At 65.6% G+C, this 55938-nt stretch carries 55 protein-coding genes (2 of these 55 cut by a window edge); 22 read left to right on the top strand and 33 right to left on the bottom strand.

Annotated features, from left to right (window positions below; genetic code table 11):
• Positions 1 to 248: the 3' portion of a YjbQ family protein gene (locus tag ACYVGS_RS17675; RefSeq protein WP_460590018.1), read on the top strand. 172 nt of this gene lie to the left of the window's left edge; only the last 248 of its 420 coding nucleotides appear in the window; its start codon lies off the left edge, out of view; its stop codon occupies positions 246 to 248.
• 61 nt (positions 249 to 309) lie between these two features.
• On the opposite strand, the gene leuA is transcribed toward ACYVGS_RS17675, so the two are convergent.
• On the bottom strand, positions 310 to 1983 hold the full coding sequence (leuA, locus tag ACYVGS_RS17670; protein ID WP_460590017.1) for a 2-isopropylmalate synthase: 1674 nt from the start codon (positions 1981 to 1983) through the stop codon (positions 310 to 312).
• Between the two features lie 315 nt (positions 1984 to 2298).
• On the opposite strand from leuA, the gene ACYVGS_RS17665 reads away from it, so the two are divergent.
• From ACYVGS_RS17665 to ACYVGS_RS17655, 3 genes are read left to right on the top strand one after another with little or no spacing between them, the layout of a single operon-like run.
• Positions 2299 to 2781, top strand: a complete 483-nt coding sequence (locus ACYVGS_RS17665) for an Lrp/AsnC family transcriptional regulator (RefSeq protein ID WP_460590016.1) — start codon at positions 2299 to 2301, stop codon at positions 2779 to 2781.
• A gap of 55 nt (positions 2782 to 2836) precedes the next feature.
• Positions 2837 to 4060 carry a multidrug effflux MFS transporter gene (locus ACYVGS_RS17660; protein WP_460590015.1) on the top strand — a complete coding sequence of 408 codons (1224 nt, stop codon included), beginning with the start codon at positions 2837 to 2839 and terminating at the stop codon, positions 4058 to 4060.
• Positions 4057 to 4518: an EVE domain-containing protein gene (locus ACYVGS_RS17655; protein WP_460590014.1), complete on the top strand. Its 462-nt coding sequence runs from the start codon at positions 4057 to 4059 to the stop codon at positions 4516 to 4518. Before ACYVGS_RS17660 ends, ACYVGS_RS17655 begins: the two co-directional genes overlap by 4 nt.
• Positions 4519 to 4526: 8 nt before the next feature.
• On the opposite strand, the gene ACYVGS_RS17650 is transcribed toward ACYVGS_RS17655, so the two are convergent.
• A complete protein-coding gene (locus tag ACYVGS_RS17650; RefSeq protein ID WP_460590013.1) occupies positions 4527 to 5558 on the bottom strand; it encodes a GGDEF domain-containing protein in 1032 nt (343 codons plus the stop codon).
• Between the two features lie 169 nt (positions 5559 to 5727).
• Here ACYVGS_RS17650 and ACYVGS_RS17645 point away from each other — a divergent pair, with 169 nt between their 5' ends.
• Entirely contained in the window at positions 5728 to 6735 is a 1008-nt protein-coding gene (locus ACYVGS_RS17645; protein ID WP_460590012.1) for a cysteine synthase A, read from the top strand.
• A gap of 23 nt (positions 6736 to 6758) precedes the next feature.
• Entirely contained in the window at positions 6759 to 7379 is a 621-nt protein-coding gene (locus tag ACYVGS_RS17640) for an NADPH-dependent FMN reductase (RefSeq protein WP_460590011.1), read from the top strand.
• A gap of 66 nt (positions 7380 to 7445) precedes the next feature.
• Here the strand turns inward: ACYVGS_RS17640 and ACYVGS_RS17635 are convergent, their stop codons facing one another.
• The 3 genes from ACYVGS_RS17635 to ACYVGS_RS17625 form a co-directional block, all read right to left on the bottom strand.
• Positions 7446 to 8090: a thiol:disulfide interchange protein DsbA/DsbL gene (locus tag ACYVGS_RS17635; protein WP_460590010.1), complete on the bottom strand. Its 645-nt coding sequence runs from the start codon at positions 8088 to 8090 to the stop codon at positions 7446 to 7448.
• Positions 8091 to 8200: 110 nt separating this feature from the next.
• On the bottom strand, positions 8201 to 8845 hold the full coding sequence (locus tag ACYVGS_RS17630; protein WP_460590009.1) for a c-type cytochrome: 645 nt from the start codon (positions 8843 to 8845) through the stop codon (positions 8201 to 8203).
• A gap of 33 nt (positions 8846 to 8878) precedes the next feature.
• Entirely contained in the window at positions 8879 to 9172 is a 294-nt protein-coding gene (locus ACYVGS_RS17625) for a c-type cytochrome (RefSeq protein WP_460590008.1), read from the bottom strand.
• Between the two features lie 123 nt (positions 9173 to 9295).
• Here ACYVGS_RS17625 and yihA point away from each other — a divergent pair, with 123 nt between their 5' ends.
• Positions 9296 to 10012, top strand: a complete 717-nt coding sequence (gene yihA / locus ACYVGS_RS17620) for a GTP-binding protein (RefSeq protein WP_460590007.1) — start codon at positions 9296 to 9298, stop codon at positions 10010 to 10012.
• 174 nt (positions 10013 to 10186) lie between these two features.
• Here yihA and polA read toward each other — a convergent pair whose 3' ends face one another.
• The 5 genes from polA to ACYVGS_RS17595 are packed head-to-tail and all read right to left on the bottom strand — an operon-like array spanning position 10187 to position 15924.
• Complete coding sequence (gene polA, locus ACYVGS_RS17615) at positions 10187 to 12916, bottom strand: DNA polymerase I (protein ID WP_460590006.1); 2730 nt, start codon at positions 12914 to 12916, stop codon at positions 10187 to 10189.
• Between the two features lie 16 nt (positions 12917 to 12932).
• Entirely contained in the window at positions 12933 to 13595 is a 663-nt protein-coding gene (locus ACYVGS_RS17610; RefSeq protein ID WP_460590005.1) for an SCO family protein, read from the bottom strand.
• Positions 13596 to 13607: 12 nt separating this feature from the next.
• Positions 13608 to 14510 (bottom strand): protoheme IX farnesyltransferase, encoded by a 903-nt coding sequence (gene cyoE, locus ACYVGS_RS17605; RefSeq protein WP_460590004.1) that lies wholly within the window; start codon positions 14508 to 14510, stop codon positions 13608 to 13610.
• A gap of 4 nt (positions 14511 to 14514) precedes the next feature.
• A complete protein-coding gene (locus ACYVGS_RS17600) occupies positions 14515 to 15174 on the bottom strand; it encodes a hypothetical protein (protein ID WP_460590003.1) in 660 nt (219 codons plus the stop codon).
• A 3-nt stretch (positions 15175 to 15177) separates the two neighbouring features.
• A complete protein-coding gene (locus ACYVGS_RS17595; protein WP_460590002.1) occupies positions 15178 to 15924 on the bottom strand; it encodes an SURF1 family protein in 747 nt (248 codons plus the stop codon).
• Between the two features lie 91 nt (positions 15925 to 16015).
• On the opposite strand from ACYVGS_RS17595, the gene ACYVGS_RS17590 reads away from it, so the two are divergent.
• Positions 16016 to 16273 (top strand): DUF2909 domain-containing protein, encoded by a 258-nt coding sequence (locus ACYVGS_RS17590; RefSeq protein ID WP_460590001.1) that lies wholly within the window; start codon positions 16016 to 16018, stop codon positions 16271 to 16273.
• A 5-nt stretch (positions 16274 to 16278) separates the two neighbouring features.
• On the opposite strand, the gene ACYVGS_RS17585 is transcribed toward ACYVGS_RS17590, so the two are convergent.
• Genes ACYVGS_RS17585 through coxB form a run of 4 tightly spaced genes read right to left on the bottom strand, consistent with a single transcriptional unit; the run spans position 16279 to position 20611 of the window.
• Positions 16279 to 17250 (bottom strand): cytochrome c oxidase subunit 3, encoded by a 972-nt coding sequence (locus ACYVGS_RS17585; protein ID WP_460590000.1) that lies wholly within the window; start codon positions 17248 to 17250, stop codon positions 16279 to 16281.
• 42 nt (positions 17251 to 17292) lie between these two features.
• Positions 17293 to 17853 carry a cytochrome c oxidase assembly protein gene (locus ACYVGS_RS17580; protein ID WP_460589999.1) on the bottom strand — a complete coding sequence of 187 codons (561 nt, stop codon included), beginning with the start codon at positions 17851 to 17853 and terminating at the stop codon, positions 17293 to 17295.
• A gap of 25 nt (positions 17854 to 17878) precedes the next feature.
• On the bottom strand, positions 17879 to 19441 hold the full coding sequence (gene ctaD, locus ACYVGS_RS17575) for a cytochrome c oxidase subunit I (RefSeq protein WP_460589998.1): 1563 nt from the start codon (positions 19439 to 19441) through the stop codon (positions 17879 to 17881).
• A gap of 15 nt (positions 19442 to 19456) precedes the next feature.
• A complete protein-coding gene (coxB, locus tag ACYVGS_RS17570) occupies positions 19457 to 20611 on the bottom strand; it encodes a cytochrome c oxidase subunit II (RefSeq protein ID WP_460589997.1) in 1155 nt (384 codons plus the stop codon).
• A gap of 326 nt (positions 20612 to 20937) precedes the next feature.
• On the opposite strand from coxB, the gene ACYVGS_RS17565 reads away from it, so the two are divergent.
• Positions 20938 to 22272, top strand: a complete 1335-nt coding sequence (locus ACYVGS_RS17565; RefSeq protein WP_460589996.1) for an MATE family efflux transporter — start codon at positions 20938 to 20940, stop codon at positions 22270 to 22272.
• A 4-nt stretch (positions 22273 to 22276) separates the two neighbouring features.
• Here the strand turns inward: ACYVGS_RS17565 and ACYVGS_RS17560 are convergent, their stop codons facing one another.
• Positions 22277 to 22525 (bottom strand): YheV family putative zinc ribbon protein, encoded by a 249-nt coding sequence (locus tag ACYVGS_RS17560; RefSeq protein WP_460589995.1) that lies wholly within the window; start codon positions 22523 to 22525, stop codon positions 22277 to 22279.
• 78 nt (positions 22526 to 22603) lie between these two features.
• Between ACYVGS_RS17560 and ACYVGS_RS17555 the strand changes: the two genes are divergently transcribed.
• A complete protein-coding gene (locus ACYVGS_RS17555) occupies positions 22604 to 23161 on the top strand; it encodes a gamma carbonic anhydrase family protein (protein ID WP_460589994.1) in 558 nt (185 codons plus the stop codon).
• A 31-nt stretch (positions 23162 to 23192) separates the two neighbouring features.
• Here ACYVGS_RS17555 and aroE read toward each other — a convergent pair whose 3' ends face one another.
• The 5 genes from aroE to ACYVGS_RS17530 all read right to left on the bottom strand — a co-directional run bounded on the left by aroE (position 23193) and on the right by ACYVGS_RS17530 (position 27930).
• On the bottom strand, positions 23193 to 24023 hold the full coding sequence (aroE, locus tag ACYVGS_RS17550) for a shikimate dehydrogenase (protein WP_460589993.1): 831 nt from the start codon (positions 24021 to 24023) through the stop codon (positions 23193 to 23195).
• 16 nt (positions 24024 to 24039) lie between these two features.
• A complete protein-coding gene (gene hemF, locus ACYVGS_RS17545) occupies positions 24040 to 24948 on the bottom strand; it encodes an oxygen-dependent coproporphyrinogen-III oxidase (protein ID WP_460589992.1) in 909 nt (302 codons plus the stop codon).
• A 71-nt stretch (positions 24949 to 25019) separates the two neighbouring features.
• Positions 25020 to 25574, bottom strand: a complete 555-nt coding sequence (locus tag ACYVGS_RS17540; protein WP_460589991.1) for an L-threonylcarbamoyladenylate synthase — start codon at positions 25572 to 25574, stop codon at positions 25020 to 25022.
• Positions 25575 to 25689: 115 nt separating this feature from the next.
• The gene (dprA, locus tag ACYVGS_RS17535) at positions 25690 to 26823 is read right to left on the bottom strand and encodes a DNA-processing protein DprA (RefSeq protein WP_460589990.1); all 1134 of its coding nucleotides are present in this window, start codon (positions 26821 to 26823) and stop codon (positions 25690 to 25692) included.
• A gap of 78 nt (positions 26824 to 26901) precedes the next feature.
• Positions 26902 to 27930 (bottom strand): LysM peptidoglycan-binding domain-containing protein, encoded by a 1029-nt coding sequence (locus ACYVGS_RS17530; protein WP_460589989.1) that lies wholly within the window; start codon positions 27928 to 27930, stop codon positions 26902 to 26904.
• Between the two features lie 220 nt (positions 27931 to 28150).
• Between ACYVGS_RS17530 and def the strand changes: the two genes are divergently transcribed.
• From def to ACYVGS_RS17500, 6 genes are all read left to right on the top strand, one after another.
• On the top strand, positions 28151 to 28657 hold the full coding sequence (gene def / locus ACYVGS_RS17525) for a peptide deformylase (RefSeq protein WP_460589988.1): 507 nt from the start codon (positions 28151 to 28153) through the stop codon (positions 28655 to 28657).
• Positions 28650 to 29666 carry a methionyl-tRNA formyltransferase gene (gene fmt, locus ACYVGS_RS17520; RefSeq protein ID WP_460589987.1) on the top strand — a complete coding sequence of 339 codons (1017 nt, stop codon included), beginning with the start codon at positions 28650 to 28652 and terminating at the stop codon, positions 29664 to 29666. Before def ends, fmt begins: the two co-directional genes overlap by 8 nt.
• Positions 29666 to 30973, top strand: a complete 1308-nt coding sequence (gene rsmB / locus ACYVGS_RS17515) for a 16S rRNA (cytosine(967)-C(5))-methyltransferase (RefSeq protein WP_460589986.1) — start codon at positions 29666 to 29668, stop codon at positions 30971 to 30973. Before fmt ends, rsmB begins: the two co-directional genes overlap by 1 nt.
• A 94-nt stretch (positions 30974 to 31067) precedes the next feature.
• Positions 31068 to 32441 carry a Trk system potassium transport protein TrkA gene (trkA, locus tag ACYVGS_RS17510; RefSeq protein WP_460589985.1) on the top strand — a complete coding sequence of 458 codons (1374 nt, stop codon included), beginning with the start codon at positions 31068 to 31070 and terminating at the stop codon, positions 32439 to 32441.
• A 9-nt stretch (positions 32442 to 32450) separates the two neighbouring features.
• Positions 32451 to 33899: a TrkH family potassium uptake protein gene (locus ACYVGS_RS17505; RefSeq protein WP_460589984.1), complete on the top strand. Its 1449-nt coding sequence runs from the start codon at positions 32451 to 32453 to the stop codon at positions 33897 to 33899.
• 206 nt (positions 33900 to 34105) lie between these two features.
• Positions 34106 to 34672 carry a hypothetical protein gene (locus ACYVGS_RS17500; protein WP_460589983.1) on the top strand — a complete coding sequence of 189 codons (567 nt, stop codon included), beginning with the start codon at positions 34106 to 34108 and terminating at the stop codon, positions 34670 to 34672.
• An 80-nt stretch (positions 34673 to 34752) separates the two neighbouring features.
• Here ACYVGS_RS17500 and djlA read toward each other — a convergent pair whose 3' ends face one another.
• Positions 34753 to 35550 (bottom strand): co-chaperone DjlA, encoded by a 798-nt coding sequence (gene djlA, locus ACYVGS_RS17495; RefSeq protein WP_460589982.1) that lies wholly within the window; start codon positions 35548 to 35550, stop codon positions 34753 to 34755.
• Between the two features lie 124 nt (positions 35551 to 35674).
• Here djlA and glyQ point away from each other — a divergent pair, with 124 nt between their 5' ends.
• Together glyQ and glyS are read left to right on the top strand one after the other, a co-directional pair.
• Positions 35675 to 36613: a glycine--tRNA ligase subunit alpha gene (gene glyQ, locus ACYVGS_RS17490; RefSeq protein ID WP_460589981.1), complete on the top strand. Its 939-nt coding sequence runs from the start codon at positions 35675 to 35677 to the stop codon at positions 36611 to 36613.
• Positions 36610 to 38700, top strand: coding sequence for a glycine--tRNA ligase subunit beta (gene glyS, locus ACYVGS_RS17485; RefSeq protein WP_460589980.1), 2091 nt, complete (start codon positions 36610 to 36612; stop codon positions 38698 to 38700). Before glyQ ends, glyS begins: the two co-directional genes overlap by 4 nt.
• 68 nt (positions 38701 to 38768) lie before the next feature.
• Here the strand turns inward: glyS and ACYVGS_RS17480 are convergent, their stop codons facing one another.
• Positions 38769 to 40349, bottom strand: a complete 1581-nt coding sequence (locus tag ACYVGS_RS17480; protein WP_460589979.1) for a fatty acyl-CoA synthetase — start codon at positions 40347 to 40349, stop codon at positions 38769 to 38771.
• Positions 40350 to 40442: 93 nt separating this feature from the next.
• Positions 40443 to 41171: an SDR family NAD(P)-dependent oxidoreductase gene (locus ACYVGS_RS17475; protein ID WP_460589978.1), complete on the bottom strand. Its 729-nt coding sequence runs from the start codon at positions 41169 to 41171 to the stop codon at positions 40443 to 40445.
• A gap of 147 nt (positions 41172 to 41318) precedes the next feature.
• Between ACYVGS_RS17475 and ACYVGS_RS17470 the strand changes: the two genes are divergently transcribed.
• On the top strand, positions 41319 to 41744 hold the full coding sequence (locus ACYVGS_RS17470; protein WP_460589977.1) for an SRPBCC family protein: 426 nt from the start codon (positions 41319 to 41321) through the stop codon (positions 41742 to 41744).
• Positions 41745 to 41830: 86 nt separating this feature from the next.
• Here the strand turns inward: ACYVGS_RS17470 and ACYVGS_RS17465 are convergent, their stop codons facing one another.
• From ACYVGS_RS17465 to ACYVGS_RS17420, 10 genes are all read right to left on the bottom strand, one after another.
• On the bottom strand, positions 41831 to 42622 hold the full coding sequence (locus tag ACYVGS_RS17465) for an SDR family oxidoreductase (RefSeq protein WP_460589976.1): 792 nt from the start codon (positions 42620 to 42622) through the stop codon (positions 41831 to 41833).
• Between the two features lie 148 nt (positions 42623 to 42770).
• Positions 42771 to 43103 carry a hypothetical protein gene (locus ACYVGS_RS17460; RefSeq protein WP_460589975.1) on the bottom strand — a complete coding sequence of 111 codons (333 nt, stop codon included), beginning with the start codon at positions 43101 to 43103 and terminating at the stop codon, positions 42771 to 42773.
• Positions 43104 to 43285: 182 nt separating this feature from the next.
• A complete protein-coding gene (locus ACYVGS_RS17455; protein WP_460589974.1) occupies positions 43286 to 43657 on the bottom strand; it encodes a hypothetical protein in 372 nt (123 codons plus the stop codon).
• Positions 43658 to 43724: 67 nt separating this feature from the next.
• The gene (locus ACYVGS_RS17450; RefSeq protein ID WP_460589973.1) at positions 43725 to 46799 is read right to left on the bottom strand and encodes a hybrid sensor histidine kinase/response regulator; all 3075 of its coding nucleotides are present in this window, start codon (positions 46797 to 46799) and stop codon (positions 43725 to 43727) included.
• On the bottom strand, positions 46796 to 48865 hold the full coding sequence (locus ACYVGS_RS17445; protein WP_460589972.1) for an Hpt domain-containing protein: 2070 nt from the start codon (positions 48863 to 48865) through the stop codon (positions 46796 to 46798). Before ACYVGS_RS17445 ends, ACYVGS_RS17450 begins: the two co-directional genes overlap by 4 nt.
• The gene (locus tag ACYVGS_RS17440) at positions 48862 to 50094 is read right to left on the bottom strand and encodes a methyl-accepting chemotaxis protein (protein ID WP_460589971.1); all 1233 of its coding nucleotides are present in this window, start codon (positions 50092 to 50094) and stop codon (positions 48862 to 48864) included. The genes ACYVGS_RS17445 and ACYVGS_RS17440 overlap by 4 nt, the downstream gene beginning before the upstream one ends.
• Positions 50091 to 50648, bottom strand: a complete 558-nt coding sequence (locus tag ACYVGS_RS17435) for a chemotaxis protein CheW (protein ID WP_460589970.1) — start codon at positions 50646 to 50648, stop codon at positions 50091 to 50093. Before ACYVGS_RS17435 ends, ACYVGS_RS17440 begins: the two co-directional genes overlap by 4 nt.
• A 2-nt stretch (positions 50649 to 50650) precedes the next feature.
• The gene (locus ACYVGS_RS17430) at positions 50651 to 51061 is read right to left on the bottom strand and encodes a response regulator (protein WP_460589969.1); all 411 of its coding nucleotides are present in this window, start codon (positions 51059 to 51061) and stop codon (positions 50651 to 50653) included.
• A gap of 10 nt (positions 51062 to 51071) precedes the next feature.
• The gene (locus tag ACYVGS_RS17425; RefSeq protein ID WP_460589968.1) at positions 51072 to 51773 is read right to left on the bottom strand and encodes a hypothetical protein; all 702 of its coding nucleotides are present in this window, start codon (positions 51771 to 51773) and stop codon (positions 51072 to 51074) included.
• Positions 51770 to 53047 carry a sigma-54-dependent transcriptional regulator family protein gene (locus tag ACYVGS_RS17420; RefSeq protein WP_460589967.1) on the bottom strand — a complete coding sequence of 426 codons (1278 nt, stop codon included), beginning with the start codon at positions 53045 to 53047 and terminating at the stop codon, positions 51770 to 51772. The genes ACYVGS_RS17425 and ACYVGS_RS17420 overlap by 4 nt, the downstream gene beginning before the upstream one ends.
• A gap of 247 nt (positions 53048 to 53294) precedes the next feature.
• Between ACYVGS_RS17420 and ACYVGS_RS17415 the strand changes: the two genes are divergently transcribed.
• The 3 genes from ACYVGS_RS17415 to ACYVGS_RS17405 all read left to right on the top strand — a co-directional run.
• A complete protein-coding gene (locus ACYVGS_RS17415) occupies positions 53295 to 54515 on the top strand; it encodes a thiolase family protein (protein WP_460589966.1) in 1221 nt (406 codons plus the stop codon).
• Positions 54512 to 54913 carry a Zn-ribbon domain-containing OB-fold protein gene (locus ACYVGS_RS17410; protein ID WP_460589965.1) on the top strand — a complete coding sequence of 134 codons (402 nt, stop codon included), beginning with the start codon at positions 54512 to 54514 and terminating at the stop codon, positions 54911 to 54913. The genes ACYVGS_RS17415 and ACYVGS_RS17410 overlap by 4 nt, the downstream gene beginning before the upstream one ends.
• Positions 54914 to 55047: 134 nt before the next feature.
• Positions 55048 to 55938, top strand: partial view of an MgtC/SapB family protein gene (locus tag ACYVGS_RS17405; RefSeq protein ID WP_460589964.1) — the 5' portion only. The gene runs 369 nt beyond the window's last position; only the first 891 of its 1260 coding nucleotides appear in the window; it begins with the start codon at positions 55048 to 55050; its stop codon lies off the right edge, out of view.

Genomic DNA, 55938 nt, shown 5'->3' with positions numbered 1-55938 from the left:
CGGTGCGCGCCGACTTCGAACGCTACTTCAGTCGCGCGGTACCCGAGAACGAGCCCTGGTACGAGCACACGCTGGAGGGGAGCGACGACCTGCCGGCCCACCTGAAGAGCAGTATTATCGGACCGAGCGTGCAGATTCCCGTCACAAAAGGGCGCCTGAACCTGGGCACCTGGCAGGGGATCTACCTGTGTGAGCACCGCAACCGCGGCGGCAGCCGGCGGGTGGTCATCACCTTGCAGGGGGAGTGACCCGGGAGTACGAGCGCCTGGTTCGTAGCCAGGCGCTCGCACACGGGGTCGATTGATGGGCTCAGGCCGCGGCGCTGGCCCCGGCCGCCTCGGCGCGGTTGATGGCGCCGAGAATGCCATCCAGGGAGGCCTGGATGATGTCCGGGCTGCGACCCACGCCGCAGACCCGCTCGCCGTCGATGTTGAGCTGGATGTAGCACACCGCTTCGGCATCCGCACTCTGACTCAGGGCGTGCTCGCTGTATTCCACCAGCACGATCTGCTTGCCCAGGAAGCGCTGCAGGGCGTCGACAAAGGCCGCTACCACACCGTTGCCGCTGCCGGTCAGGGTGTGGCGCTGCTGGCCGTCGTGCAGCTCGGCGCGCAGCTGGTCGGCGTTGTCGGCGCGGTTCACCTGGTAGTCCCCCAGGCGGTAGCGGCCGCTGTCGGACAGGTAGGTGCGCTGGAAGATATCGAAGATGGCATCCGAGGCCACCTCCTTCTCCTGCTCCTCGGCGTAGGCCTGCACCGTGCCGCTGAAGTCGATCTGCAGCCAGCGGGGGAGGTCGTAGCCGTAGTCACGCTGCATCACGTAGGCGATGCCGCCCTTGCCCGACTGGCTGTTGATGCGAATCACTTCCTGGTAGCTGCGCCCGATGTCCGCCGGGTCGATCGGCAGGTAGGCCACCTGCCAGGGGGCCTTGTCGTCGCGCCGGGACAGGCACTTCTTGATCGCGTCCTGGTGGCTGCCGGAGAAGGCCGTGAAGACCAGCTCACCGGCATAGGGGTGCCGCGGGTGTACCGGCAAGTGGGTGCACTCGCGCACGGTCTGGATGATCTCGTCCATGTGGCCGAGCTGCAGCTGGGGGTCGATGCCCTGGCTGTAGAGGTTCATGGCCATGGTGACGATATCCATGTTGCCGGTGCGCTCGCCGTTGCCCATCAGGGTGCCTTCCACCCGGTCGGCACCGGCCAGCACCCCGAGTTCCGCCGCCGCCACGGCGCAGCCGCGGTCGTTGTGGGTATGCAGGGAAACGATCAGCGAATCGCGGCGGGCCACCCGGTCACAGAACCACTCGATCTGGTCCGCGTAGACATTGGGCGTGCTCATTTCCACGGTGGCGGGCAGGTTGATGATCACCGGCTTTTCCGGGGTCGGCTGCCACACCTCGGTGACCGCATCGACCACCTCCACGGCGAAATCCAGCTCGGTGCCGGTGAAACTCTCCGGCGAGTACTCGAACACCCACTCGGTATCCGGGTAGCGCGCCGCGGTGTCCTTGACCAGCTGGGCGCCCTTCACGGCGATGTCGATGATCCCCGGGCGCTCCAGGCCGAAGACCTGCTCACGCTGCACGGTGGAGGTGGAATTATAGACGTGCACGATGGCCCGACGGGCGCCGTGCAGGGCCTGGAAAGTCTTCTCGATCAGGTCGGGCCGCGCCTGGGTCAGCACCTGGACGGTCACGTCATCGGGGATGCGCTTGTTGTCGATCAGGTCGCGCACGAAGTTGTAGTCGTGGCTGGAGGCGGAGGGGAAGCCCACCTCGATCTCCTTGAAACCGATTTTCACCAGCTGGTCCCAGAGACGGGACTTCTGGCGCGTGGTCATCGGCTCGATCAGGGCCTGGTTGCCATCCCGCAGGTCCACGCTGCACCAGGTGGGCGCGCGCTCGATCTGGCGATCGGGCCAGCGCCGGGAGGTCATGCGGACCGGCGGAAAGGCCTGGTACTTGCGGTGGTCAAACTGGCTCATGCTGACTCCTTGGAGGTAATGGGGGGCTGGCCAGCCCGCCTGGCTCGCCCGGCAGACACCGCGGGTAAACGGTGCGCCAGCAGCCCGGGTTCTCGTGAAACCCCGGCCCGCCCTGCCGGATAGGCAGGAAGGGCTTGCGACAGGCAGCGTATCAGCCTGGGACACAGTATAGAGCGACAGACTTGGGGAATGTCTGCAAACTTTCCCCTGATTCACCCTCGAAATAGCGAGTTATTTGTATTTTTGCTGTATATTTAGTGAATAACGCCATACACCGTCGCTTCGCTATTTTCGATCACTCGTGGGGTTCGCAAGATGAAACTCGATCGCACCGACCGCCGCATCCTGGACCTGGTGCAGGCCAACGGCCGCATCAGCAACCTGGAACTGGCCGATGCTGTCGGCCTGTCACCCACGCCCTGCGCGCGGCGGGTCAAGCGACTGGAGGAGAGCGGCCTGATCCGCGGCACCGTGACGCTGCTGGACCAGGGCAAGCTGGGCCTAAAACTGACCGCGTGGATCGGCATCAGCATGGACCGCCACACCCCTGACCGCTTCGATGCCTTTGAAGCCGAGGTGAGCAGCTATCCCGAAGTGCTCGAGTGCTCGGTGGTAACCGGCCAGGCGGCGGACTACCTGCTCAAGGTGGTGGTGCCCGACATGCAGCACTACGAGCGCTTCCTTCTCGGCCGGCTGACCCGCATACCCGGGGTGACCGGCGTGCACTCCAGCTTCGAACTGCGGCGGGTCATGCACCGGACGGCGCTGCCGCTGGACTATGTCAGCGAGGATCACTGAACAGGCGCAAATTGCGCCGGCGCGCCGGAGGCGAGCGTGCTAGCATGCCTGCCCCATGACCTCGCGCACACTGACTCCCGACTCCCGCTGGTTGCTGCCCCTGCTGGCGGCCCTGGCCGCCCTCGGCCCGCTGACGGTGGACATGTACCTGCCGGCCATGCCCACCATGCGCGACGCGCTGAATACCAGCGCCGGCAATATCCAGCTCACCCTGAGTGCCTATCTCGCGGGTTTCTCGATCTTTCACCTGGCCTGCGGCCCCCTGGCCGACCGCTTCGGACGCAAGCCAGTGATCCAGGGCGGTACACTGCTCTTCGTCGCCGCCAGCCTGGGCTGCGCCCTGGCCCAGAGTGTCGAGCAGTTATTGCTGTTCCGTTTCCTGCAGGGCGTCGGAGCCTGCGTCGGCCCCACCCTGGCGCGAGCCATTGCCCGGGACCTGTTCGGCCCGCGCAAGGCCGCCCGGGCGCTGTCGCTGATCGCCATGCTGATGGCCCTGGCGCCCGCCGTGGCACCCACTGCCGGCGGCCTGATGCTGCTGGTACTGCCCTGGCAGAGCATCTTCGTGTTTCTCGCCGGCTACGGCGGGCTCATGCTCTGGCTGCAGGGCCGCTACCTGGCGGAGTCACTCCCGCAGCCCCAGAGCATGGCGCCCCGGGCAATCCTCGGCAATTACTCGCGCCTGCTGACGGCGCCGGGCTTTATCGTCGTGGTGATCGCCAGCTCCCTGTCCTATGCCGGCATGATGGTCTACCTGGCCAGCGCCAGCTTTGTCTACATGGAGATGCTCGGGGTACCGGTAGCCTGGTTCGGCGCTGTATTCCTCACCACCGTGATCGGCTACATGCTCGGCAGCGCCCTCAGTGCGCGCCTGGCCGGCTATATGGAGTCCTGGCCCCTGGTGCTGCTGGGGGCGCTCCTCGCCGCGATAGCCTGCCTGAGCATGAGCGCCCTGGCCTGGGCCTTCCCCGAGAGTATCAGCGCCATCATGCTGCCCGCCATGCTCTACACCGCTGCCCTCGGCCTGGTACTGCCCCACGCCATGGGCATCGCGCTGCAGCCCTGGCCACATATGGCGGGTACGGCCTCGTCGCTGATGGGCTTTATCCAGATGGGGGTTTCCGCCCTGGCCGCCGCCAGCGTCGGGCCCTTTCTTCGCGACAGTCCTTTTCCCATGCTCGCGGCGATGACCGGACTGTCGCTGCTGGGCCTGCTGTTGAGCCTGCTCGGCCGCCACCTGACCCGAAACGATCCCGTCGCTGACCCGGGGGAAACCACATGACCTGCTGGCTGATGAAGACCGAGCCCGACACCTTCGGCATCGACGACCTGGCGGCCAGACCCGGGCAGACCGAGCCCTGGGATGGGGTGCGCAACTACCAGGCGCGCAATTTCATCCGCGAGATGCGACCCGGTGACGAGGTACTGATTTACCATTCCAGCTGCGCACAGCCCGCCATCGTCGGCATCGCCGACGTAGCCGGCGAGCCGCGACCGGACCCCACCCAGTTCGACCCGGAATCCCCCGGCCACGACCCGCGCAGCAAGCGGGAAACCCCGCGCTGGTACCTGGTGGATGTGCGCTACCGGGCACACCTGCCCAGACCGGTAAGCCTGGCTACCCTGAAAGCACAGGCGGAAGCCTTTGAGGGCCTGCTGCTGCTCAGTCGCGGTCGGCTATCCGTGTTACCGGTATCCGCGGCACACCGGGATCGGATTCTGGCCCTGGGAGAGGGCTGAAACCAGACTCAAGGCTCACTGAAGACCAGGCAGTTGCGGCCGTCACTCTTTGCCGCGTAGAGCGCCTGATCGGCCCGGGCCAGCCAGCGCGACCAGTCCTCGCCCTCGCGCAGTACGGCGGCCCCGGCGGAGAATTGCACCGGTCCGTCCGGGGTGCTCACCCGCCCCGACAGTCGCGCATGCAGGTCGGGCAGTTCACGCCGGGCGGTTGCCAGGTCCATGCCCCGCAGCAGCACCACGAACTCCTCGCCACCCATCCGGTACAGGCCATCCTCGGTGCGCAGTGCAGCGGCGACACTGTCGGCAAAGGCCGCCAGCACCTCGTCACCGACTTCATGGCCGTGGCGGTCATTGACCTCCTTGAACATGTCCAGGTCGAGTACCAGCAGCGTGCTGACGCGGCGATCGCGCCGCCGCTCGGCGGTAATGTCTTCCAGGTGTTCCTGCATCAGGCGCCGGTTGCCGACACCGGTCAGCGGGTCAATCCGAGCCTGGCTGGCCAGCAGGCGGCGCTGCTCCCGCAACTGATCGGTGAACATCAGCCCGAAACCGGTCATCAGCAGCGCCACCGTGGTCCAGCTGACCTGGTGCAGCAACGACTGGTAGAGGGAGAGGGAAGAAGTCAGCACCAGGATAATCAGGGCATTCAGACCGAGCGCCCAGCGCCGGGAGAGAATCAGCGCATTCACCCACAGCACCAGGAAGGCCCACAGCAGGCCGTTGCTGCTGACCAGCAGGGAACTCAGGAGGCAGGCCGCCGAAATGGTGACACCAAACAGGTTCAGCGCCAGCGGCTGGAAGCGCCGCCGCTTGCCCAGCCACAACGCGGCGAACACCATAATGATGATCAGCAGGTTGATCAGCGCCCCGAACACGTCCCCGGTCCACCAGCGATAGACAGCGAAGCCGGTAATCACGGTGGCTGTGACGGCACCGATCACGTTCATCACCGAGACCTCCAGGCTTCTCGATGAACGCGACAGCCTTCCCGTGGCTGCCTGGCTCACCAGCAGTCGAGAGGAGTCCGGTTTAACGGGCAAGATCGCCCCCTTCAGCGATCGGGCTGGGTAGTGTTGACGTCTCGACTATGCCACAGCGCTGGCGCTGTTGCCATCAAGAGGTGTGGCCCACTGCCGGTCCGCAGCAGCAGGCGGTGGGGCAACGCCTGTGGCATACTGGCCAGCGTTTCACCGAGTAGAGGAAGAGGCCTTGCAGTACGCCGACGACGTCACCCGATTGATAGGCAATACGCCGCTGCTGTTCTTGCGCGGGGCGTCCGAGCGCACCGGCTGCCGCATCCTCGGCAAGGCGGAGTTTCTCAACCCGGGCGGCTCGGTCAAGGACCGCACAGCCCTGGGTATCATCCGCGCCGCCGAGGCCAGCGGGGAGCTGCGCCCGGGTGGCCGCATCGTCGAAGGCACCGCGGGCAATACCGGCATCGGCCTGACCCTGCTGGCCAACGCCCTGGGCTACCGCAGCAGCGTGGTCATGCCCATGAGCCAGAGCAAGGAGAAGATCGACCAGCTGGAGCTGCTCGGCGCCGACCTGCACCTGGTGCCCGCCACGTCCTACAGCGACCCCAATCACTATATCCACAGCGCCGAGCGCCTGGCGCAGAAATACGCCGCCAGCGAGCCGGCCGGGGCCATCTGGGCACGGCAATTCGACAACCTGGCCAATATGCAGATCCACCGCGAGACCACCGGGGAAGAAATCTGGGCACAGACTGACGGGGAGGTCGATGGTTTCGTCTGCGCGGTAGGCACCGGCGGCACCCTAGCGGGGGTGTCTGCGGCACTGAAGGCACACCGGGACAGCGTGCGTATCGGCATCGCCGACCCCTCTGGCGCCTCGCTGTATCATTATTTCCACGATGGCCGGCTGGAGGCCAGCCCGGGCAGCTCCATCATGGAAGGCATCGGCATCAACCATATCACCGACAATATTGCCCGCGCCCGGGTGGATGCCGCCTACCAGATACCCGACAACGAGGCGCTGCCCTGCCTGTTCGACCTGCTGCAGCACGAGGGCCTCTGCCTGGGCGGTTCCGCCGGCGTCAACATTGCCGGGGCCATTCGCATGGCCGAGGAACTGGGGCCCGGGCACACCATCGTCACCATCCTCTGTGACTACGGCAACCGCTACCAGAGCAAGCTCTACAATCCCGCCTTCCTGCACAACCGGGGCCTGCCCGAGCCGCCCTGGCTGCAGGCCTGATTCATCCGACCACAGGAGAAGACATGAAGATCGGTATTATCAGTGGCAGTCATCGCCCACAATCCCAGAGCGCCAAGGTGGCCCACTACATTGATCGCGCCCTGCGCGATCAGGGCCTGTGCGACGAGACCTGGGTCTACGAGCTGGCGGGCAACCCGCTGCCACTGTGGGAAGAGGGTGTCTGGGACGAAAACGACAGCGAGTGGCAGGCGCTCCTGCAGCCGCTGCGGGACCAGCTGCACAGCTGCGACGGCTTCGTGATCGTCTCACCGGAGTGGCACGGCATGGTGGCCCCGGGGCTGAAGAACTTCCTGCTGATGTGGACTGCCGGCGAAGAACTGGCCCACAAGCCGGCCCTGATCACCACGGTGTCGATTGCCGACGGCGGTTCCTACCCGGTGGCCGAGCTGCGCATGAGCAGCTACAAGAACAGCCGCCTGTGCTACCTGCCGGAGCACCTGATCATCCGCTACGTCGACACCGTGTTCAACGACAACCCGGAGGACAACAAGGCGAGTGCCCAGGAATATTTCGAGGAGCGCCTGAAATACGATCTGGAACTGCTGCGGGAATACGCGCTGGCTTTCCGCCAGATCCGCGCCAGCGGCAAGGCTTCACTGCAGAAATACACCAGCGGCATGTAAGGTGTCAGCCAGCCCGGCTACCCGGGGACGGGGAGCTCGGGCCGGTGAGCGAGGAGGCGCCCGGGATCAGGCGCCCTGGTTGTCAGACATGGCCGCGCGCTCCTGTTCGATCAGGAAGTCGGCGATTTTCAGCATGTTCTCCTGGCTGCCCGCCTTGCGGGTGCTGATCCGGTACTTGCCGTTGACCATCATCTCCGGGGTGCCGGTGATTTTCGCGGCGCGCGCCCGGGCATTGGCCTGGCGCACCTGGCTGTTCACGCCGAAGGAATTGAACGCCTTGTCAAAGTCTTCAGCGGCAACGCCGTTGGCGACGAACAGCTCCCGAATCGCCGACTCGCTGCCCAGGCGCTTGCCATCGACATTCATCGCCTGGAAGAGTACTCCGTGCAGCGTGTCCTTCACCCCCAGCACCTCGGCGGTGAAGTACATTTTGGCGTGCAGTTCCATGGGCTGGTTCCAGATAGCCGGCGAACCCTTGAATACCACATCCTCACCCAGGTCCTGCTTCCAGCGGCTGACCAGGGGTTCGAAGGTGTAGCAGTGGCCACAGCCATACCAGAAGAACTCGACCACTTCGATCTTGTCCGGGTCCGCGGTGCGAATCGCCGGGCTGATCACATCATAGTCTTTGCCAGCTTCCCATTCGGAATCCTGGGCGTTGGCCAGGGGGGCAAGCAGTAGCAGGGTACAGGCAATCAGGCGCTTGAACATGGTTGTCTCCATTCCTCATGAACAGTTCTCAGACCCCCGCTGACAGCCATTTGTTCAGCGGGTGGCAAAAAAAAGGTGGCCAGTGGCCACCTCTTCGATCATACCTGGGCTCACTGCCCGGGCTGCAGACCCGCGGCATAGCTGGCCACGGCCTCGATCTCCATGTCACTGAGACCGAAGGCGTTGCTGCGCATGATGCGCGCGTCGCCGTCGTTGGTACGCCCCTCGGGGTCTTCATAACCCTGCCGATAGGCACGCAACTGGGCGGCGATATACTCGGGGTGTTGACCCGCCAGGCGCGGATAGCCGGCGGGCGCGTTGCCCTGACCGGTGGGGGAGTGGCAGGCCGTGCAGGCAGCCACTCTGCGGTCGGCCACACCGGCGCGATAGACTTTTTCGCCCAGTGCGACCAGGTCGGGATCGGTCTGGCTGCCGGTCATCGTCTGTGCGGCGTAGTAGGCAGCGATATCCGCCAGTTGCTGATCCGTCTTGCCATCCAGCTGGCCGGCCATGGTCGGAATGGGCCGGGCACCATCGCGAATATCCATCAACTGCTTGAAGAGGTAGCGCTCACCCTGACCCGCCAGCTTGGGGAAGTTGGGGGCGGCACTGTTGCCATCGGCCCCGTGGCAAGCAGAACACACGGTGGTCATGGCCTTGCCGGCCTCGGCGTCACCCTGGGGAACCGGCGAGGCCGCCGTGGCCGCCTGAGTCGCACCCAACAGCAGGCCGCAGAAAATAAGGACTTTCTTCATGGTGATTCCAGAACTGGGAGGTTGAGCCGGCGCTTACTCCGCCGGCGTGGACATGTACTTGATCAGGGCTACGTAGTCTTCGTCCGTGCAGTCGAAGCACATGCCCTTGGGCGGCATGGCGTTAAGGCCATTTTTCACGGACTGCACCAGCGCATCCATGCCTTTTTCCAGCTTGGGTGCCCAGGCGGCGGCATCACCCGTCTTCGGTGCGCCAGCGGCACCGGCGTTGTGACAGACCGCACAGCTCTTGTTGTACTTGTCCATCGGCACGTCCGCCATCGCCGCAGACGCCGTCAGGGCCAGACCCAGAGCAAACCACTTCTTCATTGGACACCTCGCATGTCGCATAACTCGTCGCGCCCCGCGCACCCTGCGGGAAATCCCGTCGTGGGTGGGGCGCGAAGCTGTGGCATTATATACAACTTGACCACGGCGAAAAAGGCGACTTTCTTGACCGATACCAGCACACCCGGGCAACCTGACTACCGGCAGGCCCGTTTTCTGACCAGCGCCGCAAAACTGGCCCAGTGCCCGGACGACAACGGCTGGGAGGTGGCCTTTGCCGGGCGCTCCAATGCCGGCAAATCTTCCGCCATCAACAGCCTGACCGGAAACAGCAAGCTGGCGCGCACCTCGAAGACGCCGGGGCGGACCCAGCTGATCAACTTCTTCGAGCTGAGCGAGTGCCAGCGGCTGGTGGACCTGCCCGGCTACGGCTTCGCCAAGGTGCCTTTGGCCGTCAAGCAGGCCTGGACCCGGCAGCTGGAGCACTACCTGGCCGAGCGTCAGAGCCTGCGCGGCATGATCCTGCTGATGGACAGCCGCCACCCCCTGCAGCCCTTCGACCAGCAGATGCTGGCCTGGGCCGAGGCAGCCTGCATGCCGGTGCACATCCTGCTCACCAAGGCCGACAAGCTGAAGAAGGGGCCGGCTCGCAACACCCTGCTGCAAGTTCGCAAGGCCCTGGCGGACAAGGCCGAGCTGGTCAGTGTGCAGCTGTTCTCAGCCCTCAAGCACCAGGGTCACGAGGAGCTCCGGGCGCGGCTGGATGCCTGGCTGACGGATATCAGCGTTCTGGAGGACGAGGCAATGGACGACAGCTCCGAGCCCCAAGGAGAAAGCCAGAGTTTTGACGACAATAGCGCTGATTTCGACGAAAATAGCTGAAAACAGACACACCGGGCATAAAAAAGCCCGGTAGCCCACAGGGGGGGCAGACTACCGGGCCAGCTTGGGGTCTCTGGGGAAGAGACTCTCCGCCATCACCCATGGAGAAAGGCTGGCGGAGGTAGCAGCATGCTACGGTAACTGTGACCGGGCCCCCGCGGGAAAGTTCCCGCGTCAGTGCGCCTCATCCCAATTTTTTCCCGCGCCGGCTTCCACCAGCAGGGGAACCGCCAGCTCCGCGGCCCCGGACATCAGTTCACAAAGGCGTTCGCAGGCCGCATCCACGGCGTCTTCCGCCACTTCCAGGATCAGTTCGTCGTGCACCTGCATGATCATGCGGGCATCCAGCTCGCCCTTCTGCAGCCAGGCATCCACCGTCAGCATGGCCCGCTTGATGATGTCCGCCGCCGAGCCCTGCATGGGCGCGTTGATGGCGGTGCGTTCCGCTGCCTGGGCGCGCATGCGATTGCTGGCGTTGATTTCCGGCAGGTAGAGGCGGCGGCCAAACAGGGTTTCCACGTAACCCTTGTCCCGCGCCGTGGCGCGGGTGCGGTCCATATAGTCCTGCACCCCCGGGTAGCGCTCGAAATAGCGGTCGATGTACTCCTGGGCCTCGTTGCGCCCCAGGTGCAGCTGGCGCCCGAGACCGAAGGCGGACATACCGTAAATCAGGCCGAAGTTGATCGCCTTGGCCTTGCGCCGCTGCTCCCCGGAGACACTGTCCAGGGGCACACCGAAGACCTCGGAAGCGGTGGCGCGGTGCACGTCGAGCCCCTCGCGGAAAGCCGTCATCAGCCCCTCGTCACCGGACAGATGGGCCATGATCCGCAGCTCGATCTGGGAGTAGTCCGCCGCCACGATGCGGTAACCCTCCGGTGCGATAAAGGCCTGGCGGATGCGCCGGCCCTCTTCGGTGCGGATGGGGATGTTCTGCAGATTGGGATCGGAGGAGGAGAGGCGTCCGGTGGCAGCCACCGCCTGGTGGTAGGAGGTGTGAATGCGCCCGGTGCCGGGATCGACCATCTCCGGGAGCTTGTCGGTGTAGGTGGACTTCAGCTTGCTCAGGCTGCGGTACTCCAGGATCACCCGGGGCAGGGGATAGTCCATGGCCAGCTCCGCCAGCACTTCCTCCGCCGTCGACGGCGCCCCCTTGGGGGTTTTCTTGAGTACCGGAAGCTCCAGCTTGTTGAAAAGGATCTCGCCGAGCTGCTTGGTGGAACCCAGGTTGAAGGCTTCCCCCGCCAGCTCGTGGGCCTCGCCCACCAGGGTTTCCATGCGGCCCGCCAGCTCCTCGCTCTGGCGGTGCAGCAGTTCCCGGGAAACCAGCGCACCGGTGCGCTCGATGCGCGACAGCACCGGCACCAGGGGCACCTCGATCTCCTCGTAGACCCGCTTCAGGCCCGGCAGGCCCTCCAGCTGCGGCCACAGCTTGTGGTGCAGGCGCAGGGTCACCTCGGCGTCCTCGGCGGCGTAGGGGCCAGCCTCCTCCAGCTTGATCTGGTTGAAGGTGAGCTGCTTCGCGCCCTTGCCGGCAATGTCCTCGAAGTGAATGGTGCGCTGCCCCAGGTACTTGAGGGCCAGGCTGTCCATGTCGTGGCGGGTGGCGGTGGAGTCCAGCACATAGGACTCCAGCATGGTGTCGTGGCGGATGCCCGCCAGGGCGATCCCGTGGTTGGCCAGCACATTGGCGTCGTACTTGAGGTTCTGGCCCAGCTTGGCCCGCTGCGAGTCCTCCAGCAAGGGCTTCAGGCGCGCCAGCACCTGGTCGCGGTCCAGCTGCTCGGGGGCCCCGAGGTAATCGTGACCCAGGGGCACATAGGCGGCCGCGCCGGGCTCCACCGCGAAGGAGACGCCGACGATGCGCGCTTCCATGTAGTTCAGGCTGGTGGTTTCGGTATCGAAGGCAAAGCAGTCCGCCGCCTCCAGCTTTTCCATCCAGGCGTCAAAATCCGCCTGACTGGTGACAATCGCGTACTCGGCGGCGGGAGCCTCCTCGGCACCGGCCTCGCCCGCGGCGGGGTCATCCCCGGCCAGCAGCTCCTCCAGCCAGCCCTTGAATTCCAGCCGGGTGTACCAGGACTGCAGGGCCTCGCGATCCGGCTCGGCGTTGTGCAGATCCTCCGGCTTCTCCTCCAGTTCCAGGTCGGTCTTGATGGTCGCCAGCTCGTAGGAGAGGAAGGCACGCTCCCGCTCTTTCTCCAGCTTCGCCGCCATGCTCTTGGCGCCGCGGAAGCCGAGATCCGCAACCTGGTCCAGCTGCGCGTAGATCGAATCCAGACCGCCCAGGCCCTGCAACAGGGCCAGGGCGGTCTTCTCGCCGACACCGGGGACGCCCGGGATGTTGTCCACCTTGTCGCCCATCAGGGCCAGCAGGTCGATCACCCGCTCCGGGGGAATGCCGAACTTCTCCTCCACACCCGCGATGTCCAGGGTGGTGCCCGTCATGGTATTGACCAGGGTGATGTTGGCATCCACCAGCTGGGCCATGTCCTTGTCGCCGGTGGATACGATCACCGGGCGCGCGGCGGCGCTGGCCTGGCGGGCCAGAGTACCTATGACGTCGTCGGCCTCCACCCCGGGCTCGCAGATCAGCGGCAGGCCCATGGCCCGCACCAGGGCGTGGATCGGCTCGACCTGCGCGCGCAGCTCGTCGGGCATGGGCGGGCGGTGAGCCTTGTACTCTTCGAACAGCTCGTCGCGGAAGGTCTTGCCTGGCGCGTCGAATATCACCACCACCGGGCTGTCGGGGTAGTCCCGGCACAGCCGGCGCAGCATGCTGATCACCCCCTTGACCGCTCCACTGGGTTCGCCCCGGGACGTGGTCAGGGGTGGCAGCGCGTGGAAAGCCCGATAGAGGTAGGAGGAACCGTCGACCAGGACCAGGGGCGGCTGTGATGTCGGCATGTGGCGCTTCCCTGTGTCAGCGATCCCAGAGCACGCGCATGGCGCGATAGGTGGTTTTCATTCGGGCCATGTCCAGCGGCGTGCGGAAAAAGGCATGGTAGTCGCCACGGGGGTTGATGACCATGACATTGCCGCCGTGGTCCACGGTGTAGTTGCCGTCGTCCAGTGGCACCTTGCGGAAGGGCGTATTCAGCGCCGTGGCAAAACGGTGCACATCCAGGAACTCGCCGGTAACCCCGGTGAACTCGGGATTGAAGAAGGGCACATACTCGGCCAGCTGCTCGGGTGTATCCCGGGCCGGGTCCACGGAGACCATCACCACTTCGGTATCGTCCGCTTCCGTGCCTTCCAGCTGCTGCATGAACTGGTTGAGAAAGGCCATGGTGGTGGGGCAGATATCCGGGCAGTGGGTGAAGCCGAAGAATACCAGCGTCCAGTGGCCCTCGAGTCGCTCGGGGGTAAAGGGCTCGCCGCGGTGGTCCACCAGCTCGAAATCGCCCAGGTCGCGCGGGGTCTGCAGCAGGACCGTGCCATTGGCCAGCATTTCCGTCGGCGTCATGGCGCGCGGTTGATTGATGCGGTGGACGAAACTGGCCACCACCACCAGGATGAAGGCGACCACGACGGCCACGGTGATCTTGATGCCCCGGGACTGGGCCGGAGTGTGGTCAGAGCTCATGGTTCAATGTCCTTACAGGGTATGCGGCGGGAACAGGTAATGATCCACCAGCATGATAACGAACAGGGCCATCAGATAGACAATGGAATACTTGAAGGTTTCCATCGGGGCGTGGGGATTGCGCTTGCGCATCAGCTCGATCGCCCAGTAGAGGAAGCCACCGCCCAGCACCACGGCGCCCAGCAGGTAGAGCGGGCCGCTCATGCGCGTGACATAGGGCAGCAGGGTGATCAGGAACATGAGAATGGTGTAGAGCAGGATGTGCAGGCGCGTGAAGGCATCGCCATGGGTCACCGGCAGCATGGGAATTTCCACCGCCGCGTATTCCTCCTTGCGGTGGATCGCCAGGGCCCAGAAGTGGGGCGGCGTCCAGGCAAAGATGATCAGCACCAGCAGCAGGGCGTGACCGTGGATCTCGCCGGTGACCGCGGTCCAGCCCAGCAGCGGCGGTGCCGCCCCGGCCAGCCCGCCGATGACGATGTTCTGTGGCGTGGCGCGCTTGAGAAACAGGGTGTAGACAAAGGCATAGCCCACCAGGGAGGCCAGGGTCAGCCACGCGGTGAGGGCATTGACCTGCCACAGCAGGACCGCCATGCCGGCGCCGCCCAGCAACAGGGCGAAGGCCACGGCCTGCCACTTGCCCACCCGGCCACCCGCCACCGGCCGGTTTCGGGTGCGCGCCATGCGCTGATCGATACTCTGATCCACCAGGTGATTCACCGCCGCCGCCGCACCGGCACACAGGGCAATGCCCAGGTTGCCGAAGATCAGCGCATCCAGGGGCACCATGCCGGGCACGGCCATGAACATCCCGATCACGGAGGTCAGGATCATCAGCGCCACCACATTGGGCTTGGTGAGTTCCTTGTAGTCTCGCCAGGTCGCCTTGCCCGCGGTTGCCATCTGTTCAGCCATAGCTTCAGTCGCCTGAATTCTTGAGCAGGAATTTGAGATCGGAGATGACATCCTTGTAGGTGTCATCATTATCATAGGTCATCATTACCCAGCCGGCGGGGTCCACCAGGTACCAGGTCGAGGGGGCCTCCAGGGTTTCCGGGAACAGGGCGCGATAGGTTTCCGGGCTTACCTGGGCCGCGGTGATGCCCTGGTGCTCCTTGTCCAGCAGTTCTGGGAAACTGCCGGGTACGGGGTGGTCATCACTCAGAGCCGACAGATCGAGTCGCGTCGCGTCCGGCGCGTGATCACCCACGTAGTAGCGCCGGATGCGGTGGAACTCCTTGCCCAGGGCAATGTGGATCTGCCGGGTCAGGTAGAGCTGCCGTTCGCAGGTTTCGGCGCAGCGCTCCCCGGGGTGCGCGACCAGCAGGGTCCACTGGTGATCGCTGTTGGTCCAGGGCAGCTCTGCCCCCGAGGCCGTCATCAATGCATGCTCCGGCAGGGGGCGCGGCGGCTGCACCAGTTCACCCTTGTTGGCGGTGCCGAGCGCACCCACCAGGTCCAGGTCACCGCGCATCACGAACCACCACAGCCAGGTGGCCGCCAGTATGATCGTCACCGGGATCCCGGCGATCAGCAGGATCACCATCCTGCCACTACGGTTGTCGGGGCGCTGTTGCATGTTTCAGGGTGTCCTTCGGTTGCGGATCAGGGACCACAGGTTGGAGTTGCGCAGCAGCCAGAAGAGCACCAGGACTGCCGCCATGCTGAACCACTGCACCGCGTAACCGCGGTGTTTCGCCGGGCTGGCGTTGACCACCTGCCAGTCGGTGAGCAGGGCCCCCGGCTGACCCGCCGCCATTCGCACTTCGAGCGGAAACAGTTCGGCGGAGTACGCCTCCCGCAGGCGCGCGGCGATGGCGTCGATGTCCAGCGCCTGGATTACCAGGGGCCACTGCCCGGAAAAGTCCTGCTCCCCCAGCAGATAGGGCTCTCCCGGGGAACGGTAAAGGTGCCCGTCAAGGGTCACCGTGCCCGCCGGCCAGGCCACGTCGGGCAGTTCGCGACGCGCCGGGTCGCCCGCCAGCCAGCCGCGATTGACCAGCGCCAGGCCGCCGTCCTCCAAAGTCATCACGCCCACCACTTCGTAGCCAAATCGGCCCTGGCGCACCCGATTGTCCAGCAGCAGGTAGCGCCCCTCGAGAAACTCGCCTTGCAAACGCACCCCGCGGTAGACCAGCTCGTCGGCATCCCGATCGCGCAGGGCCGACAAGGCCACCGGCGGCGCACTCTGGCGCTGCGCCCACTCCGCCTCCAGCTGCTGCTTCTCAGCGGCGCGATCCAGCTGCCAGAAACCCAGACTGATAAGCAGGGGAAACAGCACCGCTGTGGCCAGGGTGATGCGCCACTCGACGTCAAAACGCAGGCGCATGGGGGTTACCTCTCGCGACAAATGTCAGGGCCGTCTCCGCCCGCCAGGCCAGCTGGTCTATACTGCGCAATCTGGAAAAAGGAGCGGAACATTGCTGAAATTTGCGATAGTTATCTTGATGCTGGCCCTGATCGCCAGCCTGGGCAGCGGATTCTACTACCTGATGATCGATCAGGGCGACAAGAGCAAACGGCGCACATTCAACTCCCTGGGAGTACGGCTCAGTCTGGCCATTGCCCTCGCGGCATTGATCGTCTATGGCGTGGCGACCGGACAACTCGGTCATCGCAACCCCTGGGACGCGGGTCCGGCACCCGCGGCATCCCAGGTGGAGGGGGCGGCTGAATAGCCGCCTTACAGGATGTAGACGAACAGGAACAGGAAGACCCACACCACGTCCACGAAGTGCCAGTACCAGCTGGACGCCTCGAAGCCAAAGTGATCGTCCGCGGTAAAGTGGCCCGCCCTCACGGAGCGTAGCCACTGGATCAGCAGCATGGTCATGCCCATCAACACGTGGAAACCGTGGAAGCCAGTCAACATGAAGAAGGTCGAACCGTAGATCCCGGAATTCAGGGTCAAGCCAAAGTGCGCGTAGGCTTCGTAGTATTCCAGGGCCTGCAGGCCCACGAAGACCATACCCAGTACCACGGTAATACCCAGCCACAGGTTGAACTTGCTCTTGTTGCCGTTGAGCAGGCCCAGGTGGGCAATGTGCACGGTTACCGAGGAGGAGAGCAGGATGATGGTGTTCCACAAGGGCAACCACAGGTACCAGGCCGCCGCATCGCTGAAGGCCATGCTCTTCTCGTAGCTCTGGAAGGTACCCATGTTGGCAATCGGCTGGTTAGCCACGCCGCCCACGGCTTCCTGGGGGGTCTGGGGCATCGGCCAGGCGTACTGGAAACCTTCCCAGAGCAGGTGGTTCATACGACCGCCATCCCCTTCACCGGACAGCCAGGGGCCAACCAGGTTGCGCACATAGAACAGGGCGCCGAAGAAGGCGAGGAAGAACATCACTTCGGAGAAGATGAACCAGAACATGCCCAGCACATAGGATTTCTTCAGCTGTGCGCTGTTCAGGCCGGCGAGATTTTCCTTGATCGCCATGCGGAACCAGCCGAACAAGGTGGCCGAGAAGATGAACAGGCCGACAAGAAAAATACCCCAGGAGCTGCCCGTGGTGCCATCGCCAAAGGTCATGTCGTTCATGACATTGGCGGCACCAAAGGTACTCGTAACGAGACCGAGGGTGGCACACACCGCCAGCTTGCTTTTCTCCGGTACGTAATACTTCTCGTACTCTGCTGAACTCTGGGTTGTCATTGGGATTCTCCGTTAATGCACCCGGCACACCCGGCCGAATGGTCAGCGCGCGGCGACAGCACCGCGCACCATGTCCGTCACGTCAAATATAGTGTAGGAAAGAGTAATCGTGTGGATGTCCTGTGGCAGGTCGCGATCGACGATAAACTGCAGGGGCATTTCCGCACTGCTTTCCCCGTCCAGTGGCTGCTGGTTAAAGCAGAAACACTCGGTCTTGTGGAAGTAGGCCGCGGCCCGGGACGGCGAGATACTCGGGATCGCCTGGGCCACCATGGCATCGGGCAGGGGGTTGCTGGCGTGAAACACGGTGTCATTGCTGGCACCGGGGTGCACCTTCATCGAGTTCACGCTGGGCCCGAATTCCCAGGGCATGCCCTCGTTGTTGGTGGCGACGAACTGGATGGTCACCATCCGCGTCTCGTCCACCCCCGCCTGAACCGAGGTATAAGCCTCGCCCGAGGTCTTGCCGTTGATGCCCAGGGCGTCGCAAAGCACGTTGTAGAGCGGCACCATGACCACGAACACGAAGGCAAACATTGCCACCGCCGTGACCACCAGTTTGGCGACCGTATCAACAACCGGATTGCGACTGACCTTGAGCATCTCTCGCTACCTCGTTTCTCTGCCTTCAGCGAACCGCCGGGGGGCGCTCGAAGGTGTGGTAGGGGGCCGGCGTAGCAACCGTCCACTCCAGACCTTCGGCACCTTCCCAGACTTTTTCCTTGTCAGTGGGCTTGCCGGACACAATGGTGGCAATCACGTTGTACAGGAACAGGATCTGCGATGCACCGTAGATGAAGGCGCCGATACTGGACATCATGTTGAAATCGGCGAACTGCAGTGCATAGTCGGGGATACGGCGCGGCATGCCGGCCAGACCCACGAAGTGCTGCGGGAAGAAGGTGATGTTGAAGCCGATGAACGAGATCCAGAAGTGGGTCTTGCCCATGGTCTCGTTGTACATCTTGCCGCACCACTTGGGCAGCCAGTAGTAAACCGCGGCGGACATGGAGAACACCGCACCCGCGACCATCACATAGTGGAAGTGGGCCACCACGAAGTAGCTGTCGTGATACTGGAAGTCAGCCGGCGCGATGGACAGCATCAGGCCGGTGAAACCGCCGATGGTGAACAGTACCAGGAAGCCCATGCAGAACAGCATCGGGGTTTCGAAGGTCATGGCACCGCGCCACATGGTGGTGACCCAGTTGAACACCTTAACCCCGGTGGGGACGGCGATCAGCATGGTGGCATACATGAAGAACAGCTCACCGGCAACCGGCATGCCTACCGTGTACATGTGGTGCGCCCACACGATAAAGGACAGGAAGGCGATGGAGGCGGTGGCGTAGACCATGGAGTCGTAGCCAAACAGCGGCTTGCGGGCAAAAGTCGGGATGATCTGGCTGACCACACCGAAGGCCGGCAGGATGATGATGTACACCTCGGGGTGACCGAAGAACCAGAACACGTGCTGGAACAGAACCGGGTCACCACCACCAGCGGCGGAGAAGAAGCTGGTGCCGAAGTGGATATCCATCAGCATCATGGTGACCGCACCGGCGAGTACCGGCATTACCGCAACCAGCAGGAAGGCGGTGATCAGCCAGGTCCACACGAACAGCGGCATCTTCATGTAGGTCATGCCAGGCGCACGCATGTTCATCACGGTGGCGATGATGTTGATCGCGCCCATGATGGAGGACATGCCCAGCACATGGATGGAGAAAATGAAGAAGGTGACCGAAGGCGGCGCGTAGGTGGTGGAGAGCGGCGCATAGAAGGTCCAGCCGAAGGCGGGAGCACCCCCTTCCATGAACAGCGTGGAGGCCAGGATCAGGAATGCCGGGGGCAGGATCCAGAAACTCCAGTTGTTCATCCGCGGCAGGGCCATGTCCGGCGCCCCGATCATCATCGGGATCATCCAGTTGGCCAGGCCCACGAAGGAGGGCATGATCGCGCCGAATACCATGACCAGCCCGTGCAGGGTGGTCATCTGGTTGAAGAAGGCCGGCTCAACCAGCTGCATGCCGGGCTGGAACAGTTCCGCCCGGATGATCATGGCAAAGGCGCCACCCAGGATGAACATGGCAAAGGAGAACCACAGGTACATGGTTCCAATATCTTTGTGGTTGGTGGTGAACAGCCACCGACTGAGGCCCTTGGCAGGACCGTGATGATGATCGCCCATCGTTAACTCCTCCAATCAGCCGTTTTTGTGGTTGTACACATCGATGGGCTGAACCATGTCACCCATATTGTTACCAAAGGCATTGCGCTGATAGGTGATCACCGCCGCCATCTCCACATCGTTGATCTGGCCGCCGAAGGCCTGCATTGCAGTGCCCGGCACGCCATTGATACCCACATCCAGGTGACCGGAAACCGGCCCGGTGGCGATGGCGCTGCCGGCGATTGCCGTACCCACGCCACCTTCGCCGTTGGCACCGTGACAGGCCAGGCAGTTGCGCTCGTAGACCGCCTTGCCGCGCTCCATCAGCTCATCCATGGTGAAGGTCTGCGCCATCAGCTCACGGATCTCCGCGGCCTTGGCCTGCTTCTCTGCCAGCCAGCTGTCGAACTCTTCCTGGCTTACTGCGTTGACCACCACCGGCATGAAGCCGTGGTCCTTGCCGCAGAGCTCGGCGCACTGGCCGCGGTAGATGCCTTCCTCGCTGGCCTTGGTCCAGGCCTCGTTGATGAAGCCGGGGATCGCATCTTTCTTCACCGCCAGTTCGGGCACCCACCAGGAGTGGATCACGTCGTTGGCGGTGAGCAGCAGGCGGACCTTGGTATCCACCGGGATCACCATGGGCTCGTCCACTTCCAGCAGGTAGTGTTCGCCCTTGGCTTCGGCGTTGTAGATTTCCGTCTGGGGGGTACGCAGGTTACTGAAGAATTCGACGTTCTCGCCGTCTTCATTAATGTATTCGTACTTCCACTTCCACTGGTAGCCGGTGATCAGCACGTCCAGTTCGGCGTCGTCGGTGTTGTAGATCTCCAGCAGGGTGGAGGTGGCGGGCACCGCCATGCCGATCAGGATCAGGAAGGGAACCACGGTCCAGGCGATTTCCACCTTGGTGCTTTCGTGGAAGGTCGCGGGTTTCACGCCACGGGATTTGCGGTGGTGGTAGATGGAGTAGAACATCACCCCGAACACCAGTACACCGATCACCACACAGATCCAGAGGATCAACATGTGCAGATCGTAGATTCGCTGGCCCACTTCAGTGACGCCGGGCGGCATATTCACTTCGTTCACCTTGCTGCCCGCCGCCAGAGCACCAGCACTGGCCAGACTCAGCAACATCAGCACAGGACCAAGCGCCAGCTTGCACAGCCGCTTCGCTTTCAAGACCATTTCCCGTGTCTCCATAACCTGTTTAAAGACTTCCCCCCAACCGAACGCGCTGCTCTCCGCCTGCACCGCTTGGGCGCGGCCACTGTTCCGGCCGCATCTTGAGGTCGCGATTGACCCGGGCCGCAGCCCTTCAAGGGTGAAGGGGAGATGGAGAGGCTTGTGCTCGTACCAGCTGACTGTGTCCCCTGGCTGCGACAAGCTGCCGCAGGCAGGGCGGCGGGATTATAGCCAAACTTTGCACCAATTAACACCAAGATGCTGATATTGTGAGGGTTTTGAATCGGCACCCGGAGGGCAGGGCAGGCGCACCGCCAGAACCCCCATATATGGCAGCACTAAAGAGCCTGGACTACAAGATATGGGGAATTGCCTGGCCCGCCATCCTCGCCAACCTATCGGTCCCGCTGCTCGGCCTGGTGGATGCGGCCATCCTCGGCCACCTGGACAGCAGCCGCTACCTCGGGGCTGTCGCCCTCGGCGCCGCTCTGCTCTCCTTCCTCTACTGGGGCTTCGGCTTCCTGCGCATGGGCACCACCGGGCGGGTCGCCAGGGCCCTCGGGGCGGGCTCGCAGGCGAGGGCGGAGCGCGAGCTGGGGCGCGCCATGTGGCTGGCCCTGGGCCTGGCGTTGGCGGTGTGGCTGGCCCACCCCCTGTGGCTGGACCTGGGCTTTGCCCTGATGGCGCCCGACGCCGAGCTGCTGCCCCTGGCCAAAGAGTACACCGCCATCCGCATCGCCAGCGCCCCCGCGGTGCTGGTTACCTACGCCGTGGTCGGCTGGTGCATCGGACGCCAGGATACCCGCTGGCCCCTGGCTATCCTGCTGCTGACCAATCTCAGCAATATCCTGCTGGACTTCCTGCTGATCCTGGGCCTGGGTCTCGCCAGCAAGGGGGCGGCGCTGGCGACGCTGCTGGCAGAATACCTCGGCTGCGGCATGGCGCTGTGGGTGGTGCAGCGGCAAGTGCCGGGCTGGCGGCGGGAATTTCCGGCCCTGCTGCGCGAGCCGCGAGACTTTTTGCCCCTGCTGCACGCCAACCGACACCTGTTCCTGCGCACCATCTGCCTGCTGGGTGCCCTGGCCTTTTTTACCGCCATGGGGGAAAAGTTCGGTGCCGCCACCCTGGCGGCCAATGCGCTGCTGATGCAGCTGGTGATGGTCACCGCCTACGCCATGGACGGCTTTGCCTTCGCCGCGGAGGGCCTGGCCGGCCAGCGGGCGGGAGCGGGCGACAACTCGGGCTTCACGGCGGCGGTGGAGCGCTGTGCCCTCTGGTGTCTGGCCACCGCGGCGGCCATGAGCCTGCTGTTCCTGCTGACCGGCCCCTGGCTGTTCCGCCAGCTGACCGACCTGCCCGCGGTCCTGGCGCTGCTGCATCACTACGGCCCCTGGCTGATCCTGCTGCCGCTGGTGAGCGCACCGGCCTACCTGTTTGACGGCATATTCATCGGGACAGCCTGCACCCGGGACCTGATGCGTTCGATGCTGGTGAGCGTGGGGCTGGTCTACCTGCCCACCTGGTACCTGACACGGGACTGGGGCAACAGCGGCTTGTGGCTGGCGTTCACCCTGTTCAGTGCTGCCCGAGGTTTCACGCTCTACCGGCGTTTTCGCCGACGGCAGTCAGCGGAGGGCTGGGACCCGGCCGGCAAGCGGCGCTGAAGCCTTACTCCCCCTTGTCGGGCTTGCCCGGGTCCATCAGGCGCACCGGCTCTGCGCGGGTTTCCACCCGTCGGGCGGCGGGCCGACTGACCCGGGTGGCGGGTTCGTTGACCGCATCGCCGGGACGCTGATCGGTAAAGCCGCACTCGACGCACTCGCGACAGTCGGTATCGCTGTCGACCAGTATGGTGTCCATGGCCGCGCAGCGGGGACAGACGGCGCCGGCGATGAAGCGGCGGGTGGCGCTAGGCATTGATCCTCCTCCGGGGCCGGCACTGGCCAGCCTGGCAATGAGCCGCTATTGTAGCAATTTCAACCCGGGAGGACCGACATGCCGCAAGACCCCGCCAGCTCAGTTCGCACCTTCGAGGGCCACCGGCCCCGGCTCGGTGCGCGGGTGATGATTGACCCCAGCGCCGTTGTGCTGGGCGACGTGACGCTGGACGAGGATGTCTCGGTCTGGCCCCAGGCGGTCATTCGCGGCGACATGCACCGCATCCGGGTTGGCGCGCGCACCAGCATCCAGGACGGCGCCATACTGCATATTACCCATGCGGGCCCCTACAACCCCGACGGTTGGCCACTGCTGATCGGCAGCGATGTCACTGTGGGCCACGGGGCCATCCTCCACGGCTGCCGGATCGGCGACCGGGTACTGGTCGGCATGCGGGCAACCGTGATGGACGGCGCGGTGGTGGAAGACGAGGTGGTTATCGCCGCGGGCGCACTGGTGACCCCCGGCAAAACCCTGCGCAGCGGCTACCTCTACACGGGGAGCCCGGCCCGGGAAGCCCGGGCATTGAGCGAGAAGGAGCTGGCCTACTTCCGCTACAGCGCCGACAACTACGTGCGCCTCAAGGACCGCCACCTGCAGGCGCAATCCGGCTAGCGGACTGCGCTTGCCCAGGCACCCGCCAGGATCAGGCCGCTGCCAGCAAATCCCGCATCTGGGTGATCACCGGCTGTGTCGTCGGACGTACGCGCCGCCAGATATAAAAGGCCTCGGCGGCCTGCTCCACCAGCATGCCGAGGCCATCGGCCACTGCCCAGGCAGCGTGCTGGGCCGCCCAGCGCATGAAGGGGGTCGGCTCGGGCCCATAGACCATGTCGTAGCAGCAGCTGCGCTCGGTCAACAGGCTGTCCGGCAGCGGCGGCATTTCGCCCTGCAGGCCGCTGCTGGTGGCGTTGATCAGCAGGTCGAACTGCTGTCCCTCGAGGCACTCGTAACCGCCGCCCGCAACCGAGCCAAGATCACTGAAGTCGGCCACCAGGGCCTCCGCACGGGCGGCGGTCCGGTTCGCCACCACCAGGCCAGCGGGGCGCTCCCGCAATAGCAGCTCCATGACACCCCGGGCAGCACCGCCGGCCCCCAACAGGAGAATGCGGCGGCCCTGCAGTTGCCATCCCAGGTTGGCCACCATATCGCGCACCAGGCCGATACCGTCGGTGGTATCCCCGGCAATTCCGCCGTCCTCGCGGCGGGTCAGCGTATTCACCGCTCCCGCCCGCGCGGCCCGCGGACTGAGGCTGTCGGCAAAGGCAAAGGCTTCCTCTTTAAACGGCACCGTGACATTGAGCCCACTGCCGCCTGCCTCGAAAAAACAGCGGGCTGCACGCGGGAAGTCACCGGTTTCCACTCGCACCGCGCGATACTGGATATCCTGGCCGCACTGGGCCGCGAAGGCCGCGTGGATGGCCGGAGACTTGCTGTGCTTGATCGGGTTGCCGAATACGGCGTACTTGTCGGACATGGGCCGACCTCCCTGTTCAACCTTCCCGCAACCAGTCCCGGTCACGCAGGTAGTAATCGGTGAGCTCGGCCTCAGCGCTGCCGGGCTCGGGGTGGTAATCATACTCCCAGCGCACCAGCGGGGGCAGCGACATCAGAATCGCCTCCGTGCGGCCCTGGGACTGCAGGCCAAAGAGGGTACCCCGGTCGTAGACCAGATTGAACTCCACATAGCGCCCGCGGCGGTAAAGCTGGAATTGCCGCTCCCGCTCGCCCCAGGGCTCATCGCGGCGTCGCTGGACAATCGGCCGGTAGGCAGGCAGGTAGGAGTCCCCCACGGCGCGCAGGAAATCGAAGCAGCGCTCGAAGCCCCCGTCGTTGAGGTCATCGAAGAACAGGCCGCCGACACCGCGGGGCTCATGCCGATGGGGCAGATGGAAGTACTCGTCACACCACTGCTTGTAGCGGGGATAGACCGTATCGCCAAACGGTGCGCAGGCATCCCGGGCGACGCGGTGCCAGTGCACACAGTCCTCGCGGTAGCCGTAGTAGGGCGTGAGATCGTAGCCACCGCCGAACCACCAGACCGGCGGCTCGCCCGGCTTCTCCGCCACGAAGAAGCGCACGTTGGCGTGGGAGGTGGGCACCCGGGGGTTGCGCGGGTGGATCACCAGGGACACGCCCATGGCCTGGAAACTGCGCCCGGCCAGTTCCGGTCGCGAAGCGGAGGCGGAGGGCGGAAGGCCTTCGCCCCGGACATGGGAGAAGTTCACCCCGGCCTTCTCGAATACCGCACCCTCACTGAGCACGCGGCTGCGACCACCGCCGCCACCGGGTCTCTCCCACTGGTCGGTGATAAAGTCCCGCTCGCCATCCTCTTCCGCCAGCTGCCGGCAGATCTCATCCTGCAGGCCCAGCAGGTAGTCCTTGACCGCTTCACTGTCCATGGCTGTATCCGTCGTCACTGCGAAGGGGCGGCATTATACGGGTCGCGCCCCGGGGACTCTAATGACACGGGTCAAGTTCTCAGCACCGCGTCGGTTGCCAGATCGCGAATCACCGAGGGCCGCCGCGCTCCGCCCACCGCGCCCGGCAACACGTAGTCGAGCTGGCCGCGAAAATAGCGCTGCACCTGAAAGGCCTGCACCGCGGGCTGTGCCCCACCCGGGTTGCAGGAGGTCGACACCAGGGGCCCACCCCAGGCACGCGTCAGGGCCGACATGCCCGGGTGACCGGTGACCCGCACGGCAACCGTGTCCCGGCCACCGTGGATCCAGGCGGGTACGCGCCCGTGGTGGGGGATCAGCCAGGTGGTGTGCCCGGGCCATGACAGCGCGAGACGGGCCCGCTGGGTCTCGCCCAGGGGCGCCAAAAGGCCGGCGATCTGCGCGACATCACCGGCCACAAGAATCAGGCCCTTTTCCACCGGACGCTGCTTCAGCGCCAGCAGGCTGGCCACCGCGTCCGGATCATCGGGGTCGCAGGAGAGCCCCCAGACGGCTTCCGTGGCGCAGGCGATCACGCCGCCGGCGGCGAGCGCGTTGACGGCAAATTTGAGATGCAGGGAGTTCACCAGCTATTGGCCCCCGGTTGGTGGATGGAAGGCCACCGCGACACCCGGGTGGCGAGCCGAATGTACCCATTCCCGGGTAGCGGGGCAAGGTCGACACTGACCACACCGGCGCCTTTCAGCGCGCACGCAGATAACCGCCCCCCACCTGCTGCACGCGCCCGGCCAGCTCCAGCTCGGTGAGTGCGGCAAGCAGCCGGTCCGTGGGCAGTGACAGGGAGACAGCGAGTGTTGCCAGGTCACGAGCCTCGTAACCGAGCAGGGCCCAGACCCGCCGGCAATCAGACCCACCGCAACCGGGATCCTCGGGCGCTTCGGATGCACCACCCAGGGGAAGCGCCTGCTGACCCGCCCACAACTCGAGTGCCAGCAGTATATCCTCGGCTGTCTCCACCAGACTGGCGCCATCGCGCAGCAGCTGCAAACCGCCGCGGCCGCCCGCGTGGCGGGGGAACCAGGGCACAGCGAAGACCTCGCGGCCCTGGTCCAGCGCACTGGCCGCGGTGATCAGCGAGCCCGAACGCCGCGCCGCCTCCACCACCAGCACGCCGAGGGACAAGCCGCTGATCAGACGGTTGCGGGCGGGAAAATGACCCGGTACCGGCGGCGTCAGGGGAGCGAACTCCGTGACCAGCGCCCCCTTTTCAAGCAGCTCCCCGGCCAGCCCCCGATGCCGGCGGGGATAGACCTCCTCAACCCCCGTCGCCATCACCGCAACGCTCACACCCGCGGCCTCCAGGGCACCCCGGTGGGCAGCGCCATCGATACCCAGGGCCAGGCCACTGGTGATTGTCAGCCCCGCCCGCGACAGGTCGCCGGCAATCTCTCGCGCCAGATCCAGGCCGGCGGGGCTGGCCTTGCGACTGCCGACGATGGCCAGTTGCGGGTGCTGCAGAGCGGCGGCTGAACCGCGCACATAGAGTAAGGGGGGTGGGTCCGGAATGGTGGCGAGCAGGGGCGGGTAGTCGGGTTCACCGAGCGCCAGTATGCGGACATCGAATGCGGCGAGCAGCTCGCGCTGGCGGCCCAGGTCGCGCGGGGCCGCCGAACACGTGCCGCGCCGCCGCAAGCCCTCCAGGCCCCGCGCCTCGGCGGCGCTGAGGCCCGCCGCACGCCAGGCGGGCAAATCGGCCTCCCAGACCGCCTGCACACTGCGAAAATGCGCGAACAGGCACTGCAGCTGGCGGCGGCCGAGAAAAGGCGCCGCGTGCAGCAGCAGGCACTGACCCTCCCTGTCCAGTCCGACTGACATGGGCACCTCTCCCGATGCCGAATGGGCCCGCTGCGGACCCGTTCTTGATGGCGACCGCTCCCTGGTCGCCGCGCCGCGTCAGGGCTCCTCGACCCTGTCCATGATCCGCAGGGGGCGACTCGCCTTGAGCACCAGGGCGTAACTGGCCCGCTCGAAGACCTCAAAGACCATGAGCAGACCGGCCCGGGTATCGGGCAGGCGCACATTCTCCTGGGCCACCCGGTCGTAGACCGTGCCGCCATCCTGGTAGATGGCCAGGACATGGCCGGGCGCCAGGCTCTCGCGTTCGCCGAGATTGAGGACCACGATATGCCCGGGGCCAATCTGGCTGACACCGCCATCCACGGCGATCATGAAACCGTTCTCCACGGGATGCTCTGGCGCCCGGGGATGAAAGGTCGCCGCCAGGATGCGCTCCTCCTCGGGCAACAAGCGATCCTCGATGCGCACCTCCTCCGAGACCCGGGTGACCTCCAGCTCCACCACCGCATCGCGGGGGCTGCTCAGCAGGCGGGCGTTGCCGATATCCCGCGCGTGGTAGCCGAGCAGCTCGCCGGTCAGGGGGTCGCGGTAGGCTTCACCGGGGCGGAAGATCCCGTAGGCGCGCTCCTCGCCAACGAACTCACCGCGGCCAAAAATGCGGTCTCCGGGCGCGCTCAACAGGTGCCCCTGGTCACCGGCCACGACGTAGGGAGACCCATTCAGGGCGCCGGCATCGACTATCCGGTGGCGTTTGAGAAAGGGACCGATTTCATCCAGGGGAATCGCGGGAATGGCCAGGTCGAGAGGCGAAATACGCATCTCCGGGTGCAGCTTGACCTCGCGGCCACGGCGCAGGCGCAGGCGGGGTTGCCCATCGATCCAGACCAGATACAACTCGTCCCCGGGGTAAATCAGGTGAGGATTGTCGATCTGCGGGTTGACATCCCACAGCTCCGGCCACAGCCAGGGCTTCTCCAGGTACATGCCGGATATGCCCCAGAGGGTGTCCCCCCGCTTGACCACATAGGTCTCCGGGGCACCGTCGCGCAGATCCAGTGCCCGCAGACCGGCGCTGAAGCACAGGCAGCACAGCAACAGGTAAAGTGTCAGTCCCTGCTTTCTCATGGTCGTGATCCCATTCAGCGCACGATTGTCCCCAAGCCCCCCGGCGGGTCAGCTGTCGCCGGTGATACCGGCCACCCCCGGCCTGTTCACTGGCTGACCGGCGAAGGCGCTGGGCACCACCGGGCTCGCGGTTATATAATAGCCACAGTTTGCGGCGGGCAGGCGCCCGAGGCAAGACCCGATGTAAGCAATTCACTTCCTTCCTGACAGGCACCCCAGCATGGCCGTACTCGATATCCTCGAATTCCCCGATCCGCGCCTGCGCACCCGCGCAGAACCGGTGAGTGAGGTGAGCGACGCGACCCGCGCCCTGATCGACGACCTGTTCGAAACCATGTACGCCGCCCGCGGCATCGGTCTCGCGGCTACCCAGGTGGACGTGCATCAGCGCGTGCTGGTCATTGATCTCAGCGAAGACCACAGCGAGCCGCAGGTCTTCATCAACCCGGAAGTGACGGTACTAGAACCGGAACTGGGCGAATACGACGAGGGCTGTCTCTCGGTACCCGGTTTCTACGAGACGGTACAGCGCCCCCGGCGCGTGCGTGTCACCGCCCTGGACCGCGATGGCGAGACTTTCACCCGCGAGCTCGACGGCCTGCTGGCAATCTGCCTGCAGCACGAGATTGACCACCTCGACGGCAAGCTCTTCGTCGATTACATCTCGCCTCTGAAGCGCCAGCGCATTCGCAAGAAGCTGGAAAAAGAACACCGTCGTCGTGCCTGAGCGGTCCCTGCGCCTGATTTTCGCGGGCACCCCCGAGTTCGCCGCCCGGCATCTGCAGGCACTGCTGGACAGCCGTCACCAGATTGTCGCCGTGTATACCCAGCCCGACCGGCCCGCCGGTCGCGGCAAGCGCCTCCAGGCCAGCCCTGTGAAGCAGCTGGCCCTGGAGGCGGGGCTGCCGGTCGAGCAACCGGTCAGCCTGCGCGAGGCATCGGCGCAGGCCACCCTGGCCGGCTTCGAGGCCGATGTCATGGTGGTCGTGGCCTACGGGCTGATCCTGCCCCAGGTGGTGCTCGACACCCCCGCCTTCGGCTGCCTGAACGTGCACGCCTCGCTGCTGCCGCGCTGGCGTGGTGCTGCCCCCATACAGCGTGCCATCGAGGCGGGCGATCGCGAGACCGGCGTGACCCTGATGCAGATGGAGGCCGGCCTGGATACCGGCCCGATGCTGGCCACCGCCCACTGTCCGATCGACGCGGATACCACCGGTGGCGAACTGCACGACCGGCTGGCGGACCTCGGCCCGCCGCTGCTTCTGCAGGTATTGGAGCAGCTGCAACAGTATCTCACCGGGGCAGAGCCCCAGGACGACCAACGCGCTACCTACGCACACAAGATCGACAAGGCAGAGGCCCAGCTCGACTGGCGCCAGCCCGCCGAGGTGCTGGCGCGCAGGGTGCGCGCCTTTAACCCCTTCCCGGTCTGCTTCAGTGTGCTGGAAAGCGGCGAGCGCCTGCGCATCTGGGCCGCCGAAGCCCTGCCCGAGGTGAAGCTCGGCACTGAGCCCGGCACCCTGCTGGGTGCCGACCGCGATGGCCTGCGGGTCGCCTGCGGGCAGGGGGTGCTGAAGATCACCCGCCTGCAGCTGCCCGGCGGCAAACCCCTCGCCATCGACGCCGTGTTGAATGCCCGGGCCGACTGGCTGCGGGCCGGCGCACACTTCCTCCTGCCGGAAAGCGCTGATACAACACCCTCCACAGCCGCTACGGCCGCCCGGGGGAAAAGCTAGTGGCCGCCGCAGATCGCGGCACGGCACTGCGAGCAGTGGCCGCGCAGACTCTGGCCCGCGTACTCGGCGGCAGTACCCTCAACGCCTGCCTGCCGGCGGCGCTGGACAAGGTATCCGCGCGGGATCGCGGCCTCCTGCAACAACTCTGCTACGGCTGCCTGCGGCTCTACCCGCGGCTGCAGGCCCAGCTGACCCCCTTGCTCGACAAGCCCCTGCGCGACAAGGACCGCGATATCCAGGCACTGCTCTTGCTGGGACTCTATCAGCTTGAGGCCATGCGCATTCCCGACCACGCCGCGGTCGCCGCCACCGTGGGTGCCACCCGGGTCCTGCGCAAGGACTGGGCCCGCGGGCTGTGCAACGCCGTCCTGCGCCGTTACCAGCGCGAGGCTGAGACGCTGGCTGGCAGCCTGCCCGCGGCCGCCGCCGCTGCTCACCCACCCTGGCTCTATGACGCCATCCACCGCGAATGGCCGGCCCAGGCGGAAGCGATCATCCACGCCAACAACGCTCCCCCGCCCATGACCCTGCGGGTGAACCGCCAGCGCCTCTCCCGGGACGACTACCGCGAGGCACTGCGCGCCGCGGGCCTGGTGGCCACCGCGGGCCAGCTGAGTGCGGACGCCCTGACCCTGGCGCAGCCGGTGGACGTCGCCGAGCTGCCCGGCTTCCACGACGGCCAGGTGTCGGTGCAGGACGAGGCCGCCCAGCTCGCCGCCCAGCTGCTGCCGCTTGCCCCGGGCGATCGCGTGCTGGACGCCTGTGCCGCCCCCGGCAGCAAGGCCTGTCACCTGCTCGAACACCACCCGCAACTGGCGCTGACGGCAATGGATGTCGACCCGGAGCGCCTGGGCCGGGTCCGGGAAAATCTCAGCCGACTGGGCTTGCAGGCGGAGCTGATCACCGGGAATGCCGCACAGCCACCCGCGGTGCTGCAGAGAGGACAATTCCAGGCCATTCTCGCGGATGTTCCGTGTTCCGCCACCGGCGTGATTCGCCGCCATCCGGACATCAAGCTGCTGCGCCGGCCCGCGGACCTGGCGGCCATGGCGCGGCAGCAAGTGGAGATTCTGGAGGGCCTGTGGCCCTTGCTGGCCACGGGTGGCCACCTGCTCTACGTCACCTGCTCGATCCTTGCCACGGAGAACCACGAGGTGGTGATGCGCTTTCTGCAGGGTCATGAAGACGCCCGACTGCTGGAGTTGCCCGTGCACTCCGGCCAGACCCGCCCGGCGGGCCGGCAGTGGCTGCCCGCGGCGGATGGCAGCGATGGGCTCTACTACGCCCTGCTGCGAAAAGGCGACTGAAGCGACACTGTAGAAAAATGTGCCTGGCCAGCGCTTACAATTCCGCAGGCTTTTCATTAAGGTGCCATGAATTCGAGGCGGGGCTAGCGCCAGCATGAAGATCATCATTCTCGGTGCCGGTCAGGTGGGAGGCACGCTGGCCGAGCACCTGGCCAATGAACAGAACGATATTACCGTGGTGGACATGGATGCCGACCGCTTGCGCGCCCTGCAGGAGCGCCTGGATATCGGTACCGTCACCGGGGCGGCCTCCCACCCGATCACCCTCTACCAGGCCGGCGCCGAAGACGCCGACATGCTGATCGCCGTGACCAACAGCGACGAGATCAACATGATGGCCTGCCAGATCGCCCACACCCTTTACAACACCCCCACCAAGATCTCGCGGGTGCGCTCCCCCGACTACCTGGCCCACCAGGAAAAACTGTTCACCCCCGACCACATCCCGGTGGACGTGATCATCGGGCCGGAACAACTGGTGACCAAGAGCATTGTCGAGCTGATCGCCAACCCGGGCGCCCTTCAGGTACTGGATTTCGCCGAGGGCCGCGCCCAGCTGGTGGCCGTGCGCGCCTACCACGGCGGCCCCATCGTCGGCGAGGAGCTGCAGGCCATTCGCCAACACATGCCGCGAGTGGATACCCGCGTCGCAGCGATCTTCCGTCGCGACCGCGCCATCATTCCCGAGGGCAATACGGTAGTGGAAGCCGACGACGAGGTCTTCTTCATCGCCGCGCGCAAGGACATCCGCGCAGTGATGTCCGAGCTGCGCAAGGTCGACAAACCCTATCACCGGGTGATGATCGCCGGCGGTGGCAACATCGGCGCCACCCTGGCCCTGCGCATCGAGGCGGACTACCAGGTCAAAGTCATCGAGCAGTCCTACGAACGCTGCCGGGTGCTCTCGGAGAGCCTGCGCCATGCCATCGTGCTCCACGGCAGCGCCTCCGAACCGGCGCTGCTCACCGGGGAGAACATCGAGTCCACCGACGTTTTCTGCGCCCTCACCAACAACGACGAATCCAACATCATGATGTCGATGCTGGCCAAACGCATGGGCGCCAAGAAGGTGATCACCCTGATCACCAACCCGGCCTATGCCGACCTGGTGGGGGACGAAATCGACATCGCCATCTCTCCCCAGCAGATCACCATCGGCAGCCTGCTCACCCACGTGCGGCGGGGCGATATCAGCATGGTGCACTCGTTGCGGCGCGGTGCCGCCGAGGCGATCGAGCTGACGGCGCGGGGCGACGCCTACTCCTCCAAAGTGGTCGGCCGGCGCATCGACGAGATTCCGCTGCCAGAGGGTGTGACCATCGGCGCCGTAGTGCGCGGAGAGGAGGTGCTGATCGCCCACCGCGATGTGGTGATCGAGACCGAGGATCACGTCATCCTGTTCCTGGTGGACCGCAACCGCATCTCCGCGGTGGAAAAGCTGTTCGCCGTCGGTTTCGGCTTCTTCTGAGGGGGCGGCGTGCATCTCACCGTTACCCTGCGCATCCTCGGCCTGCTGCTCATGCTGTTCAGCAGCACCCTGCTGGTGCCACTGCTGGTGGCCCTGCTGGAAGAAGACAGCACCGCCACCAGCTTTGTCACCGCACTCGGCCTCACCTTCCTTGCCGGCTTCGTGCTCTGGCTGCCTTTCCAGTACGCCCGCCAGGAACTGCGGATTCGCGACGGTTTCCTGGTCACCTCGCTGTTCTGGACCGTACTGGGCCTGGCCGGTGCGCTGCCCTTCGCACTGGCGGAAAGCCTGCGCCTGAGCCCCATGGACGCCGTATTCGAGTCCATCTCCGGGCTCACCACCACCGGGGCCACGGTAATTACCGGCCTCGACGAACTGCCCCGGTCAATTCTCATCTACCGGCAACTGCTGCAGTGGCTGGGGGGCATCGGCATCATCGTGATCGCGGTCGCCGTACTCCCCATGCTGGGCATCGGGGGCATGCAGCTATACCGGGCCGAGATCCCCGGGCCGACCAAGGACCGCAAGCTGACCCCACGGATCGCCGAAACGGCCAAGGCACTGTTTGTGGTCTACGTCGCCCTGACCGCAATCTGCGCCCTGGCCTACCTGGCGGCGGGGATGAGCGGCTTCGATGCCGTGGCCCACGCCTTTTCCACCGTCGCCATCGGCGGCTTTTCCACCCACGACGCCAGCATGGGCTACTTCGAGAGCGACGCCATCCTGCTCATCTGCACCCTGTTCATGCTGGTCTCGGCGATGAATTTTGGCCTGCACTTCATGGCCTGGCGCCGGCGCAGCCTGGGCGCCTACCGGCAGGATTCGGAATCGCGCTTTTTCCTCGGGGTGATGCTGCTGGGTAGCGCGGTAGTTTGCAGCTACCTGATCCTCAGCGGGGCACTGAGCGTGGAACACGGACTGGTACAGGGCCTCTTCCACACCGTGTCGATCGCCACAACCACGGGCTTTGGCGCCACCGACTTCAGCCTCTGGCCGACCTTCCTCCCGGTGCTGCTCCTGATGATGTCCTTCATGGGCGGCTGCGTCGGTTCCACCGCCGGCGGCATCAAGGCGGTGCGCCTGATGCTCATCACCAAACAGGGCATCCGCGAGCTCAAGCAGCTGGTGCACCCCAAGGCGATCATTCCCCTGAAAATCGGCCGCCGGCGGGTCGAGGCCAGCATGGTCAGCGCGGTGTGGAGCTTTTTTGCCGTCTACATGTTCGTGTTTGTCACCCTGATGCTGGGCATGCTGGCCACCGGCCTGGATTTCCTCACCGCCTTTTCCGCGGTGGCGGCCAGCCTCAACAACCTGGGACCAGGGCTGGGCGAGGTGAGTGCCAACTACGCCAGCATCAGCGACGCCGCCAAGGGCATGCTGTGCCTGGCGATGCTGCTGGGACGCCTGGAGATCTTTACCCTGCTGGTGCTGTTCACGCCCATGTTCTGGCGGCTCTGAGCCGGGACACAACTGCCAGGTACACCTCGCGCTGAGCCTCTTTTCAGCGCAGGAGCCTGCATCGACAAGCTCACCAGCTCCCGTTATGCTTCAGGGCAGAAGGCGCGGCCCCGGTTTCAAGCGGGTGTTTATCAGCCATGCCTCGACTTGTGGGCTCGTGATATGGAACCCACCTGGTAACAACAAGAATCTGGTGGGGACCATATATGAAAACCTTGTTTTCGCGCTTTGCTCTAATCTTCACGCTCATTTTCTGTGGTCAAGCGGTGGCGTCGTTTGACGGTCAAAACGTTCAGGGGGATTACTTCTTCCCTAACCTGGCTACCACCGTTAATCCGCCGGTGAGTGCCATCGTTGGACCGGGCATTGAGTTCAACGACTTTCCTTCGGCTGATCAGCGGACAGATGTCGACATATCTGCCAACAACATACTGATTACCTTTATCAGCGGCCCGTCCAGTTGGACAACCGCCGATTTCAACGGGCCGGTTTTCTCTGACCCGGATGGCACCATACCCGCCATCACGGGGGTGAGCATTAATCCCGCTACCACGATGGTCGGTCTGGATCTCTCTCGTATCTCCTTTGATGCCGACTCCATTGCGATCAACTGGAACGGGCTTGATTTCGAAGTCGACACCATCGTCAGCCTTGACGTGCAGTTTGGGGCGACGGCAACGCCAGCACCGGTACCAACCCTGCCGCTGGGCCTGCTCTTTTTACTGGCGGCAGGACTTGGCCTGGCCGGGACCCGGTGGGTTAACCGGACCTGAAAATCCGGTCACTGTGCCGTGCAGCCAACACATTGAGAGGCGGTGAAACCCTCTCGCGGGAGCAGCCCCGCGAGTAAACCTCACTTGCGGTCGCGGTGCTTGCGGATCAGCTCGTAGGCGGCGGTGATTTCCTGGGAGCGCTCGGTGCTTAGGCGGATCATTTCCTCGGGCACCCCGCGGGACGCCAGCTTGTCCGGGTGGTGCTCGCTCATCAGCTTGCGATAGGCGCGCTTGAGCTCAGCATCGGAGATCTCCGGCTTGACCCCGAGGGCCTCGTAGGCCGCCTGCAGGCGGTCCGGGGTGTCCGCCTGGGCACCGCCGCCGGGGCGGCTGTGGAACTGCTCCTGGGCCCGCGCCATGCGCAGCAGCTGCTCCAGCTGGGCGTCGCTGAAGCCCAGCAGGCCGGCAATCTGGCGCAGGGTACGGTGCTCTGCCGGGTCCAGCTGGCGATCCGCCAGGGCCAGGGAGACCAGGAACAGCAGCAGGGTTTCCCGCAGGGCAGGGCGCTTGCCACACACCTCGCGGAAGGTGGTGACCGTACCGACGAGGTCGAAATCCGCCGCGGCGCCGCGGCGGAACAGCTCGATCGCCCGCTGGCGACGGGCCGCATCCAGCCCCATGTGGCGGAAAACTTCCTCGGTGTGGGCGACCTCCTCCTCGGAAATGCGACCGTCGGCCTTGGCCAGGTGCCCCTGGAGCAGGAAGGTGGTCTCGAAAAACACCTCCCGGGCGCGCGCCACTGCCTCGGGTGAACCCGCCCGCAAGGTCTGCAGCAGGCCGCGATCGAACAGGTGCCCCAGGGCCAGACCAATCAGCAGCCCCAGTGGGCCGGCAATCAAGAGGCCGAGCAGGCCAGCCACCAGTTTTCCGTAAATCACGGGATTCCTCGATACTGTGGTTGTCGTGCGCACGCGGGCGCCGATGGGCACGGGGCGGCGTATGCCCCCGTGGCGAGAGCCTGTATAATACCGGCCTTTTGTGCCAACCGCGAACAGGTGACCTGTGCCCACGGAAACACTGACCTTCCAGGAACTCATTCTCCGGCTGCAGACTTTCTGGGCCGGCAAGGGCTGCGTCGTCCTGCAGCCCCTGGACATGGAGGTCGGTGCCGGCACCTTTCACCCGGCCACCTTCCTGCGCGCTGTCGGGCCGGAAAACTGGAACGCCGCCTATGTGCAGCCCAGCCGCCGCCCCACCGATGGCCGCTACGGCGAAAATCCCAACCGCCTGCAGCACTACTACCAGTTCCAGGTGGTGATGAAGCCGTCCCCGGCGGATTTTCAGGCGCTCTACCTGGAATCCCTGAAGACCCTGGGCATCGACAGCGCAGTGCACGACATCCGCTTCGTCGAGGACAACTGGGAATCGCCCACCCTGGGTGCCTGGGGCCTGGGCTGGGAGGTCTGGCTGAACGGCATGGAAGTCACCCAGTTCACCTATTTCCAGCAGGCGGGGGGCCTGGAGTGTTTCCCGGTTACCGGCGAAATCACCTACGGGCTCGAGCGCATCGCCATGTACCTGCAGGGCGTCGACAGCATCTACGACCTGGTCTGGGCCCGCGGCCCCGCCGGCGACGTCACCTATGGCGATGTCTACCACCAGAACGAGGTGGAGATGTCCCGCTACAACTTCGAGGAGGCGGACACCCACTGGCTGTTCGCCCAGTTCGACCACTGTGAGAAGGAGGCGCAACGTCTCGTGGAGCTGAACCTGCCCCTGCCCGCCTATGAGATGGTGATGAAGGCCTCCCACACCTTCAACCTGCTGGATGCCCGGCACGCGATTTCAGTCACCGAGCGCCAGCGCTATATCCTGCGAGTGCGCACCCTGGCCCGCGGCGTCGCCCAAGCCTACTACGACGCCCGCGCGGCCCTCGGTTTCCCCATGGCCGAGGAGAGCCTGCGCCGCGAGCTGGCACCGGCAGGGGAGGCCAGCGCATGAGCCAGACCGAGACGCTGCTGGTAGAGCTGGGCACCGAAGAACTGCCACCGAAATCCCTGAAAGCCCTGGGGCAGGCCTTCCGCGACGGCATTCTGGCCGGGCTGCAACAGCGCGAACTGATCTTCGGCGACGTACAATGGTTCGCCTCGCCGCGCCGCCTCGCGGTCCTGGTACAGGACGTCGCCCTGCAGGCCGAGGACCGCGAGGTCGAGACTCTCGGCCCCCCGGCGGCCCAGGCCCGGGACGAGGCCGGCGCGTGGAAGCCGGCGGCCCTGGGCTTTGCCCGCAAGCAGGGCGTCGAGCCCGACCAGCTGCAGGTCATCGAGACGCCCAAGGGGCCGCGCCTGGGTCTGCGTAGCACCCAGGCCGGTGCGCGCACCCGGGACTGCCTCAACGAGATCATCCACGAAAGCATCCGCGAACTGCCGGTAGCCAAGCGCATGCGCTGGGGCGCCAGCCGAGTGGAGTTCGTGCGCCCGGTACACTGGGTGGTCGCCATGCTCGGCAGCGAATCGAACTTTGGCGAAGTCCTGGGCCTGCCCACGGGCAATGTCACCCGCGGCCACCGGGTCCACAGCAGTGGCGAGATTGTGCTCAAGCAGCCCGGGGACTACCCGGCGGCACTGGCCGCAGCTTACGTGGTCGCCAGCTTCGACGAGCGCCAGGCGATGATCCGCGAGCAGGTCGAGGTGGAGGCCAGCGCGCTGAAAGCCAATGCAGTCATCGACCCCGACCTGCTGGAGGAAGTCACCGGCCTGGTGGAGTGGCCGGTTGCCCTGACCGGCAACTTCGAGGAGCGCTTCCTCGACGTCCCCGCGGAAGCCCTGATCTCCTCCATGAAGGAGCACCAGAAGTACTTCCACGTGGTGGATGGCGAAGGGCGCCTGCTGCCCCACTTCATCACCGTGGCCAATATCGAGAGCCGGGACCCGGCCCAGGTGATCGCCGGCAACGAGCGGGTGATCCGGCCGCGCCTGAGCGACGCCGCCTTCTTCTTCGAGACCGACCGCAAGCGCAGCCTGGCCTCCCGGGTCGACGACCTGCGCAATGTCGTGTTCCAGCAGCAGCTGGGCACCCTGCACGACAAGGCTCACCGCGTCTCCCGGCTCGCCGGTGAGCTGGCGCAGCGCCTGGGCAGCCCGGCGGAGCTGGCCCAGCGTGCGGGCCTGCTGGGCAAGGCCGACCTGACCACCGAGATGGTGCTCGAGTTCGCCGACATGCAGGGCATTGCCGGCGCCTACTATGCGCGCCACGACGGCGAGGACCCCGCGGTTGCCGACGCCCTGGAACAGCAGTACTGGCCGCGCTTTGCCGGGGACCGGCTGCCCGAGGGCCTGACCGCGGCGGCAGTCGCCCTGGCCGACCGCCTGGACACCCTGGTGGGCATCTTCGGCATTGGCCAGCCGCCCACCGGCTCCAAGGATCCCTTTGCCCTGCGCCGCGCCTCTCTGGCGGTACTGCGCATCCTGGTGGAAAAGGAGCTGGACCTCGACCTGCGCGAGTGCCTGGCCCTGGCGGTAGCGCAGTTCCCGGAGGACACCCTGCAGGCAGATTGCGCCGAGCAGGTGCTCGATTATGTGCTGGAGCGCTTCCGCGCCTGGTATGAAGAGGATGGCATCCCGGTCGAGGTGTTCCGCGCCGTGAGTGCCAACCGGCCCTCGCGCCCGCTGGATATCCAGCGCCGGGTCAAGGCAGTGGACGCCTTCACCCGCCTGCCCGAGGCGGAGGCACTGGCCGCCGCCAACAAGCGCGTGGGCAACATTCTCGACAAGCTGGAATCCGGCTACCGCTTTGGCGACGTTGACGACGACTTGCTGGAAGCGCCGGAAGAGCGCCAGCTCGCCGAACAACTCCACACACTGGGTGAAACCAGTGGAACGCATCTGGCGGCGGGGCGCTACACCGAGGCGCTGTCCTGCCTGGCGGCGCTGCAGCAGCCGGTGGATGCCTTCTTCGATGGTGTCATGGTCAACAGCGACAACGAGGCCCTGCGTCGCAACCGCCTGAACCTGCTGCACGCCCTGCGCCAGCGCTTCCTGCAGGTGGCGGATATTTCCCAGCTGGCCGGGCTCGGCAAGGGCGACTGAGAGGCGGCACCCAGCCCCCGGGCTTCAGCGCCCGGGGCGACCCTGCTTGCCACCCGGTCGTGCGGGCCTCAGCCCCCGCTGGCCTGGTCCGCGAAACGCTCCCGCAGCTCCCGCTTGAGGACCTTGCCGGAGGGATTCACCGGCAAGCTGTCGGCAAAGAAGACCCGCTTGGGCACCTTGTAGCGGGCCAGCCCCTGGCCCGCCCACTCCATCAGCGCCTCCGCCGAGGCTTCCTCACCCTCGCGCAGCACCACCACCGCGCACACCGCTTCGATCCAGCGCGGATCGGGCAGGGCGATCACCGCCACCTCCGATACCGCCGGGTGCTTGTAGATGACTTCCTCCACTTCGCGACTGGACACCAGCACACCGCCGGAATTGACCACGTCCTTGACCCGGTCGACGATATACAGGTAGCCCGCCTCGTCGAAATAGCCGAGATCACCGGAGTGGAACCAGCCCCCCTCGAAGGCCTCGCGGGTTGCCTCCTGGTTGTCCAGGTAGGCCTGCATCACCTGGGGCGAACGGTGCACGATCTCCCCGGTCTCGCCGGCGGGCAGGAAGCGCATCTCCTCGTCGACGATACGCGTCTCCACGTGCAGCACCGGCCTGCCGGCGGAGGTGGGGCGCTCGGCGTGATCCTCAGGTGACAGCACCGTCGCCAGGGAGCCCATCTCGGTCTGCCCGTAGCAATTGTAGAGACGCGGCTGCTCCAGGGCATCCTGCAACTCCTGCACCACGGCACCGGGCATGATCGAGGCGCCATAGTAGAGCTTGCGCAGGGAGCGGATATTGCGCGCCGGGCGCTCCGGGGAGCGCAGCAGATTGATCCACACCGTCGGCGGCGCGAAGAAGGAATTCAGCTGGTATTCTTCGATCATCGCCAGGCAGCGCTCCGGCGCCGCACTGTCGATCAGCCAGATGGATGCCCCCACCAGCAGCTGAGGCATGCAGAAGACATGCAGCTGCGCCGTGTGGTAGAGGGGCAGGGCAGCCAACACGCGATCGGAGGCGTGATACTCGCATTCGATGATGCAGCTTAAATAGTGGAACAACTGCCCCTCGTGACTCAATACCACGCCCTTGGGCAGGGACGTGGTACCCGAGGTATACATGATCTGCACCGGTGCAGAGGCGGAGGGCGGCCCCTCGGGTTCCTCGGGTTCCCCGGGGTCACCCGCCGCCAGCATGACCTCGAGCAGCCGACTGCCCTCTCCGCGAAGCCGATGGCGAACCCCGATGGTCTCGCCCCCGGCCGCCAGGGCTTCATCCACGGGGCCCTCCAGGTCACTGTCGACAAACAGTGCCCGCGCGCCCGCGTGGCGCAGGGGATAGGCGAGCTCCTCCCCGCGCAGGGCGAAATTCAGCGGTACATGCACCAGCCCCGCCCGGCTGCAGGCCAGCCAGAGCAGCAGATACAAATCGGAATTCTTGCCCAGTGCGGCCACGCGGTCACCCGGTTTCAGCTCCTGCTGCAGCAACCAGACGGCCACGCGGTTGACCGCAGCATCCAGCTCCCGGTAGGTCCATTGTCGGTCGCCGTAGACCAGGGCCAGCTTGTCGCGGTAGCGGGCGGCACTGCGGCGAAAGGCATCGCCGATGGCATTGCGACTGGCCAGCAGAGGCCGCTGTAGTGTGTGCTCCATCATCGCTCTTCTCGTTATGTCAGCGCTCGATAGGATGTTCGGCACCCGCGGGTGCGCGGGCAGACAGCGGAGCCGCCCGCCCTGTGCAGTCGGCGCCTACCAGAGGCCCCGGCCGCCGTCGATAAAGTGGTCACCGCCGGTGATGTAGGTCGCCTCGCTGGAGGCCAGGAAGACCACCAGGTCAGACACTTCGTCCAGGGTGGCGGGGCGCTGCAGGGGTATCTGCTGCATCTGCTCCGGGGTCCCACCGGAGAACATGCCGGTATCCTGGACCGCACCGGGCAGGACTGCATTCACCCGGATATTCGCCGGTCCCAGGTCGTAGGCTGCGGTCTTGGTCAGCCCGCGCACTGCCCACTTGGAGGCGCCGTAGATGGCGTGCCAGGGAATGCCGCGAGCCCCCGCGAGGGAAGCGAGGTTGACGATGGCGCCGCCGCCGCGTTGCTTCATCGACGGCACCACTTTGCTGATACCCAGCCAGCTACCGAAGACATTCACTTCCAGCAGTTTGCGCACCTTGTCGGGCTCGGCTTCGTCCACCGGGCAAATAAAGTACATGCCGGCATTGTTGACCAGGATGTCGATGCCACCAAAGGCCTCTTCAGCGGTCTTGACCACGGCATCCCAGTCGCTCTCGCTGGACACGTCCTGGCGCACGAAACGTGCTGATTCACCGAGCTCCTGCGCCAGGGCAACGCCGGTCTCTTCCTGCAAATCGGTCAGGACCACATTGGCGCCCTCGGCCACGAAGCGGCGGGCGTGATTGGCTCCCATGCCCTGGGCGGCGCCGGTGATAATGGCCGTCTTACCCGACAATTTTCCCATGCTGTGTTATCTCCTTGATTGGCAAACCCGAGAGAGTAGCGTGCCCGCCCCCCATCCGCGTCACCCATACGCATGATCAGCCGCCGACGGCGGCGTGCTAGGGTTAGCATCCCCCGAATCAGTACAACACTGCAAGGAGAGAGCACAGTGATTGATGTGACGGTACAACGCGAGCTGCCCGTCCCGGCTGACAAGGCCTGGGCATTGATTTCGGATTTCGGCGATATCAGCTGGGCGCCGGGCATGGACAAGGTGGAAGTGACCGGCGAAGGCCCCGGCATGATCCGCGCCATCCACATGCCCGGGGATACGCCCCCCATCGAAGAGCGGCTGGAGTCCCTGGACCACGACAACCGCGTAATGGAGTACACCATTCCCAAGGGTATGCCGATGCCGCTGACCGGCTACCGTGCAACCGCGAAGGTGGTACTGCTGGACGACGATAGCTGCCGTGTCGACTGGAGCTGCCGCGCACAGGAAGTCGGCGTCAGCCCCCAGGAGGCCGAAGCGATGGCTGCCGGCGTCTACAACCAGCTACTCGACTGGATCGCCGAGGAACTGGATCGGCGCTGAAAAGGGGGAGTAGCCCACCGCGGGCACCCCTCATCAAGCCGGTGCCCGGGTGCGGCCACGCCAGCCGCCACCGGGCACCTTGCAGGTCAGTGGGGCAGATACTCACCACCGTTGACATCGAGGCCTGCACCGGTCACCACGCAGGCGTAATCCGAGGCCAGCATCAGCACCGCCTTGGCACAGTCGGCATCGTCCGGGATACGGCCCAGGGGGATGTTCTTCGCCACTTCAGCCTTCATGGCCTCGACACTTTCCCCGGTCTCCTGGGCCGCGTGCTGGAAGTAGCCCTCGACCGGCGGACCCCACATCCAGCCCATGAAGGTGGTGTTCACGCGAATGTTGTACTGACCCAGCTCCAGCGCCAGGTGCTGGGTCGCCGAGAGCAGTGCCGCCTTGGAGGCACCGTAACCGCCCTGGGTCTGCAAGGGCTTGCGCGTCACCATGGTGTTGACCATGACAATACTGCCACCGCCCTGGGTTTTCATGACGCGGGCCACCTCCAGCGTCAACTGCATGGTGCCAAAGAGATTCACATCCATGGCCTGGCGCCAGCTGTCCAGGTCGGCCTGCAGAATCGGGCTGAAGTTGCCCGGCACATAGGCGCTGTTCAGCAGCACGTCGATGCGCCCAAAGGTACTTTCCGCTTTGGACACCAGGTTGGCACACTGCGCCGCATCGGCAATATCAGTAGGGACTTCCAGCACCCGGGTATCCAGGCCCTCCGCCGCGATGGCCTTGGCACAATCAGACAACTTCGATGCCGTCCGCGCGCAGATGACCAGGCCAGCAGCGCCTTCACGGGCAGCCGCCATGGCAAGCTCCTGGCCGAGTCCGGGCCCGATGCCCGACACCAGAACAATCTTATCTTTTAGTAGCACTTGTACCTCCTCGGTTCACTGGCACCCGCCAACGAATGACGGGTGTCGGGCCACCCCTACGGTGACCCCTGCAGAGGATACTAGCGCCAGTGGCGGCAGGCTGCCCCATCCAAACGGACCAGTGTGGCTCCGGGGCAGTGTGGCGAGATCAGTGCTCGTCCGCTGGGCGGCGTTCGCCGTCACGGGCAACCACGCGAATGGTACGCTGGCAGGTTTCCAGCCAGGGCACCCGGGGGTCGGTTTTCAGGGCGCGCACCACACCGCGTTCGGTCAGGCAGGCAATGGACGTCTTGTTGGGCGTCCAGTCGTCTTCAGCAATCCGCGGCTTGCGATGACTGTAGAACCAGAGCCCGCGACGGTCCTGCATCACGTAGCGGGCGTCCGGGGGCAGATACACCTTGCGTCCCTCGATCACCGCGAACACCTCGAGATCGCGGGAGCGCGCTTCACGCAGATCGGCAGTCGGAGTAATGGTCAACATGGCGGTTCCCCTGTTGTGTGCTCTATGACATCCCTGACAGGGCTTGTTATAGAGTCGAGACAGCGGAACTGACAACGGCAAGGAGCAAGCGCTCAACGCGCAATATGGGTTAAGCGAAGTTTTTGCGACAATTTTTTCAAGAAACGCCTATTTATCGCAGAAAAAACTAATCAGAAAGAAAATTATGGCGCAGACTGCGCTGCGTCGGCGAGGGCGGCCCCCAGCGTTACGAGATCCGGTACCTGACACAGCCGGCCCCGGTACTCAAAGGCCGTGATCGCATCGGGCAGGGCGGCATCCGCTCGCTCCGCAAGCTCGTCGGACGAGAGAAGCACCCACTGAGCACCGGGCCTGCGCAAGCGCAAGCCCCAGAATGGCAGTGACGCAATGGGCCCGCCGCGGAACACCGCCACCAGCTCTCCCGCGGCGGGGCCGCTGAAACCCGGGGGCTCTGCCTCGGCCCGGTCCAGCAGCGGCAAACTCTGCCCGGACCACTGCAGTCGGGGGGGCAGCTCGGCACAGTGGAAAATCGTCGCGAGTACCGCCTCGGGCACGGCCCATACCTCATCCGCCGAACAAGTCAGCAGGACACAGGCCTGGAGGGCTGTGGAAGCCTGCGATTCAGTCACCATCCACCCGCAGCGATCGGCCAGTGAGTCGATTGATTTCAGCGAGCAGCTCGGGGAAATTGAAGGGCTTGCCGAGGAAGGCGTTACAGCCCGCCTCGCTCGCCAGACTCCTGTGCTTGGGCCCGGTCCGCGAGGTAATGGTAATCACTGGCAAGGCCGCCAGTCGCGGGTCGGCACGCAGCTCACGCAGGGTCTGTATACCGTCCTTGACCGGCATTTCGATATCCATCAGGACCACATCCGGCAGCCTGGAGGTCTCTCGCAACCACTCCAGCGCCGCCAGGCCATGCTCCGCCGTGACCGTTTGCACACCCAGGGTGTGCAGCTGGCTGGTGGCCACCAGTCGCTGGGTGCGCGAATCATCCACTACGAGCGCCAGCAGAGGGGCGGTGGTCTCTCCGGCCTCGGCAGCGGGCTCGGGCAAAGAAGCCTCCTCGGGCTGGTGTTCCACCAGAGTGTTCAGGTTCAGCGCGACGACGGCCTGGCCATCGGCCGTGGTACTCGCGCCCGCCAGCCAGGGCACCGCGGCAAACTGGTTACCCAGGGAACGAATAACCAGCTCCTCGGCCTGCTCGAGGCTGTCCACGGCAATCGCCATATAACGGCCATCAAGCCCGGCCACGATCACCGGTACCGTGAGCTCCCAGCTGTCGGCAGGGGGCACCGGCAAACCCGAACACAGCGTTCCCAGGTAGGCAGGCTGGCAGGCGCGCCCCAGCAGGGCCAGAGGCTGCCGCTCTTGCCGAGCCGCTTGGAAGGCCTCGACCGACGGATACTCGATGCCGACCAGCCCCTCGAAGGGCACCGCGTAGGCGGCTTCACCGGCACGCACCAGCAGTGCACCATTAACGGTGATATTGGAGGGCAGACGGATGCGAAAACTGGTGCCCTGGCCCAGCCGCGAATCGATACTGATGTCACCACCAATGCGCTGCAGCTCCTGCACGACGATGTCCATGCCGACCCCGCGCCCGGAAATTTCACTCACCGCCGCCGCCGTGGAAAAGCCGCGCTGGAAGATCAGTTGGCGGGCCTCGTCGTCGGTCAAGCTGTCGGGATCCTCCACCAGCCCCTTGCGCCGTGCCTGCTCGCGTACCCGGTCGGGATCAATGCCGCGTCCATCGTCACTCAGCGTGACCAGGTAATCGCTGCCCTGTTTACGGAAATCCACAGTGATCATCGCGGTATCGGGCTTGCCCGCTGCCTGACGTTCCTCCGGGGTCTCCACTCCGTGGTCGAGGGCATTGCGCACCATGTGCTCGAGAACGATCTGGCAGCAGGCGTAGCTGTCCCGATCCAGCGAGCCAGACTGCGCGAGGGGCCGGAACATGACCGACTTGCCCAGCTCGGCACTCACCGTGCGCACGATGCGCCGCAGACCGGGCAGCAGCCTGGAGACCGGCACCACCCGCGCCGCGCGGATACCCGCCCCGAGAGAAGACACCGTACCCGCCTGCTGTTTGAGCAGGGACTCGGCCGCCGCGGTATGCCGGTTGGCCAGCTGCATCAGGTCATCCAGGTCTTCCACAGCTTCACGCAGGATATTCGCCGCCTCGTGAATTTCCGTGTACTGGTCCATTTCCAGTGCGTCCATCCCGCTGTCGCCGTCCCGTAGACCGCGGGCTGTCACCGACAGCAGGGAGCGATCGGCGATCCGCGAAACCTGCGTACGCAGCGCCGTGAGCCGGGACAGCAACTCGCCACCGGCGCGGCGGGATTGCAGGGTACTCTGTGCCGCCCGAACCCCCAGTTTCTGTACTTCGGTGCTGAGATTGAGCAGCTGATCCAGGGTTTCCGCACTGATACGAATGGTCTGCTGGGCAGCCAGGGCGCGAGCACCCGCGTCCGCCAGCTGTCTGTCGGCCTGCCGCTGCGCATCCGCATCCCCCTGCGCATTCCCGGTGGCCTCAGCCGCCGTCGGCGCCGCCTGCTCTGCATCTGCCAGCGGCAGTTCACTGGCGACATCTTCGCGCTGTGCCTGGATGTGTTCGTAACCTTGCACCAGGTGATCCAGCCAGGCGTAGATGCGCCGGAAGTACTCACCCGGATCAGCCTGATCCGGTCCGGGCAGGCTCAGCAGGAGCGTTTCGAAATTGTGCACCAGCGTGCCGTAGCGCTGCAGCCCCACCCCCTTGGCGATGCCCTTGAGCGTGTGCAGTATCCGCCCGACCGTTTGCGCGGCCTCGCCCGCGAGCTCCCGCTCCCACAGTCCGATGGCATCCTCCAGCTTTTCCAGTTCGCCGCCGGCCTCTTCAATGAAGGCATCGAGAAAATCCGGAAACAGCTCCGTGCCACTGCGTGTGGTGAAGTTGAAGGTGATACCGTCGGGGACACACCAGGACCACTGCTCGCTGGCGGCACTCCCGGTGCTGGCGGCTACCGGGATAGGCCGGGCAGGGGAGGCTTCCGGGGTCGCCGCGGCCGCGGGCAGTTCCGATACCTGTTCCGCGTCCGCGACCCCAGGCTCGACGTCCGGAGCACGCTCGGCAACCGGTTCAAGCGCCGGTTCAGGCGCCGCTGCCGGTGCGGATTTCGGCTCCGGGGCGCTCTCCCCGGATAGCACTCGCGGCTCCGGCTCACCGGCTGCCGGGACAGCCTCCTGCGCCGCATCACTGGCGGGACCCTGCAGTGGTGCGGGCGGCCCCAGGCCCAGCACATCGGCACCCTGAAACTCCGGGCGAGCTCGCAGGGACAGCGAGTCGCTGCTGTTGCGGCTGTGATCGACCGCAATCACGCTTTGGCGATCCGCCGCGGAGGCGGGGTGGGCGGCTTCCCGGGGAGCATAGATATCGCTGCTCTCACCCACGGAGGAAAGCACGATTTCCTCCTCGATAAAACTGGAGAGGTCATCGGCGCCGGGCAAGCCACCCTGCATGTGGCGCATGCCCAGACGTCGCTCCTCGTCACTGAGCTGGGCGACTGGCGCGCTCTCTCGGTGCAGACTGAACAGCGAGTCACTCGCCTCTTCGCTCTCACTGGCCAGCAGCTGGCGCAGTGTTTCCTCGCCCCGCTCGGCAGCCAGCGCGCGGGCCCAGTCGGTCTCCAGCAGGCGATCTATCGGATTCATGGCTTGTCTCCCTGCTGCACGACACGACAGCGCTGCAGGAAATGCTCCAGCACTGCAGGATCGTCGCCGCTGATCAGTCTCGGCAGGCGCGACACGAGATCGTGCAGCAACGGCGCCAGCTCCGGGTCGAGCGGACCACTGCTCTCCAGTACGCGGTCCAGCATGTCCTGTGCCTCGCGTCCCAGCGCGGCGATGCGCTCGGCCCCCACGGCCAGGCCGTTGCCCTTGAAGGTGTGGAAGTGCCTGCGCATTTCCCGCAGGTGCTCGTCCCGTGCCGGCGCCTGCTCCCAGGCCGGCAGCAGGGTCTGCAGGCGCACTACCTGCTCCGCACATTCCTCGGCAAAAACCGCTCTCAGGGCCTCCGGGATTTCGTCCAGGCTACCCGGCTCGACCGGGCTGTCACCGCGCAGGGCAGGGCCTTCAACGCCTCCGGTCTCGGTCTCGGAGAGATGGGACAGACTTTCCAGCGCGATATCCACCCGGGTGGCATCGGCGGCCCGCGGCTCGGCAAGGAAAGCTTCCCAGTAACACTCGAGACAGGCAAAGGCGAAGGCCACCCGTGCCAGATCCTCTCCCGCGGGGTCGGCACCCCGGGCACGCAGCCAATCTCTACCCAGTACCAGAACGCTTGCCTCGCGCTCTCGACCGGCGTGTGCCAGTGCCGCGGCAATCTCGCCAAGACGCGCATCAACCGGGGTTTCGAGCGCGTCCCGGTCCCCCTCCGGCGCTGCACTTTGCGGCTCCGGTGCGTCGAGGGTCTGCATCACCCCCAGCAGCCGGTTGCGGCAACCGGACAGCAGTCGCTGCTGATCCTCGAGCTTCGCCGCGTCCTCTACCCGACGACCGCGCCAGTGCAGACGACTGGCCAGCGCCAGCTGCAAGCCTACCAGGTCCTCCACCGCGCTGGCCGGCAGACTGCCGCGCTCTGGCACGGTGCCCGCCAGGGCCCCGCGAATGCGCTGCAGGCATTGCAGCCAGTCCAGCTCGCCTAGCGCCAGCAGGCGGCGCTCAATGCCGTGCAAGGCGACATCCTGTTCTTCCTGGTCAAGACCGTCGGATTGCAACTGCTCCATCAGCGACTGCAGCCGCGCGTCCGTCTCCCTGAGTACCGCGCACAGCGCATCGCGATGCACCGGCGGGCGACTGAGCGCTTCCACGCTGCCCTGGTCGACCCCGCAGGCCTCACAGATGTGCTGCATGTGGAGGGTACGCACCGGGCAGGCCGCCAGATAAAACAGGATTTGCTGGAGATAGCGATCACTGTTCACCGAGGGGAGTGGCGCTGTGCCGTGCTCGCGAGCCTGCTTGATCAGCAGCGCCCCGGCCTTGAGGATGTGGGCAATGGCCTCATCCGGCAGAAACATGCCCACGGCCAGCCCTTCGCTCAGCCCCACCAGACCCAGCCAGAAGCGCTCCTGTACGCGCCCCCGGAACAGCTGGTGCAACTTGTGGGCAATGCGACCAAGGGTACGCGCGGCACTGCGCGGATCCCCCTCCGCCAGCAGTGCCCGGGCGGACTGCACCCAGGGCGCCAGCAGCAGCCCCGCCGCGCGACGCACCTCCTCGTCCGGGGTCAATGGACCGCTGCTCAGGCCACAAGCAGGCGCCAGGGGCCAGCGAAAGAACAGCGCCGGTGGCCGCGGGGCTTGGCCGCGCCAGCGACGTAGATCATTGATACAGGGGGCCAAGCCGCGGCCACTGTCTTCGCCGCTTTCCTCCACGCTGTCCAGGCAGGCTGGCAGGGTCTGCAGGCCGCGCATGACGCCGCCGAGAATCAGGTTGCGGCGCTCAACGGCAATATCTTCCAGCAGCAACTGACGCAGGCTGCGCTCCAGCTCCAGGCCCAACAAGGGCACCAGCTCCAGGCCCAGGCTGCGCAACGCGGCGCTCACATGATGGACCGCCCACAGGCAGTGCAGCAGTTCGGCGGGGCTGCTGCCCTGGCGGCCCGCGTTGACCAGGCGGGCTTCCGCCTCGGCCAGCTGCCGATCCAGCAGCGGACGGAGCCAGGCCAGTGCAACCAGGTCCACGCCCGCAGGCAGGGTGACAGGGGTTCGCGCGCTCAAGTGTCTGCTCCCGGAATATCGGCCGCGGGCGGCGTCTCCGTCCGTTCGAGACGCAGACGCGACAGGGCGCGCCCCAGGTTGGAGAGGTTCTGCTGCAGGTTGGCCACGCCCTGACGCAAGAGCTCCGACTGATCGCTTATCTCGCCTCCCTGGCCCAGCAGGTCACCCATGCCATTGTCCAGTTGGCGAAGGGCGCGGGATGTCCCGGTCGCCGATTCCTGCAGCTGGGCCAGCAATTGCTGCAGTTCAAGGGCGGACTGGGCCGTCTGCTCCAGGGTGTTGTCCAGGCGATCGACAAACTCGAGGATAGTCACCACCGACGAGACCGTGGTCTCGAGGCTGCTCAAGCTCTCCGCAGAGAGATTCTGCAGCGTGCGGATTTCGGCGGTGATACGCCGGCCTTCGCCCTCGGACTCACGCAGCAGCTCGCCCAGGGCTTCGGCAATACCCAGCAGCGGTCGACCCTGCTCTCCGGCGCGCTCGGCTTCTATGCGGGTATTGATCGCCACCACCGAAACGCGGGTGTTCAGCCCCTGGATGTACTCGGCCGCGCTGGTAACCGACTGGATCAGTTCCCCCTGCCGCTTGGCGGTTTTCGAGGTCTCCTGCAGACTCTGGCGCAGCTCCCCGGCCGCCCGCGACATATCGCGCACCAGGTTGTGGCCGCGGCGCACGCCCTGCTGGTGACCCTGACCCACCTCGCCGGAGCGCCGGGCGCTCTCCAACAGGGTTTCCACGCCGCGACGGCTTTCCCCCTGCAGCGCCAGGCTGTCCTGCAGCTGCCGCGATACCTGGGAGGCCAGGGTCACCTGACTGCGATTGTGCTTGCCCAGCCGGTAGACCTCCGCGGCCATGGCCTCAAAGGGCTGGCGCAGGGCCTGGAGCAATTCCCGCTGACCCTGCAGCGTACTTTCCAGAGCATCCGCCAGGGGTTGCCCGCGCAGTTCGGCTGGCAGGGATACGGTCAGGTCACCGGAGGCCATCTGTCCGAGCAGTTCTTCCAGTGCCGGCTGCCGTTGATGCACCGCGCGCCAGCCGCGCCAGGCTGACCACATTGCCAGCAGCGCGAGCACGGCAGCCAGTATCACCAGGATCAGCAGGCCGGGTCGCCCCGACTCACTGATCAGACCGGCGGCAAGCAGGAGATACAGACCGAGCCCCGCGCAGACCAGCAGCCCCAGGGCCAGCACGGCAAACAGGGGGCCCGCGAAGCGGTTGAAGGTATTCATGACAGGGATTCCTCTGAACAGGGTCGGGCCAGCACAGTATCGGAGAGACGCGGGTCACTCAGCAGGCGATCGATATCCACCACGGCAAGTACCTGACCACCAAACTCAACGCTGCCGCTGCACCACTCGGCTCGGGGAGCTGTCGGGGGAATGCTCTCCGTGAAAGCCTCCTCGGCCAGGGTCAGTGGCCCGCGCAGCTCGGCGGTGGTGAGGGCGAAGTGAAAACCGCGCCGGCGCACCACCAGGGCATAGCCTCGGGCGGGCCCGGGCGCGTCCGCCAGACCGAACAGGCACTCCCCGGACAAGACTGGAATCAAGCCACCCTGCCAGCTGGCCACGCCCATGACAAAAGGCCGGGTACCGGGTATCCGCGACACCGCGGGGCAGGGGATGACGGCATCGAGTGCAGCCTGGGGAAACAGCTGCCAGGTTTCAGCCAGGCGCACCCGCACTCCGCGCCAGGGCGTGGGCACCGGGGCTACCACGGGAACCGGCGTGGCACTGGCACGCCAGCGCTCGCGAAGACTGGCCAGGGCATCCAGTGCAGCGGGCATGCTCAGTGCTCCCCGGCTGCCCGCGTATGCTCGTGAATCAACTGCCGCAACACCGGATCCGGGGGAATCTTGCTGGCGTGGGCGGTCGCTCCACGCGCCTGACCGCGGGCAATATCAAACAGCCCGTCCGACGAAGAGAGCAGGACGACGGGCAGATCCCGGGTGTCTTCGGCACCGCGAATCAGACTGCAGGTCTGATAGCCATCCAGCTCGGGCATGCTGATATCGAGAAAGACAATATCCGGCCGGAAGCGACGCAACAAGGCGAGGGCACTGAAGCCATCCTCGGCACACTCGACCTCACAGCCCATCGACCGCAGTGTATGCGACATCATCATGCGGATGGTCTTGGCATCGTCCACCACCATCACGCGAACACCGCGGATATCCTGTTCTTCACTCTGTGCTTCCATCGCCTCGGGTTCACTCCTTGCCGGGTCCGACAGTATTTTCGCCCGGGCCGCCCGAAGGCAAGGGGAAACCCGCCTTTTCGTCAGGCAGCCAGGGAGTATCCGCAGGTCGCTCGCCGCCACCGGGAGCGGCAGTCTGGGCGGGCGCAAATAGCAGATTGTGGAAGAGCTCAAGGTGGCCGGCCTGAAAATCCTGCCACTCGTAGATATTGAACTGCTGCATCAAGCGCAGGCAGTGCTGGAAAAGCGCTGCAGCGTCGTAGCTGGATGGCGGAATACGGAAGCGTTCGGTCAGACGGGCAATGATACGGGCAGCAATTTCGCGGCGCCCGCTATCCGCACGGTAGAGCAGGTGCTCCAGGGGAGAGGAGACGATCGGCGCCCCGTAGACCAGAAAAGCCTCCCAGCGCAGAGGATCATGCTCCTCACCCAACTCCGCGACCAGGAAATGCACCATGCTGCGCAGCACCGGGCGGGCGGGCAACACGTCCTGTTGCAGCCAGCGGCGTATATCTGTCTCTCGCCACTCGGGGTTAAGGGCAAGAATCGCCAAGACCCGGCCATCCAGTTGGCCCGGTACCACACCCGCGAGATCCCAGAGCAGGTTGAGGCGCGCCGAAAAGCCCATGGCCACGCTGCTGTCGGGTGGACTGATCGCGCGGTAGCGGCGGCTAAGCTCTTCCACCGGTGGGCGCGTGGTACGCGGGGTTGTCATCGCAGCGACTCGCGCATCTCATACTCCCTCAGGCGCTTCTGGTAGGTGGGGCGGGACACGCCCAGCAGGCCGACCCGGCGCGCCATGGGAAGCCTGTCGGAACAGGCTTCCAGGCGACTGAGCAGCAGCGACTCCAGGCGCAGCAGGGGAGACTCGCCCTCCAGACCCAGCCCGCGCACCCAGTCCTGGATCAGGCGACGGGTTTCCGACCACTCGACGCAGGCTTCCCGCTCCACATCCCGCTGCCGGGCAGCGGGATACCAGCGCTGTACATTGCGCGGCGAGGTCTGCACCAGCCGCGCGGCCTGGCTGGCCACCCCCGCGTAGCGCGCCAGCGAGGCGAGCAGGAGCTCGTCGCGCAGCCACTGCCCAAGGGGCAGGTCATCACAGTCACCTGCGACTATAGCCTGCAACAGTTCCGCCAGGGCGATCTGCAATTCCTCCCAGGCGGAAGGTGCCAGCACGTCGGCTGCGGTCTGCAGCGTCCAGAGTGTCGCCGGCGCGGCGCTGCGGCCGCCCTCGTAGAGCTGCAAATCCGCGGCGGAAAGCCAGTCTGCCTCGGGCCTTCGCTCCATCGCGCGGACAACCCGCTGGCGCAATTCACTGAGATTGCCGTGCCACTGGTGACGACGCATGGCCTGTTCGGCCTCCGGCGTATAGCCCTGCAGCCGGCTGCCGTGCCTGGCGGACTCCTGCTGCAGGATCTTGCCCGCCCAACGCAGGATGGCCTGAGGCCGCGCACGCAGTGGCGGAACATGGATGGGGTGCCCGGCAAAGACGCTGGCCAGGCGCGCCTGCAGTTCACCCGCTTCGACCAGGGCCGTGAGGCTCGCAGGAAAGAGGGCCGCAAAGCGCAGCGGGGGCAGATAGTCACCGCCGTCCTGTGTCGGCAGTCGCCGGGTCGCTACCAGGCGGGCCAGGCGCTTCTGTACTTCCGGATGCAGCAGCTGGGGCGACTTCAGTACCAGGGTCTGGCCAGGCGCCGCGAGCATCGCCTCGAGCAGACGCCGCCAGGACTCGTCGCGCCCGCGGCACTCGCGGCAGTCCAGCAGACGAAGCGCGTCCGGTGATGCCCCGCTGGCCTGGTGGTAAAGCTTGGCCAGGTAGAGTTTGCCGGTTCCGCGAGCGCCAATAATCGCAAGCGGCATGTCGGTCGCCGCCAAAAATCGCGCCTGGTCGACCGCGCCCTCCATGTTATCCAGCACATAGCCCGCCGGCCCGGACCGGGCATCCGTGGTGCGCGAAAGCTTGTCACGAGGCAGTGAGGCGGTCATGGCAGCGGCCCGGATCCGTCGGCTGGGGCCGCGCCAGTATCCCCATTCGCCGCGCAGGCCGTCAAGCCGGCTCCCCGGGGGTGTAACGGGAAACGCCCCGGCCCGCAAGCGCTCCGGTCAAGCGGCAATCAAAGCCCGGGGAACGGTTCGAGGGCTTGATCCCCCTGGCGTTTTGCCCGCGTGCAGCCTGACAGCTCCCCGTCGCGCGTGTTTTCATAGGTCACGCCGCAACGCGAGGAGAGAGTTTATGGGCCTGCAAGGCAAGGCATCGATTACCGGCTACGCCCAGTATGCACCGGAAAAATATGCCACCGCGCCGCAGATGTTCCACCTGGAGCAGGTGGCCGACCTGGCCCACCAGGCGCTGAAAGAGAGCGGCCTGGCGCTGCAAGATATCGACGGACTGATCCTCAACAACACCAGCTTCCATGAAGCGGATATTTTTGTCCCGGCCATGGCGGCCGAGTATCTGGGCATTCCGGTCAATTTTGCCGAGGTGGTCGATCTCGGCGGCACCAGTGCCGTGGCAATGGTCTGGCGCGCAGCCGCGGCCATCGAGCTGGGCCTTTGCCAGGCGGTTCTCTGCGTGCTGCCGGCGCGCATGGCGCCACTGGGGCCTGCCGAGGACCCGACCCAGCTTGCCACCGCCATGCGCTTCGGTGGCCACAGCACCCGCTACGGCGCACCCGAAGCCGAGTTCGATATTCCCTACGGTCATGTGGGCCAGAACACGGGCTACGCCATGATTGCTCAGCAATACGCGGACCGTTTCGGCTATGACCCCCGGGCCATGGCCAAGCTGGTCGTGCAGCAGCGGGATAATGCCCAGGAACATCCGCAGGCCATTTTTCGCGGCCAGCCCCTGACCGAAGCCGACTTCCTCGCCAGTCGGATGGTCGCGGATCCCTTGCGCCTGCTGGAAATCGTCATGCCAGTCGCCGGTGGAGCCGCCGTCATCGTCACCTCCGAAACCCTGGCCCGGCGCTGCCCGCACCGGCCGGTGAAGGTTCTCGGCTTCGGCGAGAGACTGGCCTACAAGTCGCCGACCTATGCCGCAGACATGACTGTTACACCCATTCGCGAGGCGGCGCGGCAGGCCTTTGCCATGTCGGGACTGCAACCCGTGGACATGCACATGGCGCAGGTCTATGACTGCTACACGATCACCGTACTGTTGAGCCTGGAAGATGCGGGTTTCTGCGCCAAGGGGGAGGGCATGCGCTTCCTGCGCGAGCGCGACCTGGGATTCCGCGGCGACTTTCCCCTCAACACCCACGGCGGCCAGCTGTCTTTTGGGCAGGCAGGCACGGCGGGGGGCATGTCACAACTGATTGAAGCCTGCACCCAGATCCAGGGGCGGGCGGGTCCGCGCCAGGTTCCGCGCCACGACAATGCCTTTGTATCAGGCACCGGTGGCGTGATGAGTGAGCAAGGTGTCCTTATCCTGCAGGGGGGAGAACAGGCATGAGCGCCGTGATTCCAGTTTCCACGCCCATCAGCCAGCCCTTCTGGGAGGGACTGAAGGAAGAAGTGATCCGGGTGCCGCGCTGCGACGAGTGCGGCCACTGGATTTTCTACCCGCGTCGGCACTGCACGCACTGCGGTTCGCTGTCACTGACCTGGCGCGAGATCTCCGGGCGCGCCACGCTGTGCAGCTACACCCTGGCTCGGGTTCCCACACTGGAGGAGTTCGCTGCGGACCAGCCCCAGAACCTGGCCATCGTGACACTGGAAGAGGGCTTCAACGTCAACAGCAGCCTGGTGGATATCGAACCCGGTGACATGCGCATCGGCATGGCCCTGCGCCCGGTGTTTGCACCCGTGGGAGACAGTGGCGCCCAGCGACTGTTGTTTACCGCAGCCTGACGACCCGGTGTAGTGCGCTGAGCCCCTGGGCACTACACTGGCAGGGACAAAGCGGATAGACGGAGTGGGGAATCCCCCAGTGAATCTCGGTGGAAAGCGGCCTGCCACTACCAGAACCGATACTTGAGATTGCGGTGGCACTGGCCATCGGTCTGCTGGTGGGCAGCGAGCGGGGCTGGCATCGCCGCAATCACACGGAGGGCAGCCGGGTTGCCGGTATTCGCACCTTCACCGTCCTCGCCCTGCTCGGCGCCCTGGTCACTACCGCCGGGCAGTACTGGCGCGACGACCTGGCCATCGGGATCGCGGCTGTCGGCTTTCTGCCCGCGGGGCTATTGCTGGTGGCGGGCTACCAGCGTGCCGCCGAGTCACCCCGGCGCCTGAGCATCACCACGGAAGTGGCCGCCATGCTGGTGTACTGGCTGGGGGTGATCGCGGTGGCTGGAGAGCCGCTACTCGCCGCCGCCAGTGCCGTCGTCCTGGCGCTGCTGCTGCACCTAAAGGACACCCTGCACCGCTGGTTGCGCATTCTGGACCAGAGGGAGCTACTGGGTACCCTACAGTTCCTGCTTCTGTCGGTGGTCATGCTGCCGCTGTTGCCGGACCGCGACTTTGGCCCCTGGGATGCCCTCAACCCCCGGGAAGTCTGGTGGATGGTGGTGCTGATCGCGGGACTCTCGCTGGTTGGCTATTTCGCCATGCGGGCAGCGGGCCCCCGTTGGGGGCTGCTGGCGACAGCCCTGGCCGGGGGCATTGCCTCCTCCACCGCCGTGACCCTGAGCCTGTCCCGACTGCACCGGGAACTGGGTAACCCCGCCATGACCGCGGCCGGGGTGCTCCTGGCCAGCAGCACGATGTATCTGCGCATGCTGGTGGTTATCGGTGTCCTCAACCCGGCACTGGCCTGGGACAGCCTGCCACTGCTGGCGATTGGCCTGGGCGTCCTGCTACTGGCCGCCCTGTGGCACTGGCGTCAGGGGGCCGGTGATGCCCGGCAGGCAGGCGAGCGGATTGCGGTGCGCAAT

The sequence above is a fragment of the Haliea atlantica genome, assembly GCF_054779855.1.
Note: the sequence above shows the minus strand (reverse complement) of the source record. Positions and strands in the feature narration are given on the sequence as shown.

What these genes read in the sequence shown, in the direction of transcription:
- ctaD (WP_460589998.1), bottom strand. Translation starts at nt 19,441, where the DNA reads ATGGGCGATCATCATCACGGTCCTGCCAAGGGCCTCAGTCGGTGGCTG.
- ACYVGS_RS17420 (WP_460589967.1), bottom strand. Translation starts at nt 53,047, where the DNA reads ATGACCGCCTCACTGCCTCGTGACAAGCTTTCGCGCACCACGGATGCC.
- ACYVGS_RS17600 (WP_460590003.1), bottom strand. Translation starts at nt 15,174, where the DNA reads ATGCAACAGCGCCCCGACAACCGTAGTGGCAGGATGGTGATCCTGCTG.
- ACYVGS_RS17635 (WP_460590010.1), bottom strand. Translation starts at nt 8,090, where the DNA reads ATGTTCAAGCGCCTGATTGCCTGTACCCTGCTACTGCTTGCCCCCCTG.
- ACYVGS_RS17555 (WP_460589994.1), top strand. Translation starts at nt 22,604, where the DNA reads ATGCCGCAAGACCCCGCCAGCTCAGTTCGCACCTTCGAGGGCCACCGG.
- ACYVGS_RS17640 (WP_460590011.1), top strand. Translation starts at nt 6,759, where the DNA reads ATGAAGATCGGTATTATCAGTGGCAGTCATCGCCCACAATCCCAGAGC.
- polA (WP_460590006.1), bottom strand. Translation starts at nt 12,916, where the DNA reads ATGCCGACATCACAGCCGCCCCTGGTCCTGGTCGACGGTTCCTCCTAC.
- ACYVGS_RS17660 (WP_460590015.1), top strand. Translation starts at nt 2,837, where the DNA reads ATGACCTCGCGCACACTGACTCCCGACTCCCGCTGGTTGCTGCCCCTG.
- leuA (WP_460590017.1), bottom strand. Translation starts at nt 1,983, where the DNA reads ATGAGCCAGTTTGACCACCGCAAGTACCAGGCCTTTCCGCCGGTCCGC.
- ACYVGS_RS17475 (WP_460589978.1), bottom strand. Translation starts at nt 41,171, where the DNA reads ATGGGAAAATTGTCGGGTAAGACGGCCATTATCACCGGCGCCGCCCAG.
- ACYVGS_RS17560 (WP_460589995.1), bottom strand. Translation starts at nt 22,525, where the DNA reads ATGCCTAGCGCCACCCGCCGCTTCATCGCCGGCGCCGTCTGTCCCCGC.
- ACYVGS_RS17625 (WP_460590008.1), bottom strand. Translation starts at nt 9,172, where the DNA reads ATGAAGAAGTGGTTTGCTCTGGGTCTGGCCCTGACGGCGTCTGCGGCG.
- trkA (WP_460589985.1), top strand. Translation starts at nt 31,068, where the DNA reads ATGAAGATCATCATTCTCGGTGCCGGTCAGGTGGGAGGCACGCTGGCC.
- dprA (WP_460589990.1), bottom strand. Translation starts at nt 26,823, where the DNA reads ATGTCAGTCGGACTGGACAGGGAGGGTCAGTGCCTGCTGCTGCACGCG.
- ACYVGS_RS17450 (WP_460589973.1), bottom strand. Translation starts at nt 46,799, where the DNA reads ATGAATCCGATAGATCGCCTGCTGGAGACCGACTGGGCCCGCGCGCTG.
- ACYVGS_RS17500 (WP_460589983.1), top strand. Translation starts at nt 34,106, where the DNA reads ATGAAAACCTTGTTTTCGCGCTTTGCTCTAATCTTCACGCTCATTTTC.
- ACYVGS_RS17460 (WP_460589975.1), bottom strand. Translation starts at nt 43,103, where the DNA reads ATGTTGACCATTACTCCGACTGCCGATCTGCGTGAAGCGCGCTCCCGC.
- coxB (WP_460589997.1), bottom strand. Translation starts at nt 20,611, where the DNA reads ATGGTCTTGAAAGCGAAGCGGCTGTGCAAGCTGGCGCTTGGTCCTGTG.
- ACYVGS_RS17655 (WP_460590014.1), top strand. Translation starts at nt 4,057, where the DNA reads ATGACCTGCTGGCTGATGAAGACCGAGCCCGACACCTTCGGCATCGAC.
- ACYVGS_RS17530 (WP_460589989.1), bottom strand. Translation starts at nt 27,930, where the DNA reads ATGAGAAAGCAGGGACTGACACTTTACCTGTTGCTGTGCTGCCTGTGC.
- ACYVGS_RS17610 (WP_460590005.1), bottom strand. Translation starts at nt 13,595, where the DNA reads ATGAGCTCTGACCACACTCCGGCCCAGTCCCGGGGCATCAAGATCACC.
- ACYVGS_RS17585 (WP_460590000.1), bottom strand. Translation starts at nt 17,250, where the DNA reads ATGACAACCCAGAGTTCAGCAGAGTACGAGAAGTATTACGTACCGGAG.
- ACYVGS_RS17415 (WP_460589966.1), top strand. Translation starts at nt 53,295, where the DNA reads ATGGGCCTGCAAGGCAAGGCATCGATTACCGGCTACGCCCAGTATGCA.
- ACYVGS_RS17630 (WP_460590009.1), bottom strand. Translation starts at nt 8,845, where the DNA reads ATGAAGAAAGTCCTTATTTTCTGCGGCCTGCTGTTGGGTGCGACTCAG.
- ACYVGS_RS17440 (WP_460589971.1), bottom strand. Translation starts at nt 50,094, where the DNA reads ATGAATACCTTCAACCGCTTCGCGGGCCCCCTGTTTGCCGTGCTGGCC.
- cyoE (WP_460590004.1), bottom strand. Translation starts at nt 14,510, where the DNA reads ATGGCTGAACAGATGGCAACCGCGGGCAAGGCGACCTGGCGAGACTAC.
- ACYVGS_RS17425 (WP_460589968.1), bottom strand. Translation starts at nt 51,773, where the DNA reads ATGACAACCCCGCGTACCACGCGCCCACCGGTGGAAGAGCTTAGCCGC.
- def (WP_460589988.1), top strand. Translation starts at nt 28,151, where the DNA reads ATGGCCGTACTCGATATCCTCGAATTCCCCGATCCGCGCCTGCGCACC.
- ACYVGS_RS17480 (WP_460589979.1), bottom strand. Translation starts at nt 40,349, where the DNA reads ATGATGGAGCACACACTACAGCGGCCTCTGCTGGCCAGTCGCAATGCC.
- ACYVGS_RS17435 (WP_460589970.1), bottom strand. Translation starts at nt 50,648, where the DNA reads ATGCCCGCTGCACTGGATGCCCTGGCCAGTCTTCGCGAGCGCTGGCGT.
- ACYVGS_RS17665 (WP_460590016.1), top strand. Translation starts at nt 2,299, where the DNA reads ATGAAACTCGATCGCACCGACCGCCGCATCCTGGACCTGGTGCAGGCC.
- aroE (WP_460589993.1), bottom strand. Translation starts at nt 24,023, where the DNA reads ATGTCCGACAAGTACGCCGTATTCGGCAACCCGATCAAGCACAGCAAG.
- ACYVGS_RS17595 (WP_460590002.1), bottom strand. Translation starts at nt 15,924, where the DNA reads ATGCGCCTGCGTTTTGACGTCGAGTGGCGCATCACCCTGGCCACAGCG.
- ACYVGS_RS17565 (WP_460589996.1), top strand. Translation starts at nt 20,938, where the DNA reads ATGGCAGCACTAAAGAGCCTGGACTACAAGATATGGGGAATTGCCTGG.
- ACYVGS_RS17410 (WP_460589965.1), top strand. Translation starts at nt 54,512, where the DNA reads ATGAGCGCCGTGATTCCAGTTTCCACGCCCATCAGCCAGCCCTTCTGG.
- hemF (WP_460589992.1), bottom strand. Translation starts at nt 24,948, where the DNA reads ATGGACAGTGAAGCGGTCAAGGACTACCTGCTGGGCCTGCAGGATGAG.
- ACYVGS_RS17580 (WP_460589999.1), bottom strand. Translation starts at nt 17,853, where the DNA reads ATGCTCAAGGTCAGTCGCAATCCGGTTGTTGATACGGTCGCCAAACTG.
- ACYVGS_RS17430 (WP_460589969.1), bottom strand. Translation starts at nt 51,061, where the DNA reads ATGGAAGCACAGAGTGAAGAACAGGATATCCGCGGTGTTCGCGTGATG.
- glyS (WP_460589980.1), top strand. Translation starts at nt 36,610, where the DNA reads ATGAGCCAGACCGAGACGCTGCTGGTAGAGCTGGGCACCGAAGAACTG.